Annotated in this window: 48 protein-coding genes and 4 tRNA genes (1 of these 52 running past the window's edge); 26 read left to right on the top strand and 26 right to left on the bottom strand. The window is 43.1% G+C overall.

Going from position 1 to position 57,671, the window contains the following annotated elements:
• The 3 genes in view from sdhA to sdhC are tightly spaced (at most 2 nt apart) and all read right to left on the bottom strand, a layout consistent with a single transcriptional unit that may run on beyond the window.
• Positions 1 to 208, bottom strand: partial view of a succinate dehydrogenase flavoprotein subunit gene (gene sdhA, locus MJ761_RS02305; protein ID WP_093090727.1) — the beginning only. 1,562 nt of this gene lie to the left of the window's left edge; 208 of the gene's 1,770 nt are visible here — the first part of the coding sequence; its start codon is at positions 206 to 208; the stop codon falls past the left edge of the window.
• A 2-nt stretch (positions 209 to 210) separates the two neighbouring features.
• Complete coding sequence (sdhD, locus tag MJ761_RS02300) at positions 211 to 558, bottom strand: succinate dehydrogenase, hydrophobic membrane anchor protein (protein ID WP_093090729.1); 348 nt, start codon at positions 556 to 558, stop codon at positions 211 to 213.
• Positions 555 to 935 carry a succinate dehydrogenase, cytochrome b556 subunit gene (sdhC, locus tag MJ761_RS02295; RefSeq protein WP_037405781.1) on the bottom strand — a complete coding sequence of 127 codons (381 nt, stop codon included), beginning with the start codon at positions 933 to 935 and terminating at the stop codon, positions 555 to 557. The genes sdhD and sdhC overlap by 4 nt, the downstream gene beginning before the upstream one ends.
• A gap of 895 nt (positions 936 to 1,830) precedes the next feature.
• On the opposite strand from sdhC, the gene MJ761_RS02290 reads away from it, so the two are divergent.
• Positions 1,831 to 2,808: a malate dehydrogenase gene (locus MJ761_RS02290; RefSeq protein WP_093090731.1), complete on the top strand. Its 978-nt coding sequence runs from the start codon at positions 1,831 to 1,833 to the stop codon at positions 2,806 to 2,808.
• A 75-nt stretch (positions 2,809 to 2,883) separates the two neighbouring features.
• Here the strand turns inward: MJ761_RS02290 and MJ761_RS02285 are convergent, their stop codons facing one another.
• A complete protein-coding gene (locus tag MJ761_RS02285; RefSeq protein ID WP_093090733.1) occupies positions 2,884 to 3,066 on the bottom strand; it encodes a protein MIGRI in 183 nt (60 codons plus the stop codon).
• Positions 3,067 to 3,147: 81 nt separating this feature from the next.
• Here MJ761_RS02285 and metX point away from each other — a divergent pair, with 81 nt between their 5' ends.
• Both metX and metW read left to right on the top strand, forming a co-directional pair.
• Positions 3,148 to 4,287, top strand: a complete 1,140-nt coding sequence (gene metX, locus MJ761_RS02280) for a homoserine O-succinyltransferase MetX (protein WP_093090735.1) — start codon at positions 3,148 to 3,150, stop codon at positions 4,285 to 4,287.
• On the top strand, positions 4,284 to 4,880 hold the full coding sequence (gene metW, locus MJ761_RS02275; protein WP_093090737.1) for a methionine biosynthesis protein MetW: 597 nt from the start codon (positions 4,284 to 4,286) through the stop codon (positions 4,878 to 4,880). The genes metX and metW overlap by 4 nt, the downstream gene beginning before the upstream one ends.
• Before the next feature lie 248 nt (positions 4,881 to 5,128).
• Here metW and MJ761_RS02270 read toward each other — a convergent pair whose 3' ends face one another.
• From MJ761_RS02270 to MJ761_RS02255, 4 genes are all read right to left on the bottom strand, one after another.
• On the bottom strand, positions 5,129 to 5,296 hold the full coding sequence (locus MJ761_RS02270; protein WP_176715024.1) for a hypothetical protein: 168 nt from the start codon (positions 5,294 to 5,296) through the stop codon (positions 5,129 to 5,131).
• Between the two features lie 278 nt (positions 5,297 to 5,574).
• Complete coding sequence (locus MJ761_RS02265; protein ID WP_093090739.1) at positions 5,575 to 6,522, bottom strand: SHOCT domain-containing protein; 948 nt, start codon at positions 6,520 to 6,522, stop codon at positions 5,575 to 5,577.
• A 50-nt stretch (positions 6,523 to 6,572) separates the two neighbouring features.
• Positions 6,573 to 6,959: a hypothetical protein gene (locus tag MJ761_RS02260; RefSeq protein WP_093090741.1), complete on the bottom strand. Its 387-nt coding sequence runs from the start codon at positions 6,957 to 6,959 to the stop codon at positions 6,573 to 6,575.
• A gap of 258 nt (positions 6,960 to 7,217) precedes the next feature.
• Positions 7,218 to 7,424: a hypothetical protein gene (locus tag MJ761_RS02255; RefSeq protein ID WP_239392852.1), complete on the bottom strand. Its 207-nt coding sequence runs from the start codon at positions 7,422 to 7,424 to the stop codon at positions 7,218 to 7,220.
• A 295-nt stretch (positions 7,425 to 7,719) separates the two neighbouring features.
• Between MJ761_RS02255 and argS the strand changes: the two genes are divergently transcribed.
• Complete coding sequence (gene argS, locus MJ761_RS02250) at positions 7,720 to 9,441, top strand: arginine--tRNA ligase (RefSeq protein WP_093090745.1); 1,722 nt, start codon at positions 7,720 to 7,722, stop codon at positions 9,439 to 9,441.
• Positions 9,442 to 9,892: 451 nt separating this feature from the next.
• Here the strand turns inward: argS and MJ761_RS02245 are convergent.
• From MJ761_RS02245 to comJ, 5 genes are all read right to left on the bottom strand, one after another.
• Positions 9,893 to 9,977, bottom strand: a tRNA-Leu gene (locus MJ761_RS02245).
• A 233-nt stretch (positions 9,978 to 10,210) separates the two neighbouring features.
• Positions 10,211 to 10,286, bottom strand: a tRNA-Val gene (locus MJ761_RS02240).
• A gap of 27 nt (positions 10,287 to 10,313) precedes the next feature.
• A tRNA-Asp gene (locus MJ761_RS02235) sits at positions 10,314 to 10,390 on the bottom strand.
• Between the two features lie 33 nt (positions 10,391 to 10,423).
• A tRNA-Val gene (locus tag MJ761_RS02230) sits at positions 10,424 to 10,499 on the bottom strand.
• Between the two features lie 1,135 nt (positions 10,500 to 11,634).
• Positions 11,635 to 12,117, bottom strand: coding sequence for a competence protein ComJ (gene comJ / locus MJ761_RS02225; protein ID WP_093090747.1), 483 nt, complete (start codon positions 12,115 to 12,117; stop codon positions 11,635 to 11,637).
• 1,415 nt (positions 12,118 to 13,532) lie between these two features.
• Between comJ and MJ761_RS02220 the strand changes: the two genes are divergently transcribed.
• Positions 13,533 to 16,847 (top strand): PilC/PilY family type IV pilus protein, encoded by a 3,315-nt coding sequence (locus MJ761_RS02220; protein WP_239392853.1) that lies wholly within the window; start codon positions 13,533 to 13,535, stop codon positions 16,845 to 16,847.
• A gap of 295 nt (positions 16,848 to 17,142) precedes the next feature.
• On the opposite strand, the gene ribA is transcribed toward MJ761_RS02220, so the two are convergent.
• On the bottom strand, positions 17,143 to 17,766 hold the full coding sequence (ribA, locus tag MJ761_RS02215) for a GTP cyclohydrolase II (RefSeq protein WP_093090752.1): 624 nt from the start codon (positions 17,764 to 17,766) through the stop codon (positions 17,143 to 17,145).
• Positions 17,767 to 17,771: 5 nt separating this feature from the next.
• Positions 17,772 to 18,476 (bottom strand): hypothetical protein, encoded by a 705-nt coding sequence (locus MJ761_RS02210; protein ID WP_093090754.1) that lies wholly within the window; start codon positions 18,474 to 18,476, stop codon positions 17,772 to 17,774.
• A gap of 410 nt (positions 18,477 to 18,886) precedes the next feature.
• Between MJ761_RS02210 and MJ761_RS02205 the strand changes: the two genes are divergently transcribed.
• The 6 genes from MJ761_RS02205 to MJ761_RS02180 all read left to right on the top strand — a co-directional run bounded on the left by MJ761_RS02205 (position 18,887) and on the right by MJ761_RS02180 (position 27,057).
• Positions 18,887 to 19,069 carry a hypothetical protein gene (locus MJ761_RS02205; protein WP_093090756.1) on the top strand — a complete coding sequence of 61 codons (183 nt, stop codon included), beginning with the start codon at positions 18,887 to 18,889 and terminating at the stop codon, positions 19,067 to 19,069.
• Between the two features lie 601 nt (positions 19,070 to 19,670).
• A complete protein-coding gene (locus MJ761_RS02200) occupies positions 19,671 to 19,979 on the top strand; it encodes a DUF4303 domain-containing protein (protein WP_218060187.1) in 309 nt (102 codons plus the stop codon).
• Positions 19,980 to 20,787: 808 nt separating this feature from the next.
• Entirely contained in the window at positions 20,788 to 22,101 is a 1,314-nt protein-coding gene (locus MJ761_RS02195) for an SLC13 family permease (RefSeq protein WP_093090758.1), read from the top strand.
• A gap of 189 nt (positions 22,102 to 22,290) precedes the next feature.
• Positions 22,291 to 23,529, top strand: a complete 1,239-nt coding sequence (locus MJ761_RS02190; protein ID WP_176715026.1) for a multifunctional CCA addition/repair protein — start codon at positions 22,291 to 22,293, stop codon at positions 23,527 to 23,529.
• A 2-nt stretch (positions 23,530 to 23,531) separates the two neighbouring features.
• Complete coding sequence (gene glnD, locus MJ761_RS02185; protein WP_093090760.1) at positions 23,532 to 26,096, top strand: [protein-PII] uridylyltransferase; 2,565 nt, start codon at positions 23,532 to 23,534, stop codon at positions 26,094 to 26,096.
• A gap of 70 nt (positions 26,097 to 26,166) precedes the next feature.
• A complete protein-coding gene (locus MJ761_RS02180) occupies positions 26,167 to 27,057 on the top strand; it encodes an NAD(P)H-hydrate dehydratase (protein ID WP_093090762.1) in 891 nt (296 codons plus the stop codon).
• 105 nt (positions 27,058 to 27,162) lie between these two features.
• Here MJ761_RS02180 and MJ761_RS02175 read toward each other — a convergent pair whose 3' ends face one another.
• Genes MJ761_RS02175 through MJ761_RS02165 form a run of 3 tightly spaced genes read right to left on the bottom strand, consistent with a single transcriptional unit; the run spans position 27,163 to position 29,570 of the window.
• Positions 27,163 to 27,864, bottom strand: a complete 702-nt coding sequence (locus tag MJ761_RS02175; RefSeq protein WP_093090764.1) for an aspartate/glutamate racemase family protein — start codon at positions 27,862 to 27,864, stop codon at positions 27,163 to 27,165.
• A 25-nt stretch (positions 27,865 to 27,889) separates the two neighbouring features.
• The gene (locus tag MJ761_RS02170; RefSeq protein ID WP_093090766.1) at positions 27,890 to 28,543 is read right to left on the bottom strand and encodes an HAD family hydrolase; all 654 of its coding nucleotides are present in this window, start codon (positions 28,541 to 28,543) and stop codon (positions 27,890 to 27,892) included.
• A 46-nt stretch (positions 28,544 to 28,589) separates the two neighbouring features.
• On the bottom strand, positions 28,590 to 29,570 hold the full coding sequence (locus MJ761_RS02165) for a cation diffusion facilitator family transporter (RefSeq protein WP_093090768.1): 981 nt from the start codon (positions 29,568 to 29,570) through the stop codon (positions 28,590 to 28,592).
• Positions 29,571 to 30,265: 695 nt separating this feature from the next.
• Between MJ761_RS02165 and MJ761_RS02160 the strand changes: the two genes are divergently transcribed.
• Genes MJ761_RS02160 through MJ761_RS02150 form a run of 3 tightly spaced genes read left to right on the top strand, consistent with a single transcriptional unit; the run spans position 30,266 to position 34,113 of the window.
• Positions 30,266 to 31,771, top strand: coding sequence for an MBOAT family O-acyltransferase (locus MJ761_RS02160; RefSeq protein ID WP_093090770.1), 1,506 nt, complete (start codon positions 30,266 to 30,268; stop codon positions 31,769 to 31,771).
• Positions 31,758 to 32,969, top strand: a complete 1,212-nt coding sequence (locus MJ761_RS02155; RefSeq protein ID WP_093090772.1) for an SGNH/GDSL hydrolase family protein — start codon at positions 31,758 to 31,760, stop codon at positions 32,967 to 32,969. Before MJ761_RS02160 ends, MJ761_RS02155 begins: the two co-directional genes overlap by 14 nt.
• Complete coding sequence (locus MJ761_RS02150; RefSeq protein ID WP_093090774.1) at positions 32,959 to 34,113, top strand: GDSL-type esterase/lipase family protein; 1,155 nt, start codon at positions 32,959 to 32,961, stop codon at positions 34,111 to 34,113. Before MJ761_RS02155 ends, MJ761_RS02150 begins: the two co-directional genes overlap by 11 nt.
• 72 nt (positions 34,114 to 34,185) lie before the next feature.
• Here the strand turns inward: MJ761_RS02150 and nfsA are convergent, their stop codons facing one another.
• Complete coding sequence (gene nfsA / locus MJ761_RS02145) at positions 34,186 to 34,926, bottom strand: oxygen-insensitive NADPH nitroreductase (RefSeq protein WP_093090776.1); 741 nt, start codon at positions 34,924 to 34,926, stop codon at positions 34,186 to 34,188.
• 19 nt (positions 34,927 to 34,945) lie between these two features.
• Positions 34,946 to 35,545, bottom strand: coding sequence for an NAD(P)H:quinone oxidoreductase (gene wrbA / locus MJ761_RS02140; protein WP_093090778.1), 600 nt, complete (start codon positions 35,543 to 35,545; stop codon positions 34,946 to 34,948).
• 132 nt (positions 35,546 to 35,677) lie between these two features.
• Here wrbA and MJ761_RS02135 point away from each other — a divergent pair, with 132 nt between their 5' ends.
• The 5 genes from MJ761_RS02135 to MJ761_RS02115 all read left to right on the top strand — a co-directional run bounded on the left by MJ761_RS02135 (position 35,678) and on the right by MJ761_RS02115 (position 42,763).
• Complete coding sequence (locus tag MJ761_RS02135; RefSeq protein ID WP_093090780.1) at positions 35,678 to 36,898, top strand: YihY family inner membrane protein; 1,221 nt, start codon at positions 35,678 to 35,680, stop codon at positions 36,896 to 36,898.
• 103 nt (positions 36,899 to 37,001) lie between these two features.
• A complete protein-coding gene (locus MJ761_RS02130) occupies positions 37,002 to 38,333 on the top strand; it encodes a M23 family metallopeptidase (RefSeq protein WP_239392855.1) in 1,332 nt (443 codons plus the stop codon).
• Between the two features lie 75 nt (positions 38,334 to 38,408).
• Positions 38,409 to 39,173 (top strand): exodeoxyribonuclease III, encoded by a 765-nt coding sequence (xth, locus tag MJ761_RS02125; protein ID WP_093090782.1) that lies wholly within the window; start codon positions 38,409 to 38,411, stop codon positions 39,171 to 39,173.
• Between the two features lie 8 nt (positions 39,174 to 39,181).
• Positions 39,182 to 40,288, top strand: coding sequence for an anhydro-N-acetylmuramic acid kinase (locus MJ761_RS02120; protein WP_093090850.1), 1,107 nt, complete (start codon positions 39,182 to 39,184; stop codon positions 40,286 to 40,288).
• A 111-nt stretch (positions 40,289 to 40,399) separates the two neighbouring features.
• On the top strand, positions 40,400 to 42,763 hold the full coding sequence (locus MJ761_RS02115) for a DNA translocase FtsK (protein ID WP_093090784.1): 2,364 nt from the start codon (positions 40,400 to 40,402) through the stop codon (positions 42,761 to 42,763).
• Between the two features lie 85 nt (positions 42,764 to 42,848).
• Here the strand turns inward: MJ761_RS02115 and lgt are convergent, their stop codons facing one another.
• A complete protein-coding gene (gene lgt / locus MJ761_RS02110) occupies positions 42,849 to 43,700 on the bottom strand; it encodes a prolipoprotein diacylglyceryl transferase (protein WP_093090786.1) in 852 nt (283 codons plus the stop codon).
• A 281-nt stretch (positions 43,701 to 43,981) separates the two neighbouring features.
• On the opposite strand from lgt, the gene hmpA reads away from it, so the two are divergent.
• Together hmpA and MJ761_RS02100 are read left to right on the top strand one after the other, a co-directional pair.
• On the top strand, positions 43,982 to 45,199 hold the full coding sequence (hmpA, locus tag MJ761_RS02105; RefSeq protein ID WP_093090788.1) for an NO-inducible flavohemoprotein: 1,218 nt from the start codon (positions 43,982 to 43,984) through the stop codon (positions 45,197 to 45,199).
• An 85-nt stretch (positions 45,200 to 45,284) separates the two neighbouring features.
• Complete coding sequence (locus MJ761_RS02100) at positions 45,285 to 45,734, top strand: Rrf2 family transcriptional regulator (protein ID WP_093090790.1); 450 nt, start codon at positions 45,285 to 45,287, stop codon at positions 45,732 to 45,734.
• Positions 45,735 to 45,774: 40 nt separating this feature from the next.
• Here MJ761_RS02100 and MJ761_RS02095 read toward each other — a convergent pair whose 3' ends face one another.
• From MJ761_RS02095 to MJ761_RS02080, 4 genes are all read right to left on the bottom strand, one after another.
• Positions 45,775 to 46,968 (bottom strand): LD-carboxypeptidase, encoded by a 1,194-nt coding sequence (locus tag MJ761_RS02095; protein WP_093090792.1) that lies wholly within the window; start codon positions 46,966 to 46,968, stop codon positions 45,775 to 45,777.
• 211 nt (positions 46,969 to 47,179) lie between these two features.
• Positions 47,180 to 48,619 carry an aminoacyl-histidine dipeptidase gene (locus tag MJ761_RS02090; RefSeq protein WP_093090794.1) on the bottom strand — a complete coding sequence of 480 codons (1,440 nt, stop codon included), beginning with the start codon at positions 48,617 to 48,619 and terminating at the stop codon, positions 47,180 to 47,182.
• A gap of 76 nt (positions 48,620 to 48,695) precedes the next feature.
• Positions 48,696 to 49,433: a bifunctional demethylmenaquinone methyltransferase/2-methoxy-6-polyprenyl-1,4-benzoquinol methylase UbiE gene (gene ubiE, locus MJ761_RS02085; protein ID WP_093090796.1), complete on the bottom strand. Its 738-nt coding sequence runs from the start codon at positions 49,431 to 49,433 to the stop codon at positions 48,696 to 48,698.
• Positions 49,434 to 49,503: 70 nt separating this feature from the next.
• Positions 49,504 to 49,890, bottom strand: coding sequence for a gamma-butyrobetaine hydroxylase family protein (locus tag MJ761_RS02080; RefSeq protein WP_239392856.1), 387 nt, complete (start codon positions 49,888 to 49,890; stop codon positions 49,504 to 49,506).
• A gap of 152 nt (positions 49,891 to 50,042) precedes the next feature.
• Here MJ761_RS02080 and nadE point away from each other — a divergent pair, with 152 nt between their 5' ends.
• From nadE to MJ761_RS02065, 3 genes are all read left to right on the top strand, one after another.
• Positions 50,043 to 50,834, top strand: a complete 792-nt coding sequence (nadE, locus tag MJ761_RS02075; protein WP_093090800.1) for an NAD(+) synthase — start codon at positions 50,043 to 50,045, stop codon at positions 50,832 to 50,834.
• Between the two features lie 236 nt (positions 50,835 to 51,070).
• The gene (locus MJ761_RS02070) at positions 51,071 to 51,841 is read left to right on the top strand and encodes a nucleotidyltransferase domain-containing protein (RefSeq protein ID WP_093090802.1); all 771 of its coding nucleotides are present in this window, start codon (positions 51,071 to 51,073) and stop codon (positions 51,839 to 51,841) included.
• Positions 51,828 to 52,931, top strand: a complete 1,104-nt coding sequence (locus tag MJ761_RS02065) for a DNA polymerase beta superfamily protein (RefSeq protein ID WP_093090852.1) — start codon at positions 51,828 to 51,830, stop codon at positions 52,929 to 52,931. Before MJ761_RS02070 ends, MJ761_RS02065 begins: the two co-directional genes overlap by 14 nt.
• 74 nt (positions 52,932 to 53,005) lie before the next feature.
• Here the strand turns inward: MJ761_RS02065 and MJ761_RS02060 are convergent, their stop codons facing one another.
• Positions 53,006 to 54,721 (bottom strand): proline--tRNA ligase, encoded by a 1,716-nt coding sequence (locus MJ761_RS02060; RefSeq protein ID WP_093090854.1) that lies wholly within the window; start codon positions 54,719 to 54,721, stop codon positions 53,006 to 53,008.
• Between the two features lie 158 nt (positions 54,722 to 54,879).
• On the opposite strand from MJ761_RS02060, the gene hemG reads away from it, so the two are divergent.
• Positions 54,880 to 55,410, top strand: a complete 531-nt coding sequence (gene hemG, locus MJ761_RS02055) for a menaquinone-dependent protoporphyrinogen IX dehydrogenase (RefSeq protein ID WP_093090804.1) — start codon at positions 54,880 to 54,882, stop codon at positions 55,408 to 55,410.
• 1,031 nt (positions 55,411 to 56,441) lie between these two features.
• Positions 56,442 to 57,671 (top strand): calcium-binding protein (locus MJ761_RS02050; protein ID WP_275413921.1); only part of this gene is annotated, 1,230 nt, incomplete at its 3' end.

Here is a 57,671-nt window from a genome sequence, read left to right as displayed (position 1 = left end):
GCCAGTTCCAGTGATCTTCCTGCACATTGCCAAGAGAGGCAGAAATACCCCCCTGCGCAGCAACCGTATGAGAACGGGTTGGAAAAACCTTAGACAGCACCACTGTATTCAAACCTGCTTTTGAAAGTTGCAAAGCTGCGCGAAGCCCTGCACCGCCGCCACCAACAATTACAGCGTCAAAACGACGTACCGGTAAACTCTTGGGCATACTCATGCTAACCCCCAAATCACATTAACAGAATAAATCAGACAGCCAACCAGCCATAAAATCGTGGCAGCATGTAAAAACAGACGTAAACCTACAGGTTTAATATAGTCCATCCACAAATCACGAATACCAACCCAAGCATGTAATATCAGCGCCAGCACAAAAATTTGTGTAACCAGACGTACCCAGGTTTGAGCAAAAAAACACTGCCATTGCTCATAACTGTGCGGTAAACAAATAATCATGATTAAAAAGAGTACTGAATACACCAGCATGAATACCGCAGTGATACGCTGCATAATCCAGTCGCGCAGACCATAGTGCGCGCCGGCCAATTTACGATCAATCATAATAACCAGCACGCTCCATAAATAATAACGGTCAAGACAATTGCGCACACAACCACGGCTTTAGCAGAAGTTCGAGCTGTATTCAGTTCTGTGCCTTTATGAATATCCAAAAGCAGAAAACGAACACCCGCCAGACTGTGATACACATATGCCAGCAACAAAACAAAAAGAATGCACCTTACCAACGGATGTTGCATAAGCGCATGATAAGTATTGAACGCAGATTCATGGGACAGCGTACCTGAAAACAGCCATAACAACAGCGGAATACAGATAAATAGCACCACACCACTAAAGCGATGAAAAATAGATACAATACCCGGAATAGGTAATCGTATCTTATGTATATCCAGATACACTGGCCTTTCATTTTGCATCGATAACTCCTCTTGATTATTAAATAATTTAAAACTCAAAAACCAGCGACCTAAGCCGCTACAACCGAAATTTACAGCAATTGACCTCGTTTTTAGCAAATATGCAAAAACACAACACAAAATTTATTTACAATTAGCATATCAAGCCAGCAGACATACATACCGCTTAACTGCAAAGATTGATTAACCAACCATAAATAATGTCAGTGCCACTCATAATGTACACCGTACTCTGGCTTAAAATACACCTGACGAAATTGCCGGCAAAAACATGTCCGTTCCTCAACAGCCTGACTGTTTCTAACTGCAATAAAGCCTGATGACACCATTGCTAAGCAGTATCCGGCAAAACAATTTGTTTAATCAACAAAAAGCATAAAAACTGTAGCAACAAAGTACAAACAACCCATTTAAATCTGGCAAGAATGCAACAACTAAATTAATTCACCGATTACTTTAGTAAAACCAACACACCTTACCAACATAACTGCTAAAACCAGTTCTTCATTTTTTAAACCTGCCAGTAGGACTGCATCCCACCAGCGGCCACCACCAGACTAGGTTTATTCAATACCGATCAAACCTGCTTTTTTACCTTATCGTTATACAGATATATTGATAGCAAATTGATTCAAACTTCATATATGACATACCAAACTCATATAAACAAATCCTTATAAAATTTTTATACAAACATTAAAACAACATAGAAAAACTATTTCAGCATGTTCAACATTCTCAAAAAGCATCAATGTATTTACGCCAATTAATTTAACCTTAAATAGAATTTTGTTATCATACGCGCCAAATTTTTGTAGGACTGCCTAATCCCCCATCCTAAAGACAAGAAAAAATCCTAGTAGTTATTTTTTATCATTTAATAAGAGGATAAGTTATGAAAAAACCTGTACGCATTGCCGTAACGGGTGCTACCGGCCAGATTGGTTATGCTTTACTGTTTCGTATTGCCAGTGGCGACATGCTTGGCAAGGACACACCAGTGATTCTGCAACTTCTTGATTTACCCCAATCACAAACCGCGGCTCAGGGCGTAATGATGGAATTAGAGGATTGTGCATTCCCACTGCTGGTTGACATGTTTGCCACGCATGACCCAGAGGTAGCATTCAAAGATGCGGACATAGCTATCCTCGTCGGAGCCCGACCGCGTAGCAAAGGGATGGAGCGCAGTGACCTACTACAGGCAAACGCAGAAATATTTGCAGCACAAGGCGCAGCTTTAAATAAAGTTGCCAACCGCGATGTAAAAGTACTAGTAGTTGGTAATCCAGCCAATACCAATGCCTATATCGCCATGAAATCTGCCCCAGATTTACCGGCAAAAAACTTCACTGCACTAATGCGACTGGATCAAAACCGCGCACTTAGCCAGCTAGCTGAAAAAACCGGCAAACCAGTGAGTAAAATCAAAAAACTGTGCATATGGGGAAACCACAGCCCTACCATGTACACCGATTACCGTTTTGCCACCGTAGAAAATGAAAACGTAGCTGAAATAATCAACGATCAGGACTGGTATATAAACGAATACCTACCTAAAGTTGGTAAACGCGGTTCGGCCATTATAGAAGCCCGTGGACTATCTTCAGCTGCAAGTGCCGCAAACGCCATTATTGATCAGATTCATGACTGGGTAATCGGCAGTGACGATGAATGGGTTACCATGGGAGTACCATCCGATGGTTCTTACGGCATTCCGGAGGGAATTGTATTTGGCTTCCCCATGACCTGTAAAAATGGTGAATATACTATCATCAAAGATTTGCCAGTTGACGAATTCAGCCAAGAGCGTATCAACCAAACTCTAGCAGAACTTGAAGAAGAAAAAGCAGAAATTAGCAGTTTACTGTAAAAAAGCAAACTCAATATCCGGCCGGCCAGAATAGCTGGCCGGATATCTTATCAGGAAAACACCAACAATCCCGTTTTACCAGAAAACCGTTTTCAGTGCATATAACAGCCACATCAATAAAGTAACCAGCAGCAAAATCAGCGCCAGACAATTAACCCAATAACCAAAAGTTTGCTGTTGCTGTTTTCCAAGTACATACCTTAACACCACCCCCAACAACATTATCACAATAAACAGACGCAGCAATCGTCCTAACATATCTCCCTCAAAACACGTTAAATCTGTGCAAATCAGACAAAGTCGCTATAATGCCAGTTTTCTATTCTTTTACCTATACTCATGAAAGAAATAGACAGCATTGGCATTGTTACCCCGCAGAAATGGTCTTTTAGCAGCCCATTAACCTTGCAAAACGGCTGTGTATTACCACAATTTGAATTGATGGTTGAAACATATGGCACCCTTAACGCAGACAAAACTAATGCCGTACTAATCTGCCATGCACTGTCTGGAAATCATCACATTGCCGGCTACCACAGCAGTAACGACAAACACCCTGGCTGGTGGGATAACATGGTTGGCCCCGGAAAACCAGTTGATACCAATAGATTTTTTGTCGTTGGCCTCAATAATCTGGGCGGCTGCCATGGTAGTACCGGACCACTGAGCATCAATCCGGCTACCGGTAAAGCATATGGTGCTGATTTCCCCATGGTTACAGTAAAAGACTGGGTTAAAAGTCAGACCATGCTTGCCGACCGGCTCGGTATCCAGCAGTGGGCAGCAGTAATGGGTGGCAGTTTGGGCGGAATGCAGGCATTACAATGGGCTATTGATCAGCCACAACGTTTACGTCATGCACTGATCATTGCCTCTGCACCTCGTTTATCGACACAAAATATTGCTTTTAATGACGTGGCTCGACAAGCCATACTTACCGACCCCGACTATTGTCAGGGACATTATGCACAACAACAACGGATTCCCCGCCGCGGCTTACGTATAGCGCGCATGATGGGACACATCACCTATCTGGCGGAAGACGGACTGGGCAAAAAATTTGGTCGTCAGATGCGTCAACAAAACTTTCAGTATGATTACAACGTTGAATTTGAAGTTGAATCATACCTGCATTATCAGGGTGACAAATTTGCCGACGTATTCGATGCCAATAGCTATTTACTGATGACAAAAGCACTGGATTACTTTGATCCGGCACGTGACTATGCCGGTGATTTAATTACCGCAGTATCAGCAATTCAGGCAAAAATACTTATTGCCAGCTTCAGCAGTGACTGGCGCTTCTCACCCAGACGTTCACAAGAATTGCTTGACGCACTAGTTGCTGCCAACAAACCCGTGCAATATATTGCACTCCAGTCTGCCCACGGTCATGATGCATTTCTAATGGAAGATCCCGACTATCAGGCCGCCATCCGTATTTATTTTAATAATATTGCTACTGAGCTAACACAATGAATACATCATCAACGTCACTGCGTGGTGACTTAAAAATGATTTTTGACTGGATTACCCCCAATAGCCGAGTGCTCGACTTAGGCTGTGGAGATGGTGAACTACTCGCCGCCCTGATCAAACACAAAAATTGTCAAGGCTATGGGCTGGAAATTGCTACCGGCAGTGTTTTAGCTGCCATGCAGCGTGGTATCAACGTCATACAGGCCGATCTGGAAGCCGGATTACAACACTTTAACGATAATAGCTTTGATACCATTGTATTGAGCCAAACCATTCAAGCCATGAAAAACACCGAAAATATTTTGCAGGAAATGAAACGCGTCGCCAGAGAAGCCATTGTAACCTTTCCCAACTTTGGCTACTGGCGCAATCGCCTGCAAATCGCCCTTGGTGGACATATGCCAGTATCAGAACGCATGCCTTATCAATGGTATAACACCCCCAACATTCACTGGTGTACACTTCAGGATTTCGACAGATTATGCAGCAAAAATCATTTAAAAATTCTACAACGTGCCGTAATGAGTGGCAATAAGCGCGTATCCTTCTTGCCAAACCTGCTGGGTAGCCTGGCCTTTTATCGCGTCGGCTGAGTGCACAGACAAAGATAGCCAGCTAGAACCCTGCCCTAGACTCATTTACAGGTACATATAATGCTGAATATTTTTTCAAAATTGTACGCATGACATATCATTGATATACCATCATCAGCTACCGCAGAACACACTTATCTTTAGCCACTAACCGATAAAAAACAATCTAGCCTGAATAATATTATTCAAAAAAGCATCGCCTACTTAAAACAGAGATAAGAAAAAACCTAACTGCGAATTTAAAAAGATCAAAAATACAGATTAACCTTAATCAACTGCGCACCACCTGATACCTTTCTTGTCCTGTCATACCCCGTAATACAAGCATTGGCGTAGACGTATTCAGGCGTGATGATATGAAATTTAAGCGTACTGGCCGCCAATGTTTCAATCTGGCCAATCAATGTGCTACACATTCATGCCCCCGACTGCTCCTTTGAATGCTACACAGTAGCCTTATACGAGCTAGCTATTTTGTTGTAACAGGCAAAGAAGCTTTTTTCGACAAATGCCTTGCTATATTGAGCATATTATTGTTTTTCATGGAAATGACGTTATCGACTAAGCGTATTATTGCAAATAACATTAAGTTCCTTGAAATTCGGTACATTCAGAATACCCCCAACTAGCAGCATCATTTACCTCAATAAAAAAGCCAGCACTAAACCAGCTTGAATCTGCAACATAATCAAGATTAAATTTTATAACCCTCAAGCTCCTTGGTTTTAGCTTTTACCAGCTTTATTCTACAAATGTATCGGTTGATATCTGTCTGCACCTGTGTATCAGCCGGCTTTGCAGAATCGCATTCATTATCCGCACTCTTAGTCCAGTTTTTAAAGTTTGTACTCAGCTGATCCTTAATCGGTTCCGGTATGGAATCCCATGTTGACTGTAGTACTTCCAATGAATCATTTGCCTCTTGCCTTAGCTTTTGTAGCTTCGCCTCCTTTACTTCCGCATATAGCTGATTCTGTAGTATTTCCAGTTCAGATATGCGTGTGTGTGTTAGGCTTGTCTCACAGTTTAAATGCTCAATTTGATTCTGCTCCGGCGTAGGGTATTGGTTTGACTGGCACTGCCTCTTCTTTTGCTGGTTCCATGCAAGCTGCTGAGACTTTAAATGGTTGCGCACATCCGCATCCATATCAGTCCATAACGCATTTATTTCATTATTTACTGCTGTATTCTCCTGCTTCGCAGTTTGTAATGCAGCCTGCATATTTTCCTGAGCAGCCTCCTGATTAACTGCATTAGCAACAATCTGAGCAGCCGGTTCTGATGCAGGCGTACTTGATACTGTTTTTTCGTCACTAGAACAAGCTTTCAGAATTGCACCAATTACAACCAGAAAACCAATTGCAGCTAAAACACTTTTTAAACAACCGCCATTTTTGGCTACAGCAGTTGCACTGGCTGACGCGGCAACTGATGAGCTTTGATTGATGATAATTTGTGGTACTTCACTTGCTGGTTTAGCCTGTGCCGGACTACTACTGTAGCCATCATTCTGTGAAGATGCACCGCGGGCTTGGTTTAATAATAAAGCCTTATGTTCCTCATACTCCTCCTGTGTAATCGCCCCTTTCTCCAGCAATTCATACAAGCGAGTAAGCTCATTTGTCAAAGATGGCTTAGACATAAAAATTCCTTTTGCAGTATCAAAGTTTTATCTAAGTTGCTACGGATAAGTCAAGATGAACAATACCAATCTGCAATTACTGAGAACATCGTATCTGCCTTAATTTTTTTATATGCATTCTCTTTAACATCATTATCCGTCTCGATAACTTTGTTATTTTTTAAATAAGCAGTATCAGCCATCTTCATTAAATTTTTTTGACAATTTATATGAACTTTTAGCATTGTGGAATCGGCAGAATTACCTTTTGGCGTTTCAAAGGGTTTAGGCTCCTTGATTATGATCCACGCAAAATCCTGACCTTCATAAAAATTATTATCTGCATATAAAATAAAGCCATCTGGAGTGTGGGCGATTTGTTCCCAGTTGAAATCTTTTGCAGACGCAGACGTTGCGGCAATTAAACATGTTGCAGTCGTTAAAATTAACTTCTTCATATCATTGACGTTCCTAATTGATTAAATAGATAGTTCTACGCCTCTTTCATTGCAGCCACGGTATTACCCCTCACCGTGCTTGAGGTAGTTTTAACTTCAACCTTATGTATATTAACATGCTTTTTATTGTCGTTTTTACCCTGTTATTGGTTGCCTGCAATTACTGGTTCTGGTTTAACATTCACTTGTCTTGATCAGCATTTCTGACCAGCAGTGATTGAGCAGTTTTATTAAACACTGATATACCCCACAGACAGCTCATACGCCATCATTTACATAACTAGGATTGCCTGTTGCGTACCTTGTCTCTTTGAGTTTTGAAAAAATTTCATTTGAGCTTTTAGAACCAATGACATTTTTAAACCTCTTGCGTATACCAACCTTAATATAGACTTCTGCGAAACCTCCTGCCGCATCATCTATCGCTTCATCTGTTACCCAAAAGATATAATGAACCAAGCTCACAATAATCGCCAACAGACATCGCATCAACTAACCATAAAAAGAAAAAAATCGTTGCCACTGGTTTTATCAAGTAAGAGCGATAAGATAATAGCTACCCCACTTTATGCATATTCCCACAAAAAAATTATTAAGGTTCATACTGCTAATTAACAGAATGAATACTGCATAAATAAAATACAAAGAGACTATTTTGTAGTCTAAAGTTACCCTAGCAACATTACCTTTAGCTAAACCAATAATGCGATTTACACATATTTATGCGAAAATGAACCATTTGCTTAATCATTAAACCAACATGAAATTATATCAACAAGTTGCCACTGAAGTTGAAAAGGCATTCAGCGCAGCCGGATTAACCGAACACCCAATTATCCTGCAACCAGCCAAAAACAGAGACTTTGGTGATTATCAAATCAATGGCGTCATGGGTGCAGCCAAAAAAACCAGACAAAACCCACGCGAACTGGCTCAGAAAGTCGCCGATGCCCTACAAGAGAACCCCTTAATTGCCACAGCAGAAGTTGCTGGCCCTGGCTTTATCAACCTGCATCTGCGACCGGAAAAACTGGCTCAATATATCAAGAGCGCTTTACAGGATGATCATTTAGGCATTACTCACAGCAGCGAACCACAAACCATAGTGATCGACTATTCTTCTCCCAACCTTGCCAAAGAAATGCACGTAGGGCATTTACGCTCCAGCATTATTGGAGACAGCCTAAACCGAGTATTGTCTTTTCTGGGGCACAAAGTTATTGCACAGAACCACGTAGGAGACTGGGGTACCCAATTCGGCATGCTGGTAGCTTATCTGACAGAACAGCAACAAAACGGTCGTGCCGATCTGGAACTAGCCGATTTGGAACAATTTTACCGTAACGCCAAAATACGCTTTGACGAAGACGAAAATTTTGCCAATACCGCCCGCGAATATGTAGTCAAATTACAAAGCGGAGAAGCCAGCGTACTGGCTTTATGGCAACAATTTGTACAAACATCACTACAACATGCTCAGGCTGTTTACCAAAAACTGGGGTTAAAACTATTACCTACAGATGTAACCGGCGAATCATTCTATAACGATCAGCTACAACCAACCGTAAACGAACTGCTGGCCAAAGGCATCGCTGTAGACAGCGATGGAACTAAAGTAGTTTTTCTTGAAGAATTTAAAAATCAGGATGATGAACCAATGCCATTCATTATCCAGAAGAAAGATGGCGGTTTCCTTTACGCCAGTACCGATTTAGCCTGTGTACGCTATCGCATTAATACCCTGCATGGCGATCGCCTCTTATATGTTGTAGATGCACGCCAAAGCCTGCATTTTCAAGAATTATTTACCGTAGCCCGCAAAGCCGGCTGGCTACCGGAAAGCGTACTCGCAGAACATGTCTCCTTTGGCACCATGATGGGTAAAGATGGCAAACCCTTTAAAACCCGCAGCGGTGACACCGTAAAATTACTGGACTTACTCAACGAAGCCGTAACTCGTGCATCTGCCTTAGTCGCCAGCAAAAACCCCGACCTGTCCCCCGCCGAAATAGCACATATTGGACACGCAGTAGGTATCGGCGCAGTAAAATATGCTGATTTAAGTAAAAACCGCACCAGCGATTACATATTTGACTGGGACAGCATGTTATCATTTGAAGGCAATACAGCTCCCTATTTACAGTATGCCTACACCCGCGTACAAAGCGTATTCCGCAAAGCAGAGACATGGGATAAAAATAGCGAAATTAGCCTCAATGAACCATTGGAACAACAACTGGCTGTAGAATTGCTTAAATTTGAAGACATACTTAATAGCGTTGCCGATACCGCCTATCCACATTATCTGGCAGCTTACCTGTATCAAATTGCTACCCTATTCAGTCGATTCTATGAAGCCTGCCCAATACTGAAAACAGATGAGGCCACACGCAATAGTCGCTTGCAGCTAGCCAGCCTTACCGGCAAAACCCTGCAACAAGGTTTAGCTTTATTAGGTATAGATACCTTAGATACCATGTAGCCTTAATAATCAATTTTCAGAATCATAAACTGCACTGCCTGCATCAGCTTTATGCCAGACAGTGCAGTTTTTTATTGAAATAAATCGGAATATTCATCTATGGGAATCAATATATCCAGCAAATAAACTTATAACCAAATTCTAAATAAATGCTTTAATATTCAAATCTAAAAACAATTATTCAATCAAACATTCAGCTATTTTCACTAAAAGCAATAAAATAATCCTGAAAGCTTATTTACATAAGCATAAAACCGAATAAAATATAAAATAAACCGGCTTTGATTCAGATAAAACTTATTTCAACCCGTAAAATAAATCAATAAACAAATAAACGATTTTTGAAAAACTGTAGCAGATATAAGCTTAAATAAAGCTTAAAGAGAATAAACAAAACGGAATAACAAAATAAAAAAGATATCTTAATTTCTAAGATATCTTTTAAAATCTGTGGTGCGGATAAAGAGACTCGAACTCTTACACCTTTCGGCGCCAGAACCTAAATCTGGTGCGTCTACCAATTTCGCCATATCCGCACAAACAATCAAAACTGACTGAGCATAGAATTATAAAATAATTTATAATTTATGCCAAGCAAAAAATATCAATTATATACAAACAGATGCATATCAGCTTATTCAGAGATTCATAGCAATGTTTAAGCACTTATTTGTACAAACACAGCAATAACAAAATAACAATAGTTCAAAAACCTAATAGAAATTTGGAAATTTAAACTGAAATTAAGAATGAGATAGTATGAAAGATTTGGTGGGTGATGACGGAGTCGAACCGCCGACATTCTGCTTGTAAGGCAGACGCTCTACCAACTGAGCTAATCACCCATAAAAGAAAACAGCGAAACCATAAATTGGCGCGGCGGACGGGGCTCGAACCCGCGACCCCCGGCGTGACAGGCCGGTACTCTAACCAACTGAGCTACCACCGCGCAAGTTTTATGCTAAGCATAAACAACAAAAACTGGTGGGTGATGACGGAGTCGAACCGCCGACATTCTGCTTGTAAGGCAGACGCTCTACCAACTGAGCTAATCACCCTGCACTGTTGAGGCGCGTATTAAATCATAGAGTAAGAAACACAGCAAGCTATTTTTAATCACATCAAACAATTATTTTATAATATACTGTTTTAAAATATAAAATATACAAACGCAACGCCTCATATTTTCAGCCATTCCTTTCAATGTGCGTAAAGAACTATTCTTGCTAGCCTAACTCCTCTTCATAAAGATTCAAAAAATTATTATTAAGTCGAAATAAAATGCCTTGCATAACAAAACTATTTAGACATAAATCAAAAGCACAAAATTACCCCAAAAGATTTAAACATAGATAACATCAACCAGATTTACTTCTGATGATATTCAGTAGTCTGCTGACTGAATTCATGCATAAGCACAAAACACTCTCCCTATTACATTACCAAAAGCATCCTCAAGCAAACCTGATACCTTAATCGTACCTATACAGAGCACCAGCCAAATGAATAGTTAATCAAATTGCCTAAAAGCTGTATCTATCGTCACCAAAATGCCATTACCAGCGATAATACAAAGAAAATCCTGCCGGATATTAATGAAAGTGCATTAAATTAATTGGCAATATCATAAGCAAAGCTATTCGTTACATAATCGTCGCCAACTGTAACCGAAACCTATAGATAAACTTCAGTATAGTCATAGCAGACTAGTTACCTCTCTTTGACATTGTCACCGCCACTTTACTAATAAATAGCGTATAAACGTTGCGGGATGTCGGTTAGATAACTTAAGCACACGCAAAGCAGTTGCATATCATCAACAGTATTAAGTGGGTAATCCAGCTAAATAGCACAACAAAATCGGTATCCCAAGCCTTGCTGGTCTAACTCCAAGCGGACTGAGTACCATTTCTTAATAGCCATAGTGATCATTAACTAATCATACTTATTTATATTTACTAAATTTTTTTATCCAGCTTTATCTAAGTAAAAAGCTCACCCGATAAACCATCACCAGCTTCAGCAATTTTTTTCATTTTTACCATCTCACAATATTAATAATATTATTTTTTTTATTTTGTTATTGCGTATTTAATATATAGTAAATAACACAATCAATAGCATTCAGAATCACTTTCCTTAAAATTTTAACCTGATTCTTATCAAATAATTTTAATTTATAATTTGATTTAATTACAAAAAACCAAGTTTAAGAGCTTTATTTTTCTCCCCTCCCCAAGGATCATCAATAAGATATTGAGCCTCTATGGGGATTTCTGTAGGTACAAAAGTAAATTTATAAAAAACCTCATCACTTTCACAGATTTCGTAGTAAAGAGAATATAAAGGCGAATCTAACTTTATGTTAATTTTAAAATTCTCAGTTGCAGAGGCAACTTCAACATGACTACTACTATTAACATAAAACGGTGTAACAATACAACGTTGTGCTTTTTTATCGATGACAAACTTGTCTGTTAATTTTAAAAGAACATTAGCGCCAAAAGCATCTGCAAATAAAGGATCAAAAATAACATAATTATTATGAATTACAGCATCTTGCTTAATATTTACTTTGCCCCACTGCGATAATTGCTCAGAGTAAGATCTTGCTCGAACTAAAATTTGATTATATGATATCAATAAATCTACTACTTGGTTTTTATCATTTTCCATTTATAAACCTTTATTTTAATCTTGGTTCCGTCGAGCAAATTTAACACAATATTTCCTATACTTGACTCAACGCCACTATGATTACCAAATCAATACCTAACGCGGCACCTTTCCCATCTTCTTTAAATACCGCCTTTGGCCATTCATCTCAATCATAACCTGATTTCGTTATCATTCCTTCCAAGCAATTTTTTCTATTCACTTTGGCACCAGCATGGTTAATCGTCACTATCGATGCAGCCATTTGATATGGCATCTTTGACATATCCAAATACCGATGAATATTATGTATATCCTCGATTTAAGCTTGTAATCATAAGCTTTTAACTGAACTTTAATTGATGAATATATTCACCACTAATCAATCCAAAGCATTCAGAAAGATTCATACTGATTGTTGTGACATGCATACCTAAATTATAAATCTCGCTTAGTGATTTAATATCAACTTTATTGTCATCTAAATCAAAGTATACCTTACGATATGAATCAAACAGATTTTTTATCTGAATCTATCAATTCTTGTCATGGTGTATTATGTAAATACCAGTAATCGTACTAACAATTTTTCCTTAAAGAATAAAGTAAATTAAGTGTTATCATAACAAGAAAGCACAAATATAGAATTTTGAATTTACAAACAAAAGACACATGATACTCTAATACATTTTTTCCTAGCCCCCACGGCACCACCTAAGTAAACAAGGTACAATATTATCTAATTTAGAAATTACTCTAATAATAAACAAGCATAATGTCAAAGAATCAGTTAATACCTCAGGATTGGAAAATCCAAATGTAAAACATTCAATGATTCATTAATTACTACAATTGCGTTAAAAACTATTAAATAATTTCGGCCAAACCGCTTTATAAGTTTCAGACGATTCTTTTATCATTTTAAGATAAAGTGTAACCAACCCTACATTCCCATACATTATTATTTTAAGCAGATTACCTATCATGCAACAAATTTGAACTTAAATTTATTCAATTTAATTTTTAATTCATAAAAATATGTAAATTAATTAACCAATTATAACATCTTCATATGAATTAATAATATTTTACAAGAAAATTTTAACCTTTTATTTGAATAATTATGTCTTGTAGATAATAATATGATCTATTTTAACTTTATAAGTTGCATTCAACTTATAGAGCTTGATACTGCTTGTACACTTAGTGGAGAGTAAATGTATATGGATCACAAGGATGCTAATTCCAAGGCTGGCATTGGTAAAAAAATCCTTTCAAAAGCAATTGCCAGTATTTTTGGTGTATTTATATTTCAGGCACAGGCCGCAAACAATATATTTGCTGATATACCTTTACATCTGCAAAGTAAATCAACTACTACAACAGCTTTTAATATCAAGCCAAACATTACTTTTTATATTGATGATTCTGGCAGTATGATTGATCCTATGGGCTGGAGTTGTCGATATTATACTTACACTTGCAAAAGCCTAGATTCACGTACAAAAAAATGTAATAACTGGGGCGTTCCTTCGCCTTGGAGTGATGAAAATGACAGAATAGACGTGCCTGATCTGGGATGGTTAATGGACGACTACGATGATCCTGATCATCCGGTAGAACAGCATAAGCGAGTTTATTACGGTTTTTGTAAAGCGAACACGGAAGCTGACGGCATAACACCATTAAGAAAAATTAAGATGGTTCAAACCGTATTATCAAAGATTGTAAACGATTACAGAAATGATTTCTATTATAGCCTTCAGCCGATGAACAACTGGTTGACTTCAGAGCGAGATCGAAAAACCAACAATTTGGTATATGCAAATTATAACCATTTCTATGATACTTCAACTAAAGAAGGATATGATTGGATCATGGATCATATTAATGGGAATACAAAATATAATATTGCTGGACTGATAGCTGCTGGCGGCACCCCTACCACACTTCGCCTGAATGGCGTAGTGAGAAATACAATGATTAATAAGCTGCAATATCGTTGCCAGAAATCCTACCTGATTCTGCTAACTGACGGTCTTGATGCAGGCACCCTTCCAATAACAGATTCTACCAAGTATGCAGCAAATCTGACATGGGGATATGATGGCTATTTTGATGGGGATGACTACAGACCGACAAATGTTGGTGTAGTGGATCACACCCATTTATTAGAGTATTACACAAAAACTTTAGCCACTAAAAGTTTTGGTAAATATAGCTATACAAAAGATTTTACTGATGGTTGGGGCGGTGCTTACAATGTTAATACAAATAAATTTAAAGATAGAAGACTTACCGATGATGCTGGTCAGCCATGGGATGGCCCTGATCCGCTAGCGGGCAACCCGGGGCACTCTGATACATTCACGCAGACTGCACAGACATTTACCATAGGTGTGGGTCTTGGCTATAAAGGACTGACAAACCTGCAAAAAACTGCTCATAGCTATCTGCGCAATGGCGCTTCACCCAGACCGGATTACGATCCAATAACCAATCCAGATGCAAAATACTTTTTTAATGCAAATTCACAACAGCAAATTCTTAACGCATTTCAAGAGATATTTGAGGAAATCAAAGGAGCAACAACAACTTCAATAACCGATGTGACAACTTCCGTACCTACTGTTGCGGTAACAGGTGGTACGTCTGCTGATTCTGTTGTTACGGCAATAGTAGATACCGGCCCTTGGAGCAGTAAAATCTGTATTCATGCCAAGAATGATACAAGTAAAACCTCATGCGACAGGCAGCCAACTTATGGCAATCGTCAGCTATTGCTAAACGATGGGCAAGATACTTATCTGTACTCCAGTTCATTGAAAAAATTTGATAATAATTATTTTAAGATACCAAATAATAATTATCAAAATAATTCAGAGTGGCTGGAAGGATTATTGAGCTGGTATGCCCGCTCGAAAGCTGATAGTGCAATTAAAAAAAATGATTTTGTACTGGATTATCGCCAGCGCGACAAAATAGATGAAAAAACTAGAGATGAAAGCCGTCGTAATATTGGCGACATTCTGGATAATCCGATTCGGTCTATCGGCGATAAGGTATCCGTGGGCACTGATAAAACCAACTATCAGAAATATATGATTACCTCTGCAAATGATGGTATGGTTTATGTGTTCCGCGCAACTAATAATGCAGACCATCCCTATGATCTGAAGTTTAATTATATGCCAATGGCTATTGAGCGCCAGAGTAATAATGGTAGTGATCTGGTGGCTCATTACTATAAAGATCTGACTAATAATCAGTATGGCAGAGATTCCGATCATCCTCACCGCTATTTATTGAATGGTGGATTCTCGGTGTATGAAACTGAAAAAAGAAAAGATGCACCAAGCGTAATCTATATGATTTCCAATATGGGGCAAGCCGGACGTGGTGCTTTCGCTATTAATATTGGTGGGAATGATTTGATTTCCGGTGCGCCTATAGCAGCCGACAATATGAGTAGCGGTGACTGGTATAAGGATGTATTCTTGTTTCAGACACCTTCCGGTGCTAATAATCAATTTGGTTATACGATAGGCACACCAATAGCTTCGCGCATCCGGGTGAACAAAGATGTAAAAGCTTCATGGACATCCGTTACCGATCATATTAGAGAGGCTGCCTTTATTAATAATGGCTATAACTATTCTGACAATATGGCTCAACCGGTGCAACAATCTCCTGAATCTGCTTTATTTGTTTATGATGCATTAGGTATCGATGTTGGCACTGCGGGATATGCGAAAGTGGGCATGAAAGCTGGTGAGCAAATTGCCAAACTGGTAGGTCCTGGCGGTTCGGGCGGCCTCTCCAGCCCAGTTGCTTATGATCTGGACAGCGATGGCGTTGCTGATCTGGTTTACGCAGGCGATTATGGCGGCAATTTATTCAGATTTGATCTGCGCAATCCAGATCCGGCCAAATGGACTGCCACTAAAATATTCTCGGCAGGAGCGCCAATAACTGCTACTCCTGCTATATACGAGGTTGAAAACGAAACGGCTCAGAATAATTCAAGTGACCATAAAAAACTGGTTATTGTATTCGGTACGGGCAGTAATATTTACCAGTCTGATTTGAATAATAATGATGAACAAGCTATTTATGGTATCTATGATGATCCGGATGAAACCAATAATGCTTTAATTGATAAGAGTTCACTCTTAGAGCAAGTCATGACATACAATGGCAGCAAAGGTCAATTAAGTAATTTGCCGTTTTCTCAACAAAGATATAAGGGATGGTATTTTAAATTAAATAATGATGGTGAGCGTGTGGTAACACCTGTACAACAGCTTTTATACGCAGGCATCGTGGTAACTCGCTCATATTCGGTATCCGGTGATACTAAACCGAAAGATCCTTGTGATACAACGATTGTCAATGAAAGTACAAATGTCTATAGCCGCACAACTCAGTTTAATGCGCTGACTGGTAGCGCATTGACTCGGAATGATCCCCATATTAGCAATGATCCTGAGTTATCAAGCAGTGTTGGCGTACAAGGTACGATAGCATATTCGTTTATTGGCGGGGGGAATCAAAAGATTACTTCTCAATCAGGCTTACGCAGCCCGCTTATACCCGGTGGTGGTGACCGTAAACAACCTACTAGTTGCTTCCGTTCACTAATCGGAGGATTCGATAATCAGGGTAACAGCATTGATTTTGAAGGGGTTAATATGTGTCCCATTTCCTTTAAACGCCTGTCATGGAGGGAAATTAAAACTAATTATATGTAAATCAGGTGGCACTTGATTTCTATTTAAAAATTGAAGCAGCCGGTTCTTTCTGAATTTAATTTACAGTTTGAACCGGCTGCTTCAATTTTAATACTCAGGTGAACACTCTTCTATTTCACTCTGCTGTACTGTGTTAAGTGTATAAAATTATTCTGTAATTGATTAATTCTCTGTAACTACTCAGTTGAGGGGACTGTAAATTAAAAATACAGCATTGGTGAAAAGATGATGAATGTGGTATTCAATGCAGTCTGCAAGTAGTTACTGTGAAATGCGAGCAGACTGGATAGGTAATTTAGTCGGTAAAGTGTTTTAATTTTTCAATTTTGGTATGCAAGTAATGCTGATTTTCAGGATTCTGTCCAACATGCAGGGGTATGCGATTAACTACGTTGATACCATGCGCCTGGAGTGTGGCCACTTTTTGCGGGTTGTTGGTCATTAGCTGTACTGAGTGTATACCGAGATAATCAAGTATATCTTTAGCCAGAGAAAAATCGCGGGCGTCTACGGGTAGCCCTAAGGCCAGATTAGCATCTACTGTATCCAGACCTTCATCCTGTAGTTTGTAGGCTCTGATTTTGTTTAATAAACCAATGCCACGCCCTTCCTGACGTAAGTAAACGATTACGCCGCATCCTGCCTGCTGCACGGCTTTCATGGCAGCTTCAAGCTGCGGGCCACAATCGCAACGCTTGGAAAATAAGGCATCGCCGGTAAGACATTCCGAATGAATTCGTCCCAGTACTGCTTCGCCACTGGCAATGTCGCCTACGGTGAGTGCTACGTGCTCCTGCCGGTTGCGTATGTCTTCAAACCCGTACATGGTAAATTCACCCCACTGTGTTGGTAAACGGCAGGAGGCAATAAAGCGTACTGGGCTATGATCTTTAATCTGGTTTTGATGTGTTGTTGTCATGATATTTATCCCTTGATAAGTGCTGTACTGGCGTTATGCAGATTTTGCAGTAATGGTGTGATCGCTATGGCCAGTGCTGTCCAGTCGATTAATTCGGCGTCGGTAATGGCATTATTATGCTGATGGGTGGTGTGCAATACGCCGAGTATCTGCCCCTGCTCTCCGGTTATGGGCGCTGCTAGCTGGGAGGCACCGGTCTGTTCACCGCTCAGGTTGCCATCTGCAAGCCATTGCTGAACGTCATTTACTTGATTCAGCCAGCCGGTTGTCGCTGTTCGGGCAAATAGATACTGTTGCACCTGTTGCTGCCCGCATTCAATTCTGGCCGGCAATTTACTGCCCTGAGCCAATAATCGATATAACTGCCCTGCTTTGTCATCTGTTTCGTATAAATATACAGCAAAGGTATCGTTATGATGCCGGCTTGCTATTGAGTCGAAAGCAAGATACATCTGGCGCAAGGTATAAGCGCTGTTATTATTGGCGGTAAACAGATCAACTGGCTGTATCTGACGCAATGCTGCCTGATCCAAGCCAAATTTTTGTGCCAGTCTGAATCCGTTTTCTTCATACCACAATACAGACATATCGATTTCTGCCTGAGCCAGCTCTAATACAGATTGTATCGCCAATATGGCCATCTGTACTTCTTCTGCCGGTACTTTTAATCCTTGCGTTTGCAGGTAATCACGCACCTGAGCGCATATCATATTTGTCCTTACTTTTTTCTTGGCAAGCGATTATTGTAACCGAAAATCGCCCGGATACCTGATACAAGCTACATGGGCGATTAAAAACTTCTTTATTGTTTATTATGGTATTTTGGATGCTGAGAATCAGCAACTATGATTAAATCATTTCTATCAGTTATTTATAAATGATTATTTTGCTGTTTGTTGCCAACAATGAGTTTATTTGTTGATTAATGACTAGCTGAATCAATATATTCTGCTATTAATTAGCCGTATCTAAAGATGCCGTAGTTTACTTTAAACTCTTGTAGCTGTTAATTTAATCTCAGCAAGTTAAATTAAGGTTAAGTTCTTGTATTATTTAAAATTACAATCAATAATAAGTCTACCGTAGCTTCACGGTAGATATTGTAAAAAAGGAGTGGTATATGAGTAATCTGAAACCCGGTGATAATTCTGGTACTAATGGCGGAATTTATCAGGAAGTTGATCAGCATGGTCATGGTGTGGAAAATTATATTACGCTGAAAGACCATGAAAAAGCACCTCCAACTCAGCATGCAGGTAATAGCTGGAAGTTGAAGGAACGCACACCAGACAGTAAGCACTGATTATATTTGTTGCAAGCTATCTGGCTGGCTGTCATGCATGTTGTTAAACGGTAATTTGTTATTGTGGTAACTGCTGCATGATAACAGGCAACCAGATAGCTTTTGTTTGTTATTGATTATATTAATGCTGTATTAGTACTATGAATGTTTACTATTGGCTGTGTTTTATGTAGTCATCTTCTTCTCTCTTTTATACTGTTTGGTTTTATGCTAATTTTCTACCAATATACTAATTAATATGTTGGTTATGATTTTTTATTAAAGAAGTGAACTAAGGAGTTATTGCAATCACTTTAATGATTGTTTAGGTATTGATTATATATTATTAATTCACAAGATTAGTATCCAAAGATGAGGGTGGAGTAATTCTTTGATTAGCCTTAACCACTAGATAAGTTAAAAGATTCTTGATTTTTCCATTAATGGGATTGAGAAATTTTTAATACAAGATTCTGGGTTAATATTTTATGTTTTTGCCTTTGATTGCAACTGTGAATACGGCGAAATTAATTGATGCTTTAATACGGAACAGGTTTTTGCTAAGGTTTTAAACAGTTATTAAAACGGGGGTTTTGCTGAGAATTACTGTACGACAGAGGCAATTTATCACCTCAGATACAGTATCGGTGATTGGGAGTATCAATGTTTGGATACGCTATACGTTTTTAGTGAGGATGAGCTCAATAACTATTTTAATCAGCTTTATCCTAATGGCGTTGATGATTATGGTGTATGGAAAGCTTTCGTTAATAGTTTGTTTGATTTATTCACAAACCAATTAGTTGAATTTTCAAAAACAGAAATTTTTAAAAAATTCCTAAAACGAATGATTTTAAATTTTTTTTGTATAGACCATGATGAAGATATTGAAGAAGCCATAGAGCGCATGAATCTGGTTTTGTCTGATTAAAATATTTTTGGCTATAAGCATTTATCTTTATGGCTTGAAAGATATTTATTTCAATGCTGGTTTTCAGCAGCATAACATTGGTATATGCATGTTTCGAATGCCGGATGAAAATTTGCGCATTATGGTTACTAACCAGCTAATTCTGTTATCTTTTCTATCTAAATGATGTGAAATCGTCTGTTATTGGGTTGATTGGTCAGATAAAGCGGTTAATTTTATGATTTTGGATCTTCCGGTATTTATGGCTGATTATGCTGGAATGCCCTCTGGTGTTGTTGTCTAACATATTGATATAACGATCGTGCTGATAGTCGTGATGCGATTGAGGAAAGCAGCTAATTTCAGCATCTGTTGATAATTGCTTTTTAGCTTTCCCGATTATTTCGGGCCCAGCTTTGTTTGCTGCAACAATGATGTGGTAAGTTTGTGCTCATCGCCAAATTTAATAATACTTTACATATATTCTGTATGTGTATGGTAATCAATGGTTTTGATAAGTGCATTTTGTTTTTCCGGAGAACAAAATGTCATTAATTAAAATTTTTTCTTTTATCTTACATAAGTATATTTTGTAAGTTTGTTTTAAATCAGTTTTTTTTCTAAGAGGGTTTGCTATTGCAAATATATCCATTAGGTTAATTTTAGTTTGTTAGAATCTATTAAATACGCTATAAATGATAAATGATGCATTCACTCAATTTTGACGAAGGAGAATACGACTAAGGTCAAATTAGCATAAATTCCGTTTGATTATTTTACGATTTTCTGCGTAATTTTTTTTCAGAACGATAACAAATCAGGACAATCTATGAACTTACTACAAGTATTATCGCTCGTATTATTAGTTGTGATTTTGATTCTGGCTGTCTGGCGACATGTCAATATTGGTTTGCTGGGGTTTAGTGCTACAGCAGTGTTGGTTATGGTATCTGTGCTCATTGCAGATAGTTCTGCCACAGGGATGGTGCTAAGTAGTAAGGATGTTCTCCATCATTTTCCCGGCGCTATTGTGACGTTGTTAATTGGTGTGTCTATATTATTTGCTCATCTGGAAAAAAGCGGCGGATTGAGCTGGTTTACTGATAAGGTATACGCTAAGTTGGGGCATCATACGCATGTTGTACCTTGGATTGGCTATTTTATTGGATTTACTATTTCTACAGCCGGTGCCTTTTCTACTGCTTCGATTACGTTGCTGGTACCTGTAATTGCAGCTTTGGGCAGAAAACATCCCAGACTGTTTTTTATCTGTGAGATGGCAGCAATTATTGGGGCTAATACGGGGGCATTGTCGCCGATTAATCCCACTGGTCAGGTAATTCTTGATGCAGCTAAAAAGGCGCAAGTTATGTATAACCCGTGGCTGGTATGGCTGCTGGGAATGTTAATCAGTTTTATTTTTGTCATTGCTTTACAGATTGTGTTTCATGAAAAAAGAGTAGTTGATAAAGATGATGTTAATGCATCCAAAAAGGGCTTTTTGCTGCTTAAACCAATCAAGCAGGAAAACGGTGACAATCATCAGTTACAACCATTTTATGCTATATGCTCTACTGTTGCAGTTTTGATTTTTCTTCTGCTGGTGGTCTTTGCTAAAGCCAATGTGGGCTTAACTGCTTTGACGCTGGCTGTGGTGCTGATGCTGTTTTTCCCTAAAAACAGTAAGGATTTTGTGAAAAAGATTCCGTGGAATGCTGTGGTGGTTATCAGTGGTTTGCTGGTTCTCATTGGTACGATGATGCAGATAGATACAATGAAAGCAGTTGAGCATGGGCTGTTAAGTCTGACCAGCAGTAAAATTGCTTTGCTATTTATGCTGGCTTACCTGATTACTTTCCTGAGTAATGTTGAGTCGTCTACTTTAGGCGTAATCAGTCTGATGATTCCGATGGTATTTACTATTTTTGGTGACTCACCGCAAATTTCGCTGATTCTGACAGCCTGTGCAGCTCCGGCGATGCTCAGTGTGGTTAATCCGATTCATATTGCCGGTACGCTGGTGGTGAGTGTTACGGATGAAAAGCAGCAGGAGACAATGTTTAAACGTCTGCTGATTATTGCTTTTTCTACGGTGCCGATTTTCCCGGGCTTGGCTATGATTGTGCCCGTGCTAATGATGTAATTACCGTGCGATGTAAGTGCTCTGCCTGTAAGCAGAGCTTTTTATTATCTATGCTGTAATTGTCTGGAGCTGGCTGATGTTTGAATTGTGTTTTTCTATTGGTTTTGGGTTTATCTGCTGGAAAAATCAGTTAACAGCTGCTCTGGACTACGGCACAATGATATTCTGTTTTTGATTGATACGTTTGATATGCAAATTTATTTAGTTGGTGGGGCGGTAAGGGATAAGTATTTGCAACGTCCGGTAGCTGACCGCGATTGGGTAGTTGTAGGTGCCAGCGCTGAAGATATGTTACAGGCTGGCTATCAGCCGGTGGGCAAAGACTTTCCGGTTTTTCTGCACCCGCAGACACATGAGGAATATGCGCTGGCGCGCACGGAACGCAAGGTAGCGGCAGGTTATGCTGGCTTTACTTTTCATGCAGCAGCTGATGTTACGCTGGAGCAGGATTTGCAGCGACGAGATTTAACGATAAATGCGATGGCAGAAGATGCAGCGGGCAATCTGATCGATCCATATAATGGTCTGTCTGATTTACGCCGTGGTATTTTGCGCCATGTCAGCCCGGCATTTGCGGAAGATCCTGTGCGGATTTTGCGTATCGCCCGATTTGCAGCCCGTTACGGGTTTCAGGTTGCGGATGAAACGATGGTATTAATGCGCCAGATGGTGGACAATGGTGAGGTAAATGCGCTGGTTGCTGAGCGGGTGTGGCAGGAGCTGGCGAAAGGGCTGATGGAAAAGCAACCCCGTTTGATGATTGAGGTTTTACGTATCTGTGGTGCACTGAAGATTATTCTGCCGGAAGTAGATGCTTTATTCGGTGTACCGCAACGGGCTGATTATCATCCGGAAATAGATGCTGGTGAGCATACGCTACTTTGTTTGCAGTATGCAGCCGAACATGATTATTCGCTGGAAGAACGCTACGCTACGCTTACCCATGATCTGGGTAAGGCGCTGACACCAGTTGATAAATTACCTAGCCATCCCGGACACGATCATGCCGGTATTCTGCCTGTGGAGGCAGTTAACCAGCGCTGGCAGGTGCCTAAGGTGTGCGCACAGCTGGCAAGGCTTGTCTGTGAATATCATATCAGGCTGCACAGTGTGAGCCAGTTCAAACCGAAAACGGTTCTGGACATTCTGAAAAAAACCGATGCTTTTCGCCGCCCGCAACGCTTTGCCCAGATTTTACGGGTATGTATGGCGGATATACGCGGGCGGCTAGGATTTGAACAACAGCAATACCCACAACAGCAGCACTGGCTGGCCATGCAATCTGCGGCAATGGATATTGATGCAGCTTCAATCGCCCGTACTACGGCTGATTCGCAGCAGATTGCTCAGGCTATAGATCAGGCAAGATTGAATCAGATCCGCCCGTTACAGAATGCTTATCGTCAATCTCAATCTAACGGCTATTAATTATGTCTGTCTCTGCGCTTGTCACTCAATTATCGGATAAATTATCACTGCATAAACAACTGGCCGCAGAGATGTTCCGGCAACGCCAGCATCCATTTGGATATTTTCGCCAGCATACTCAGGTTGTTACTGAGGTGTTACTTACGCTGTGGCAGGAATTTTTTGCAGGAAAGCAGTTATGTTTACTGGCTATAGGTGGTTTCGGGCGTGGGGAGATGTATCCGTATTCTGACACGGATATGGCTATTATCAGTAAAAATGTGATTGATGATGATCTGCAACAGCAGATTGCTGCATTTGTGCAAATATTATGGGATTTGCAATTACAGCCAGCATTAAAGGTGGGCACGATTGGGGAATTATGTGAAAGTGCACGGCAGGATTTAACGGGTGATTCTGCTTTATTGGAAAGTCGCTTTCTGTGCGGTGAACAGCAACTGGCAACAGAATTTATCCATCAGCTTGATTTGCAGCGTGATGTAGCCGCTTTTATTGAAGGGAAAATACTGGAGCAATGGCAACGCTATGCCAAAGCTTCAGGTGAAGCCAGTCTGCTGGAAGCGAATGTAAAAACTACTCAGGGCGGTTTACGTGATATTCATACGCTGCTGTGGCTGGCTAAGGTGCAGGGATTACCGCCGCAGATTCATGAGCTGATGAAAAAGGCGATTCTGAACCGCACTGAAGCCAGACTGTTACTTAGCTGCCAAAAACAGTTAGCAAAAATTCGCATTGAGCTGCATTTAACTGCCAAACGGGCAGAAGACAGGCTGATTTTTGATCTGCAAACGCTGGTGGCACAGAATCTGGGCTATGCAGATGATGGCACTTCGCGTGCCAGTGAAAAGCTGATGCATGATTTTTACCGTGCTCTTAAAGGGGTAAAACAGCTCAGTGGCATTCTGGTGCCAATGCTGCGCGACCGTGTCTATGCTACTCTACCGCGTGTGATTGCGGAACTTGATGAGTATTACTATCAGGTTGGCAATATGCTGGCAGTACACGATCTTGAGCTTTTCCGGAAAAAGCCAGAACATATTTTTACTATTCTGCGCATTGCTCAGGAACACAGCGATATTGTTGGTCTCGCGCCGAAAACCTTGCGTGTCTGGTGGGCAGCAGCTCATGAGCTGGTTAATGAGGAGTTTTATCAGAATCCGGTTAACCGCAAGTGTTTTGCCAGTTTTTTCAGGCATGGCGACGGGCTGACTCATTTACTGCGGTTTATCAATCTGTATGGGGTGCTGGGACGCTACCTGCCTGCATGGGGAAAAATCGTTGGTTTGCTGCAACACGATTTAATTCATATTTATCCGGTAGACGATCATATTTTAATGGTGGTGCGCAATATGCGGCGCATGGCTATGGAGCAGCACAGCCATGAATTGCCTTTTGCATCTACTCTGATGCATTCCTTTGCGCATAAGCATGTTTTATATATGGCGGCACTGTTTCATGATATTGCTAAGGGGCGTGGCGGCAACCATGCGCAAAAGGGTGTGCCTGATGCACGGCGTTTTGCTGAAGATCATTTTCTGGATGCGGAAGAAAGTGATTTACTCACGTGGCTGGTAGAACAGCATTTGCTGATGTCGATGACTGCACAAAAAGAAGATATTCAGGATCCGGAAGTAGTTGCCCGATTCAGTAAACAGGTAAAAACGGTTGAACGCCTGACTGCGCTGTATTTGCTTACAGTGGCTGATATTCGTGGCACCAATCCTAAAATCTGGAGTTCTTGGAAAGCCAGTCTGCTGGAAAGATTATATAAAGCCACGCTGCACCATTTAAGTGGTAAACAAAGTAACCGGCAGGCAGCTATTCTTGACCGCCGGCAGCAGGCAATGCATGAGTTAAGTCATTATCATATTAGCAAAACTCAGCAACGGGAGTTGTGGCACATTCTGGGAGAGGCTTATTTTGCCCGCCATGAGTGGCAGGATATTCTCTGGCATTTGTCGAAAATTATCAATTATGAACAACAGGCACAGGCGCATACTCGGCTGCTACCGGATACTGATACGTTAAAGGTAATGGTGTACATGCCTAATCGTCCGAAATTGTTTACTGAGCTGGCCTCGGTTTTCAGTGAGGCCGGTATGAATATTCTGACTGCCCGTGCTTATATTACTGAGCACAATTTTATTCTGGACACTTTTATTTTGCAGTTTCCCCCAGGGCTCAGCACTGGCGATTATCTGGCTATTCAGAATAAAACAGAACTGGCGCTGAATCAGTTTGTCAACGGTCATTTGCCGATGTCTGCCAGCAATCCGGCCAATCTGAGCCGGCGTAGCCGCCATATACCAGTTGCACCGCGTATCAGCATTGACGATGAGGAAGATGCTGGCTGGTATAATCTGCACATTATTACGGCTAACCGGCGGTTTTTACTTGCTAATATTGCCGCGGTTTTATCTGAGCTGAACATCAGTATTCGCTTTGCTAAAATCACAACTTTAGATGAGCGTGTGGAAGACAGTTTTTTGATATATGCCCCTCAGCTAGCCGATACGCGGCAGCAATTACGGCTTAAAAATGCTTTGCTTGATCAGCTTCTGCTGTAAGTGAAGATGATACGCATCTACTGAGATATACTTTACAATGGCAGCAGGCGGTAATGACAGGGAGCGGATAATGAACGGGTTTCAGATTGATAATGAACTTCTGAGGCAATGGCGGCGACTGGCGCTTATTCACTTTCCAGCTCTGTGCCAGCCTCGCTCTGCGCACAGCCACAAAGGGACATTTGGCACGCTGGGCATTGTGGGTGGTGCTGAAGGGATGGCCGGTTCGATTACGCTGGCGGGCATGGCTGCTTTGCATTGTGGTTGCGGTAAAGTCTGGCTTGGCTTTCACCAGTCTGCTTTACCAATACCGTTATTGTTTCAGCAGCCTGAAATTATGCTGAGTACTGCAAATCGGCTGCTACAACGCTCAGATATTACTGCATGGGTGATTGGCTGCGGTCTGGGAACAGAAACATCTGCTTTAACTAAGCTGACTGAATGTCTGCAACAGAAAAGCGTTGTCCCTATGCTACTGGATGCCGACGCGCTTAATTTGGTGGCACAACAGCCGGCTTTGCTGAGCAGCAGACAAAATCAACAAGACATTATTTTAACGCCGCATTTGGGCGAAGCAGCACGTCTGTTACATTGTACGATCGGCGAGATACAGAATAACCATTATCAGGCTGTGCGCTGTCTGGCCGAAAAATATGATGCATGGGTGGTATTGAAAGGTCACCAGAGTCTGATAGCGTCGCCCAACGGGCAGGTACAGCAAAATGAAACGGGTAATTCAGGGCTGGCAACTGCCGGTAGTGGTGATGTGCTGGCTGGAATTATTGGCAGTTTACTGGCTCAACGCATACCGCCACAACAGGCTGTTTATGCTGGTGTATGGTTACATGGTGCTGCCGCAGACATTCTTGCAGCCAGTGAAATCGGCCCCATAGGTTTATGTGCCAGTGAAATAGCAGCAGCTGTACGCTGGCTGCGTAACCGCCTGACTGAACCAGTCTGAATACGATAAAAAACTGATGGCGATGAGCAGATAATGACCATCAGTTTTGGTTTTGTGTTAGTTTATATATTAGCGTTTTTACGATATCGGAAAGATGCTGCGCATTTATTGCTCATCTGCCAAAGCCCAGTCTACGGCGGCAGTTGCATGGATAGCAGTAGTATCAAATACCGGAACAGGACTATCAGCCTGCGACACCAGTAGCATAATTTCGGTACAGCCCAGAATAATCGCTTGTGCACCTGCATCTACCAGACGCTGGATAATTTGCCGGTACTGCTGGCGCGATTCTTCTCGGATAATACCTGATACCAGTTCGTTATAAATGATTTTGTGTACGGTCTGGCAATCTGTGTCATTCGGAATCACTACTTCCAAACCAAATTTATCTGTAAGCCGCCCTTTATAAAAATCTTGTTTCATGGTGAATTCTGTACCTAGCAAACCCACTTTGTGCAGTTTTTGGCGACAAATCTGCTGTGCAGTTGCATCGGCAATATGCAGCAGTGGAATGCGCACGGTGTTCTGTACCTGTTCGGCCATGCGATGCATGGTATTGGTACAAATTACGATGCATTGTGCTCCGCCCTGCTCCAGTTGGCGCGCAGCCGTACACATGTTTTCTGCCAATTCATCCCAGCATCCCTGATGCTGCAATGCTTCAATTTCTGCAAAGTCTACGGATAACATGACGCTTCGGGCAGAATGCGGGCTACCCAAACGGTCACGTACTTGTTCATTAATCATGCGGTAATATTCGGCAGAGCTTTCCCAGCTCATGCCACCCAGTAAACCGATGGTTTTCATGATATGCCTTTTGCTAGTTAAACAGCTATTTTGTCAGCAATCTGAGAATTTCTTTTGGCTGTTCAATAATATAATCTGCCGGCCAGCTTGCTGTGTTATCTTGTGCACTGATATAACCCCAGTTTGCTAGTACTGTTGTCATGCCGGCATTGCGTCCAGCCTGCATATCACGTTCCGCATCACCGATATACAGGCAGTTTTCAGGCATCACGTTGATTTGCCGGCAAGCATAATACATTGGTTCGGTACTCGGCTTGGGTGCACTGGTGGTATCACCACTGACGACAACTGCCGGCGCGATACTGCAACCTAGTTTCGGTATCAGGCGTTCGGTGAATATATGTGATTTATTGGTGATAATACCCCAGACTATACCTTGCTGATCGAGCTTCTGTAAGACTTCATTTATACCGCCAAAGAGTACTGTTTGTTCGGTAAAGTGCTGTTCATACTCTGCCATGAATGCCTGTCTTAAAGCGTTAAATTTAGGGTTGTCAGGCTGTATCCCTGTACCTAGTTTAATCAATTCTGCGGCGCCATGACTGGCTACAGGACGAATTTCGGTCATATTTTTGGGCGGTAATTGCTGCTGCTCCAATACGCGATTAAGGGCTGTACCTAAATCCGGCGCGGTATCTGCAAGTGTACCATCCAAATCAAATAATACTGCTTTAATCATGTTTTCTATCCAGTCAAATATCATTAATCATTCAGCATGTATTGTATTAATGTGCATGCCGATGGGCAACCGATGGAATGCAGCACAGCAGATTATTGCTGTGGGTATGGGCAGTGCTTTCTGTCTGTACGGTTACATGGTGGATGTTATGTGTCAGTAGTGTTTCTGCCAGTGCATTCACTAATTTTTCTGCTTCTGTCACTGTTAATGCGCCATCAACCACAATATGGCAGGATAAGGCATTCATGTTGCTGGTGATGGTCCATGCATGTAAATCATGTACTGCTTCAATTCCGGGCATGGCCAGAATAATGTTACTCAATTGTTCCAGTTCAATGGTATCTGGTGTACTTTCCATCAGAATGCGCAGGGTTGTTTTCAGAATTCCTAGGCCACTGTAGGCAATCAGACAGGCAACTACGATACTGGTGAGCGGATCAGCCCAGCGCCAGCCAAACAGCATCATGAGTACGGCAGCAGCAATTGCCCCCACAGAACCCAGTAAGTCGCCCAGCACATGTAAAAAAGCGCCACGCATGTTGACGTTATGCTTGGTCTCGCTACTCCGATGCATATACCAAGCGATAATGATATTCACCAGCAAGCCAAGAATGCTGATAATCAACATGCCACGGGTAGCGATATCGGGCGGATTGATAAAACGGCCGATTGCTTCATACACGATCATCACTGCAATCACAATCAGTGCCATGCCATTCACCGCAGCAGCAATAATTTCAAAACGCTTATAGCCAAAAGTCTGGCGCTGATTAACTGGGCGTTCACTCAGATGAAATGCTATTAGGGATAATGCCAGTGCGAGTGTGTCCGAAAACATATGGCCTGCATCCGACAGCAACGCAAGGCTATTGGTTAACCAGCCACCTATAATTTCTACTACCATGTATGCGCCGATCACCAGCAGGGATATGCGTAGAACCTGCTTATCTGTACTGTGTGAACCTAGATGGTGATGATGTGCAGCACCATTATGGTGGTGTTCATGGGTATGGTTGTGTTCGTGCATATAATGCCTTTTTCAATTGTCTGCTACTGCTACGGGTTAAACCCTGATAGGAGGTGAAATTCAAATTTTTACGCCTGTTGTGATCATTCCGAGACATGTTGCTGATACAAATATACTCTCAAATGGTGAATACCTGATTCTATTTGATATTAACAGAAAAAAGAGAAAATCTGCTGTTGTTTAATTAAGTAAGACATCAATAGTACTTGTGGCAGAGAGTCGAGATATTGCTTTATGGGTATTGCGCGCGCGGTTAATAGTCGTTTACTAAAATTAAATTTGTTCTGATAACAAAATTTTGTATCTGAATTTTGTTACAATTCTTCACATTTACAGGTAAAATATTGTTTCCCGTCATTAATTCAATTAATTTAGCATAGCAGTATCGGATTATGGGAATTACCGCCAATTCAGATTAACTGAAAAGAATGCAAATTCAGCAATGTTACACTGTAAGCTTGACTTTATCTGTGTAAGCGGGTTTGTGTTCATAGTGTATGAATATTAATTCTTAGCGTATTAACGGCATCTGAATAATATCACTATTCGATTGCAACCCTGCTAGAGGAGCAGCAGGTGCGTAGTTTCAGTTTGTACGCACAAACATGAATTAACAGGTTTCAATAGGTACTTTTCTGCTTAGTTTTATTTGGCACGGTTTAACAATCACTATTTTTTGACTGTTCATCTGCTTCATGTTTAGCTTTATTTCCATTGAATTCGGCCTGTCATTTATCGCTTTTTTCTGTCTGTACTGGCTTTTGGGAGCCAGACCGCAGCTGCAAAATTTGCTTTTACTGTGTACTAGCTACTTAATTGTTTATTTGAGCGGGAAAGCACAGGCATTATTTGCTTTAGTGATATTCACTGTATTTATTTATGTTATTTCCATCCGGATTAATGTCAGCAGTAAACCCAAAATCTGGCTGATAAGCGGGTACATGTTTACGCTGCTGAATCTGATGGTGTGGAAGTATTTCGATTTTTTCCGCACTCAGTTGGGCGATGGTCTGGATACATTCGGCCACAATTCTGACTGGCTGGCGGACATTATATTACCGCTGGGCATATCTTATTATTCATTTCAGGCAATCAGTTATCTGGTTTCTCTTTATCAGTTGCGCAGCAATGCACAACCGGCTGACAGGCAGTTTTCTCTGCCCGGGCTGGCTTTGTATCTGAGTTTTTTTCCTACTATTACGGCAGGCCCGATTGCACGTGCCTATGATGCGCGCGGGCTGACAGATATTTCCAGTAAGCCCTGTGGCATGCTAACGCAAATACACATGCCAGAACGCCGCCGGATTCTGGCGCCCGCTGTAGCTTTATGTCTGATTGTAATAGCACTGATGAAGAACTGGTGGTTATCAGGCTGGATTGCCGATAACTGGGTTGATCCGGTATTTGCGAATCCTATGCAGTATCACAGTCTGGAAATTCTGGCTGCTATTTATGGCTATACAATACAGCTTTTTTTCAATTTTTCCGGTTATAGTGATTTAGTAGTAGCTATGGGGCTACTGCTGGGATTTCGTTTGCCCGTGAATTTTCTCGCGCCACTACTGGCTCATAATATCCGGGAATTCTGGCAGCGCTGGCACATCAGTTTGTCCACGTGGATACGCGATTATATCTATATTCCATTAGGTGGTAACCGGCACGGTATGGTGCGAACCCAACTCAATCTGCTGATTGCCATGGTTTTATCTGGTATCTGGCATGGCAATGGCTGGCACTTTTTTATTTGGGGATTACTACACGGTGCCGGCATGATTGCGCTGAATCTAGGCGATTTACTGTACTCCCGTCTGCGCCACTGTACTTTGGAACAGGCACGCAATGGTCTGAGTAAAAGCAATAAGGCTGGCAATATTATCAGCATTGTGTTTACGGTACATTTTGTGTGTTTCTGTTTTGTCTTTTTCCGTGCGCCAACTGTTAATGATGCCTTTCTCCTGTTACATGCTCTGCTATACAACCATGTTAATGTACCACTGACTACCAATCCATTTTACTTTTTCAGCCTGTTATTGCTGGCATGGATGCTGTATCCGTTGCTGGCAAAATTCATTGCTTCGTTATATGAGCGTGCTGATACTTTGCCTCGCTACAGCCTGATTCTCCCTCTATTGCTGTTGCTGATTCTGGTATTAATCTGCGCGCCGGCTGGTATTCCGGGATTTATCTATGCCAACTTCTAAATATCGCCGTCTGCCTTCATATCAAAATTACAATCAGCAAAAAAAATATAGTCAGTTTAATCAAATACCGGTGGTGACGCTGAAAACAGTAACCACTTTGCCGATGGTGGTGGCCAGTGAAGAACCGAAAACTGAAATACAGGTAGAGAAAAATAATAAGCAGCAATTTCGTTTTGTTTTGCTGACTTTGATGATTACTGCGGGCATTTCATTATGGCTGATGCAAGATTCGGTGACAGCTTATTATCAACAAACCTACCATCAAAACAGCATTTTACTAAAACTGAAACAACAGATATGGTGGCAAAAAGGAGCACAGATTGGCATGATGCTTAATGATGGTGTTGTTCGGCTTAATCAGAATATTGCCACGGTTAACCACGATATTATTACGGCTTTTAATAAGCATTATGTCTATGCACACAGGGATAATTTAAGGTTACAGCAACAGGCGAATCTGGCTGAACAGCAACGCCAGCAGAAGCTGCAAAAGACTGCAAGAGAAAATAGTATTAAAACAGCCTTTACACTCAGTTCTAACGATGTGGTATTTTTTGCTGGTGATTCACTGATGCAAGCTGTAGCACCACATGTGCAAAAATGGCTTAGTGATGACTATGGCATTAAAACTATCAATCTGAGTAAGCAGAGTACTGGGTTGACCTATTCCAGTTTCTTTAATTGGCCGCAAACTATTGAGCGTACTTTGGATAATAATCCGCATATCAAGATAATGGTGATGTTTCTAGGTCCGAATGATCCGTGGGATGTTCCCGATCCGCGAAATGGCAGCAGGTTCATCAGCTTTGCATCTGCACAATGGGAAAGTATGTACCGCAGCCGAATTAAAACCATTATGGATACTGCCCGGCAACATCAGGTAACTGTTTTATGGCTTACACCGCCGGATATGCGTCGCAATAAGCTTAATGAACAAATGGTTTACCTGCGCGAGCTCACTACAGATGAAGTAAGTAAAAATCACGGCTATATAATGGATACGCGGGCTATGCTTGGTAGCAATGGTGGTAAATTCAATGATACGCTAACAGAAGCTGACGGAAAGAAAATCAAAACCCGTAGTCCGGATGGTATTCATTTCACAGTTTCAGGACAGAAAATAATTGCCAGAAACATTTTTAACCGCTTTAATCTACCGCCTCAGTCTGTTAAAAACGATACGTCAAATGGACACTAAAAAACATTTTGCCATTCTGGGCTGCTGCCTGTGGATAATGGCCTGTTCAGCTGATCCAACTCCGGCACAATCCAACCATTATCATGCCCTTTTATCCGCACAGGCTGAACATGCTGCACAGCTTACTGAAGCTTTACAGAAAAAAAGTCTTAATATTGTGCAACTGGGCGATTCCCATACTGCGGCAGATTACCTTACTAACGCCGCGCGTGTGCGTCTGCAACAGCAACTGGGCAATGGGGGTCCGGGTTGGGCGATGCCCGTTCATTTTTCCGGTATGCGGCTGGCACGCTTTACTTATGAGAATCAAGGCTGGCAGGCTATTTCCAGCCGTACGCAAGCCAGCCAGAATTATGCTCTCGGCGGTTTGATTGCTACTCCGTCTATTGGTTCGCTGATGACTATCAGAACCCGTGAACCTGAAGCTGAGCAAACGGTTATTGTCAGTATCCGGCAGGGACAGAATGATGAAGACTTGTTCGTTACGGATGGTAATGGTGAGGAAATTTTGCTTTCAGCACAGCCTAAGGATAATCAGTGGCATTTCAGTACGTTTAATGCACGTTTTCCGCTAACAATCAAAGCTGGCATGAATTTTCAGACTGCTATAGGCGGATGGTGGATGCGAAATAAAAACCAACAGGGAGTAGTATTTTCTGCTTTGGGAATTAATGGTTTCCAGCTCAATCAGTGGAATCGCTGGAATACTCAGGCATGGCAGCAGGAGCTGAATGTGATTGCACCAGACCTGATTATTCTGGCCTTTGGCACAAATGAAGCCTATAACGGGGTAGAAGTTGAAACGGTTAAGCAGAATTTGCTGGAGACGATTACCCGGATTCGCACGGCTTCACCTAAAAGTGCCATTATGCTTCTGGGAGCACCAGAAAGCCTGAAAAGTACTGCTGGTTCCTGTGGTGTGCGCCCTGAAAAGCTAACTGAGCTGCAAGCGATGCAAAAAGAAGTGGCATTAAGCCAGCATACTTTCTACTGGGACTGGCAAGCGGTAATGGGGGGCGAATGCAGTATGAAATCATGGATAAATCAGGGACTGGCGCGCAGTGATGGCGTCCACTTTACAGCCAGTGGTTATCAGCGCCTTGGTGAAGCATTGGCAGACAGTATTCTTTCACTGCGTCGATAAGATTAGCCCTACTTCAATTCAATCATACCAGTTCTGCACGAGGCAGAACTGGTAAATTTTTACCAAATTTATTTAGCGTTTGGCTAAACCCTGCTGGTGCAGAAATGGCAGAATCTGTGGACGTACCGGCTGAGCAAAATTATTGGCTACTGCCTTACTCCAGTTCAGTTCCAGTCCGCTGCGTTCACGGTAATATACGTTGAGCTGTTCATCATAAGCAGCCAGTTTGGCCGGGTCGAGCGGACGATAGCGGTTTTCGCTCACTAATGTATCCAGCGGCAAGCGCGGGCGATACATTGGGTCTTGCGCCGGATACCCAAGGCACAGCCCAAACAGAGGAAAAGTTAATTGTGGCAACTCCAGTAGTTCGGCTGCCCGTTGTACATCATTACGCAGGGAACCAATATACACTCCGCCTAATCCAAGCGACTCTGCAGCCAGCAGACAGTTTTGCGCCATGATACCCGCATCGACAGCACCGATAATCATGCCTTCCGTCCAGTCTAGCTGTGCTTCGGGAAAAGCAAGCTTGTGTTTGGTGTAATCAACGCAGAATACCCAGAATTCAGCTGCGGTGCGCACATATTTCTGATTAGCGGCAACTTCAGACAAGGCAGCACGTTTTTCCATATCTGTTACACGAATAATGTGCACAATTTGCATAAAACTGGATGAAGAAGCGGCACGGCCTGCTTCCCAGATAGCCTCACGCTGCTCATCTGTTAACGCTTCGTCGGTAAATTTTCGAATGGAGCGGTGGCGATAAATAGTGGGCAGGGTAGCCGCACTGCTTAAATTGGAGTGGTAACTCATGATAATTCCTAAAGTTGTTTCAGCGCGCTAGACGCAATGCCAGTTCTGCTAGTCGTTTGCCTTGCGCAAATGCCAGTGCTTCTTCTGCATCACTCAGTATGGAGCAATTTTCGTGTCCTGCAACATGGCTGGCACCATAAGGGGTTCCTCCGCTTTGTGTCTGATTCAATTGCGGTTCACTGAATGGTATACCGCACACCAGCATACCATGATGCAATAAAGGAGTCATCATACTTAAAAGTGTACTTTCCTGTCCGCCATGCAGGCTGGTGGTACTGGTAAACACACAGGCGGGCTTACCAATCAGACTACCGGCCAACCACAAGCTGCTGGTACTATCCAGAAAATATTTCACAGGTGCTGCACAATTACCAAAGCGGGTTGGGCTGCCAAGTGCCAGTGCGGCACAGCTTTGCAGTTCTTCCAAGGTAACATAGGGCGCACCCTCGTCTGGAATTTCCTGCTCTGTCGCTTCACACACAGCTGACACTTTGGGCACAGTTCGCAATAATGCTTCACAACCGGCCACACTGTCTACTCCGCGTGCCAGTGCCAGTGCCAGATTACGCGTACTGCCAGACAGGCTGTAATAAACCACCAGAATAGGTAAATCTGCCATACAGCACTCCTTTAATAGTGTTTGAATGTTTGTATTGTGCCGTAACTATGATTACTTGACCAGTAAGCATGGAAAGTCTGCACAGTATGCGCTTTTTAGTTACAATCAGCTAGCCACTTGTCAGGAGTAGCCATGGATACACATGCAAATAAAAGCAAATATTTAATGCAGCGTCTGCCTCAATTTTTACTGTTTGTTGGACATAATTATCAGCGCTGTAATCTGCCATTGATTGCTGCCAGTCTAACTTTCACTACTTTACTGGCACTGGTACCATTTTTTACCATTACTGTGATTGTGGTAAATGCCTTTCCCATGTTTGCGGATATGGCAACACGCTTTAACCAGTTTCTGACACATATTATTGTACCGGCAGCCGGTGCCGACTCTGTCGGTGATTATCTGTATGCCTTTCGCGATAAAGCCAGCGGGCTCACCGCAGTAGGCATCAGCTTTATGATTATCACTTCATTGATGCTGATTCAGACTATAGAACAAGCGTTCAATCAGATCTGGCAGGCACGTGACCAGCGTCCGTTATGGATTCGGATTCTGATTTACTGGGCATTACTTACTCTTGGACCAGTGGCACTGGGCATGAGCCTTTCAGTTATTGGCTTATTATCCAATCCGGCCAATATGGCTAGCCAGATTCCGTTTTACAGTACATTATTTGGTATTATCACTAATCTGGCGCTGTTTACTCTGTTACTGTTTCTGCTATACAAGCTGGTACCATTTTGTTTTGTTCAGTGGCAGCATGCTTTATTGGGTGCAGTTGTCACTGCTGTTGCGCTGGATTTACTGCGACGCGGATTTGCTATTTTCGTAATCTATTTTGGCAATTACCAGAAAGTATACGGTGCCTTTGCTGCTATACCGGTATTTTTAATCTGGCTAAATTTATTATGGCTGTTGTTACTCACCGGTGCAGTATTCACTTCTTCGCTGCGCTATTGGCATCAGGAGAGATTTCGCTATCTGCATCAGTATCAGCCTTTTGAAAATGTGCTGAATTTACTGTACCAGCTAGTACAGGCTCAGCAACATGGAGGAGCAGTTAAATCCGGCCAGCTGCAACAACAACTTAGTATCAGTGATAAGCATTTAGACCAAATTCTTACCCAGCTCCAACAGCAGCATTATATTGCTTACAGCAGCAATGGCTGGCTATTGCAGACAGATCCAAACAAAATCATACTGGCTGATTTGTATAAGCTATTTATTTATCAGCCAAACTCCAATTCAGCGGTGTCCAGTTCAATTCAGTCGCTGTTACAACCCTGTCTACAGCAACTTGATATCAGCCTATATCAATGGGTAAAACAATTACCACCGCAGGTTTCAGAGTAGTAACCACTGAATTAAGTATAAAATAACTTTGCCACTGGTATTTTCTGGTAAATAGTTTTACATTTACCGGTTTTGGTTTTGCACTTTCAACAAAATACTAATCATGACCATGTTTACCCACTCAGCAGCACTACTCCGACGCCTCAGGCAGAAAATAGCCAGCAAACCTAGGCTATGGTTTGGCTTTGCCGTAGTCGCTTTATTGCTACTGAGCATAGCTTGTGTGTGTATTTTCAGCCGCAAGCACACTCCAGAGCGCTATCAGGCAAAACACTTAAATCTTAAACTGGCACCGGTAAGCATCAAAGCTCATGCAACCAATCTGAATTTCTGGCGAGATGAAATTGTTCAGCCGGGAGATAACATCAGTATGGTATTGAGTCGCTTTAATATCAGCTCCGAAGAAATTCAGCAGATAATCGGTCTTAAAATTATTAAAGACAAAGTCAAGCATCTACAGGTTAATCAGGTATTCAGTATACGTATGGATAACGATGGCCACCTGACTAATATCCAGTTTTTTAATGACGACGACAATGGTGAAAAAAATCTGGTAGCACTAAAAAAAGTGGGTAACAGCTGGAATGCTGATGTTAGTGCGGTTGATACTGAAACACTGACAACATTCAAGGCTGTGGTCGTCAAAACCTCTGCCCGCGGCGCACTGGCACAGGCAAGCATACCTGTGGAAATCCGCGAATCACTACGCGAAATCTTTAAGGATAAAATAGACGTCAATACGTTGCAAAGCGGCGATACTATCCGTCTGATTTACGACAGCCTGTATTATCGAGGGCAGGAACTTTCAACCGGTGATATCCGTGCTGCTGAATTCAGCCATAATGGCAAGCTGTATCAAGCCTACTATTACGATACCGGCAATGATGGCAATGGCCAGTATTATGATGCCCACGGTAAACCGCTGCGCAAAGGCTTTTCCAGCGTACCGGTTGAAGGTGCGCGAATATCCTCACCATTCGGTACCCGTTTTCATCCGATACTGCAAACACTGCGCATGCACAGCGGCATTGATTATGCCGTTGCCAGTGGCACGCCCATCCATGCTCCGTCTGACGGCACAGTTGAAAGCTTTGGTATCAAAGGCGGTTATGGTAATGCCGTCGTATTGCGCCACAACGATAGCATGCAAACCCTGTACGGGCATATGAGTGCCTTTGCCAACCTCAGTATCGGCCAGCATGTACGGGCAGGAGAAATCATTGGTTATGTAGGCAGCACTGGTGTCTCTACGGGCCCGCACCTGCATTATGAAGTGCGGATTAATGGCCAGCCGGTAAACCCAACCAGTGTTGCCCTGCCCACCCGTACGTTAAATACACGCGAACTAGCCGATTTCAGGCAGAAACAGCAGCACTGGAATGAGCAACTGGCTAGCATTCGTAACCTGAGCGTAACCATTGCCCAGTTGGATTAGAAGATAGCCATCCTCAGTCTGGAACTCGTCACGCTTTACGCATACAATAACCGCTTTGCTGTTACAGAATTTATCATGAAAATCGCTACATGGAATGTTAACTCACTGAATGTGCGTCTGCCTCATACTTTGCGCTGGCTGCAAGAAAATCAGCCGGATATTCTGGCCTTACAGGAACTGAAGCTTGAGCAGGACAAATTTCCAGAGACCGAATTTACTCGGATTGGTTATCATGCAGCATGGAATGGCCAGAAAACTTACAACGGTGTTGCCATACTCAGTCGCCAGCCTCTTGAGCAGGTCACCATTGATATTCCAGAATTAAATGAACCACAAAAGCGTATTATTGCTGCCAGCATCAACGATATCAGAATTATCTGTGCTTACTGTGTGAACGGCGAAGCAGTGAGTAGTGAAAAATTTGCTTATAAAGAGCGCTGGTTTGCCGCACTGAATGCCTATATGCGCAGTGAACTGGCACAGCATCCGAAAACCATCCTGCTGGGTGATTTCAATATTGCACCGCACGATATAGATGTTTACGACCCAAAAAAATGGCAGGATAAAGTATTGTGTTCTCCACAAGAACGCAGTTGGTTTCAGCAACTGCTGCAACTGGGATTAACTGATAGCCTGCATCACCTATATCCTGACAGTGCCCATTACACCTGGTGGGATTACCGCATGAATATGTTCAAACGCAAGCTCGGATTACGCATCGACCATATCCTGCTGAGCCAGCCATTATTGCCGGCATTACGTGAAGTACAGGTTGATAGCACCGCCCGTGGCTGGGAACGCCCCAGTGACCATGCACCAGTTATGGCTACACTTGCCTGATGAACAGCATGCAATCTTTCCAATACTATATTGGTCTGATGTCAGGCACCAGCATGGATGGTATTGATGCAGTACTGGCCAGAATAGCAGGTACGCAATGGCTTGACGTGTGTGCGCAGGCATTTATTGCCTATCCTGAACCACTGAAACAACAGCTGCTGGCACTGCAAACTCCGGCGCATAATGAGCTGGCGCAGGCTGCCGTACTGGCACAGGAACTGGCTCATCTCAATGCACAGGCAGTCAGTGCCGTACTCAGCGAAGCCAGAATCGAAACTCAGGCGGTTACGGCTTTAGGTTGTCATGGGCAAACCATTCGACATGCACCAAAACAGCATTACAGTATTCAATTAATGGACTGGGCATTACTGGCTGAGCTTACCGGCATTACCACCATAGGAGACTTTCGCAGTCGCGATCTGGCCGCAGGTGGTCAGGGAGCACCATTAGTGCCGGCTTTTCATCAGGCTGTTTTTGCCAGTGAAAAGTATTGTCGCGTGGTATTGAATCTGGGGGGCATTGCCAATATCAGCGTACTCCAGCCACAACAGCCGGCTTTCGGTTTTGATACCGGACCGGCCAATATGCTTATGGATGCATGGGTACAGCATAACTGGCAGCAGGAATTTGATTACCATGGTACGCTAGCCAGTAAGGGGCAGATAATTGAGCCACTGTTACAAGCCATGCTCAGCCATAGCTATTTCAGCCAGCCCTATCCCAAAAGTACCGGTCGTGATTTGTTCAGCCTCACTTGGCTCAACCAATATCTCACCGGACAGGAAAATCCTGCTGATGTTCTACGTACCCTACTCGAACTAACCGCACAAACGGCAGTAAACGCCATCATAAATGCTGCGCCTGCTACCCATAGCGTCTATGTCTGCGGTGGCGGAAGTCAAAACCGGCTCTTAATGCAAACAATGGCGCAACTGCTCGAAAAGTACAGAATTACTCTGCACCGTACGGACACACTACAACTACCGGCACAGCAGGTTGAAGCCGCAGCCTTTGCTTGGCTGGCCGCATGCTGGTATCAGCGCCAGCCAGTAGCTACCCATCATGCTACAGGAGCAGCCGGTGCACGCATTCTCGGCTGTGGTTACTGGGCTTGACTATCCGCAAAAAACCGTTAAATTCTGTTATCAATATCAGCCATAACGCCCAACAGACCTTATAATAACCGGTTAATTTCAGATAAGAATACCAATTCAGCCGCAAGATTTATGACCACCACACGAAAAAAATCTGTCCCCCGTAAACAGTCGCCACAAAAAATCAAGTCGCAGAAAGTCAGCAAACCAAAACAGCCATGGTTAATGAACCTGATTAACGACATTTTCTGGCTTCTGGCGCTCATGATTACCCTGTTTACCATATTGTCTCTCGTTAGCTTCAATATGGCAGACCCAGCTTGGTCTCGTGGCATTATCCAGATTAACAAACCGCATAATCTGGCTGGCTTAACCGGTGCTTGGTTAGCTGATATTGGTTATTACATTTTCGGCCTATCCGTCTGGTGGAGCATAATCGCTGCCGGCATTGCCCTGTATCAGAGTTTTCGCCCGCTTAATGCCCGCTCACTGAATACCAGTGATGACAGCAAACCCTACAGCAGCTGGTTAGCGTTAACCGGTTTATTTATCCTGCTGGTTTTCAGCCCCATTCTGGAAAATTTGGTATTTGCCAGCATGCTTCATAATGCCCTGCCGATTGGTGCTGGTGGCTTGATTGGGCAAGCAGTGGGTAGCCTGCTGCAACAGCTTTTCGGCCTTAGCGGCAGCCTAATCTTCAGCGTTTTCCTAATACTGATTGGCTTATCACTGTTATTACAGGTTTCATGGTTAACATTAATCGAAAAACTTGGTGCTCAGTGTGAATGGTTCTGGTGCAAACTGCTACGCCGCCCGCAACGCCTGATAACCAAACTGCCCAATAACAAAACTGTCCGGCACATGGTCAAACAGGCTAAAACCATTACTGCCAAAAATATCGACCCTCCACCACTTGCTACCAGCAATCGTAAAACGGTAGCCGTACGCACCGAACCCACCATCGCACAGAATCTAACCGAATCGTCATCGGTACCTAACCAGACAGCCACAAAAAGTGAAAATGGTCTTATCCATTTACCAAATGTCGAACTGCTGAGTAAGCCAACCGAGCAACCAACCGTCATCAACAGTGAGCTTCTACAGCAAACCGCTGCACAAATCGAATCCAGATTAAAAGAATTCGGTGTAGAAGTCGAAGTGACCAGTGCCACTACCGGCCCCGTTATTACCCGCTATGAAATTGAACCAGCACAAGGTGTCAAAGGCAGCCAGATTGTTAACCTCAATAAAGATCTGGCTCGCTCACTTTCAGTCCAGAGTGTACGCGTGGTCGAAACCATCGCCGGTAAAACCACCATGGGAATTGAGCTCCCCAATAATGAACGTCAGAGCGTTCTGCTAGCGGAGATTCTGGGCGCAAAAATCTTCCATGAGGCGACTGATCAATTAACTATGGCAATGGGTAAAGACATTGCCGGTGCACCTGTTATTGCCAGTCTGGCCAAAATGCCGCATTTACTGGTTGCCGGCACTACCGGTTCCGGTAAATCGGTTGGCGTCAACTGCATGATTCTGTCAATTTTATACAAAGCGCAACCAGATGAAGTACGCTTTATCATGGTAGACCCGAAAATGCTTGAATTAAGCGTATATGACGGCATTCCGCATCTACTGGCGCCAGTAGTCACCGACATGAAAGAAGCCGCACAGGCACTCAACTGGTGCGTTACCGAAATGGAAAAACGCTACCGCTTGCTGGCGCATGTAGGCGTGCGCAACATTAACGGCTTCAACGACAAAGTAGCAGCCGCCAAAGCTGCTTCCACCCCACTGGTCAACCCATTTAGTAACAATCCGGATGAACCGGAGCCGCTGGATAAACTGCCTTACATAGTAGTAGTCATTGACGAATTGGCAGACCTAATGATGGTTGAGGGCAAAAAAGTAGAACAACAGATTGCCCGTTTGGCACAAAAAGCCCGCGCTGCCGGCATTCACCTGATACTGGCCACCCAGCGCCCCAGTGTCGACGTCATTACCGGCCTGATTAAAGCCAACATCCCCACGCGGCTTTCCTTTCAGGTATCCAGCAAAATCGATAGCCGCACTATTCTCGACCAGATGGGTGCAGAAAATTTGCTTGGCAAAGGAGATATGCTGTTTTTACCGCCCGGTCAAGCCGAACCAACCCGTCTGCATGGTGCATTTGTATCAGATGAAGAAGTCCACGCAGTGGTTAATTTCATCAAACAGCAGGCGCCCACCCAGTATGTGGATGGTTTACTGTCTGGAGAAGCTGCCCAAACCAACGTCAATCAAGTTAACCCGAATGCCAACAGCGATGAATTATTCGATCAGGCAGTGGCTTTCGTACTGGAAACGCGTAAAACTTCCATTTCCTCATTACAGCGCCATTTGCGCATTGGCTACAACCGTGCCGCCAACCTAATGGAAGCACTCGAAGCTGCCGGCATCGTCTCTGCGGCCGAACTAGGCGGCAGCCGGCGGATTCTGGCGCAAAAAGACAATCTGTAATACCCAGCAATTTTGAAGCAGCCCATATAATAATGCCGCAATAAAAACATATTTATTGCGGCATTAACCATACCTCCAGCCTCGCTTACTTTGCTTTTCTGCCGGCGTAAATAAAACCAATCATACCAATCACAATCATCGGCAGACTGAGCCATTGTCCCATCGACATATGCATCGCCAGCAAACCAAGAAAATCATCAGGTTCACGCGCAAACTCAACAATAAACCGAAATACCCCATAGCCCAGCAAAAACAACATTGATGCCTGCCCCAGCGGACGTGGCTTTTTAGTAAACAGCCACATAATCACAAACAACACAACCCCCTCGAGCATAAATTCATACAGCTGAGAAGGATGGCGCGGCAACATCTGAAACTTTTCCCATACTGGCAACCATTTGTTCGGTTCCTGCATCACCAGCGCAATATCATTTTCTCGTGCATGAGGAAAACCCATAGCCCAGAAAGCATCTGGATTGGTCACCCGCCCCCATAATTCACCATTAATAAAATTACCAATACGGCCACATGCCAGACCAAGCGGTACCAATGGCGCCACAAAATCGGCTACTGCCCAAAACTTAATCCCGTGTTTGCGCGCAAATAACCACATTGCCACCAGCACACCAATAAAACCGCCATGAAAAGACATACCGCCTTGCCAGACTTTCAGAATTTCCAGCGGGTGGTTCAGATAAAAAGCCAGTTGATAAAACAATACATAACCCAGACGTCCGCCAAGAATCACCCCCAGCACACCCCAAGTAATAAAATCATCCAGCGTTTCATTGGTAAAAACCGTCTGTCCGCTCTTAATCCGCTTGCGTCCCAGCCAGATAAACAAACAGAAACCAACAATATAACTCAATGCATACCAGCGAATCGCCAGCGGTCCCAAATGCACCAGCACCGGATCAAAATTCGGATGAATCATCATAAACTTATCATTCCTCAAATATTTTAATTATCTTATCTACCGCAGCAATATGCGTCAGATAACAGCCAGCACAGCCATAAACACTACAGCCAAAACAGCTCACAGTTTAACCCATATTAGCCGAACTATGCGCCCCTTTCAGCACCCCTGCTGTTCCAAAGACATACTAGAGTAAAATTAATTCTCACAAACAGACCTATACACATTGACAGCCAGTAGCAGGCAGTCTAATATCAAATATGTATTTTATATACATATTAAATTATTCGGGAGAACCAACCATGCAATTAACAGCCAGACAAATCGAACTGGTTCAGGCAACCATACCCACACTACAGCAACATGGCGTTGAACTAACCCGTTACTTCTATAACAGAATGCTTAGCAACAACCCAGAGCTGAAAGAAATATTCAACCTCGGCAACCAACGCAACGATGCTCAGCCACAGGCACTGGCCAGTGCCGTACTTGCTTACGCACAAAACATCACGACATTACAGAATCTGGGCAACGCCATCACTCAGATAGCACACCGCCATGTCAGCCTGAATATACAGCCAGAGCAATATCCAATAGTTGGCACCAACCTGCTCCATTCCATCAGCGAAGTATTAAACGTACCAATGGACAGCGAACTGATAGCAGCATGGCGCGCCGCCTACCAGCAACTGGCCGATATTCTCATACAGGCCGAAGCAAACCTTTATCAGCAACAAGACAGCACCAAAGGCGGCTGGAAAGGCTGGAAGAAATTCAAAATTGTTGATAAACGAGAAGAAAGCAGCGAAATTACCTCATTCTATCTGCAACCGGTAGACAACAGTCCATTGCCCGAATATCAGCCCGGCCAGTACATTTCCGTACGCGTTTTGGTGCCACAACTAGGTATCAGACAACCGCGCCAATACTCCCTGTCCGATAGCAATCATGTCGACCATTTCCGCATCAGTGTCAAAAAAGAAGCTGCTGATCAGCAGCATGATGCAGGTTATGTTTCTACCACCCTGCATGAACATTACCACATTGGCGACGAAATAGAAGTCACCAACCCAACCGGCACCTTCTTATTACATAATCCGGATAAAAATACCGTACTGATTAGCGCAGGTGTAGGCATCACCCCCATGATCGCCATCCTCAATACCCTCGCAGCAGAAAACAATCCATACCAACAGATTAGTTTCATTCATGCCTGCCGCAACAGCAATGTACTGGCCATGCACCAGCACATCATCACATTACAGCAGACCATGCCTAATCTGCGCAGCTATCTGGCCTGCGAAAATCCGGATACACAATTAGCCCCAGACAAAATCGGCCGGCTAGAACTCACCGAGCTGGATAGCACCTTATTACCAGCAGATGCCGATTATTATATTTGTGGCCCCAAACAATTTATGCATAGCCAGTATCAGGCATTGCTTAACCTGTCTATACCGAAAAATCAAATCTTCATGGAACTGTTTGGTACAGGCACATTCTGCCAGCTTGCAGCCTGAACAATCAGCAGCAATTGATACATAAAACTTTTCATGGCAGCTGAAAACGGGCAGAATTGTCCTATCAACTGCCCGACAGACTGCCATGCAAATAAACCGCTTTACCGATCTTGGCTTACGCGTATTAATATCACTACAATACCTGCCAGAGTCCAAACTTTCTACAGTAGAAGAGCTCGCCAAACAGCTCAATGTATCCAGAAACCATCTGGTAAAAATTGTTTATTTTATGGCACAATCAGGCTGGATTAATTCATTCAAAGGCCGAAACGGCGGTATCAGACTGGCCTCCACCAGCTATCAGCTCAAACTGGGCGATATCGTTCAGGCACTGGAACAAGCTTCATCCGAAACATCCGCCTTAGTCAACTGCCAGCAGCCACCCTGCTCCATAAAAGAATTCTGCTATCTGCCACAAGCCTTCAGCGAGGCACAGCAGGCTTTTTATCACTCACTAAACCGCTACACCATCAGGCAGCTACAGGCGCCGGCCACCAAACAAACTGTCTTAAAATGGCTGGTGCAGCAGGAATAACCCGGGCTGCTATACCACCACCCCTGCTGAACGGAGCACACTACATCACATCTTCTGTTTCTGACGACGAATTCTCACTAGCTGGCGCACCCATTACACCATTAAGCAAACCTTCAACAGCCGGAGGCTGCGGAAGCAAAGTATTTAAAGCCAGTGCAGAAGCATTCAGCACCGGATAACCACTGAAATCAATTTGATAACCGCCATCACTGGTCGAATGCAAACTAGCGCGGGCACCAAGCGGGAAAGTTACCTTATCCGCAACATGACCAAAAGGAAATCCGGTTAATACCGGCACCTTCGTCAACCGAGCCATAGTCTGTACCACAGAATTGAATGTATAACTACTGTCATACACATCCCGAATCGACCCCATACGGAAATTACCCAGCACAATCGCCTGCTGACGTGCGAGAATACCACTCAGATACAAAGTCTGAAGCATACGTTCAATCCGATATGGCTGCTCACCCACGTCTTCAATAAACAAAATACCGCCATTTACCTGCGGCATATAAGGTGACCCCACTAACGCAGACAGCACACTCAGATTACCGCCCCATAAAACCCCTTCGGCTCGAATCTGATAATTCTGCATAGCAGCAACCCTAACCACCATGGCCGGATTGCAACTATTATCAATAAAAGAACGAGTAGTAAATTCACTCATCTGCGGCTTGCCAAATTCACTATACAACATAGGTCCGGCAAAACTGCACATCTGCCCCTGTGCCAGCAAAGCCAGTTGCACCGCAGTCACATCACTATAACCAAACAGTAAAGTACCCTGCTCGCGCATCCGCGCCCCCAGAGCCGACCAGTTAACCAGCGGCAAAATACGCATCGCGCCATAGCCACCGCGCAGCCCCATCAGCACCTTTGGCACAGGTACACGACCAGCGGCCACATCCTGCAAATCAGCAGCCCGCTCAGCATCACTGCCGGCAAAACGCTGATAGCGGCGTACACACGCCTGCTGGTTACTGACTGCAAAACCAGCCACAGCCAAACGTTGTGCCGCCAGCTCACTGCGACTGCTACTTTCTCCAAAACCAGAACAGGCAAAAATGCGCATAGTATTCAGATTATTCTTTGATTGTACAGGTACTTTTGGGGAAGACGTTGTCGGTACAGTTTGCTTCTGGGTGTTACCACACGCTTGCAACAAACCAGCTCCTGCGAAAGCAGCACTGGCTCGTAAAAAACCACGACGGCTTTGTTGTTGGGCATCCATAAAAACTCACTTCCTGATTCAGTGGGTTATCTGACAGAAAAATACCGACTATAGTAACAAAAGACTGTTCATACCAATTAACAGCCAGAACCAGAACACCAAAGCCGATACAAACCAGCCATATCTTACTATAGCCCAGCCTTTCACCACCAGCAGCAAAAATAACAAAAGCATGGAATCACCATGCTTTTCAGAACCCAACCACCTATAACTAGCGCGAGGGCATTGATTTCAGCAAATCCAGCAAAACAGCCCAGCATTCAGCTACAGCAGCAATCTCTACCCGCTCTTCGGGCGAATGAGCCGCACGAATAGTCGGCCCGAAAGAAACCATATCCAGATGTGGTGCCTTACCACTGAGAATACCGCATTCCAGACCAGCATGAATAATCTGTAATGGTGGCTGTTTACCATAGTGTCTGGCAAACATATCACTGGTTAGCTTAAGCAATGGCGAATCTGCGTTCGGTGCCCAACCCGGAAAATCTGCTGTTAAATCCAGATGTGCACCAGCCAAACGAGCCAGCGCAGCCAGACGCAGACTGAATTCATCTTTTGGCGTTTCCAGAAGAGAGCGCATCAGACAATTTATCTGCAAACCTTCTGCACTGGTTGTCACCTCACCTATATTGGATGAAGTTTCCACAATACCAGTGAACTCTGCACTCATGCGCATCACACCATTAGGGACAGCAGCAAGTAAATCCAGTGCTTTCCGTGTACATGCCAGTGTAGCAGCCTGCAACAAACTTTCTGCCGGTAACACCTCAATGCATAGTTGCGTTTCTTCAGCCCATTCTGCTGCAATCACAGCTGCAATCGGTTTGACCGCTGCACGGGCTGCTGCCTCATCCATCACAATCACAGCCTGAGCCTCACGCGTAATCACATTACGTAACTCACCGCCCTGCCATGAACCCAGCGCAAACGGCTTCTGTGCATACAGACTGGACAACACCCGCGCCAGCAACACATTAGCATTAGCATGATTCTTATCAATATCAATCCCGGAATGTCCCCCGCGCAGGCCTGATACCCGAATCGTACAGGCTGGTGCCTGATTAGACTGCCAGTCCAGCGGCAAAGTCAGACTGGCGTCACGACCACCGGCACAACCGATAAAAATTTCACCTGCTTCTTCCGTATCCAGATTAATCAGATACGGCATCTGTAACCAGTCTGCGCTCAATGCCTCAGCACCGCCCATACCGATTTCCTCTTCCACCGTAATAATCAGCGTTAATTCCGGATGAGCCACATCATCAGCAAACAGCACCGCCAGCCCCATGGCCAAGCCGATACCATTATCAGCACCCAGCGTTGTATCGTTAGCCCAAACCCAGCCGTCCTCAATTCTGGTCTGAATTGGATCATGCAGAAAATCATGCAGCGAATCAGCACCTTTCTGCGCCACCATATCCATATGTGCCTGAATGGCCACCGGTACACAGTTCTCCATACCCGGCGTAGCAGGCTTACAGATGCGCAGATTACCTTTCGCATCAACATCCGTTTTCAGACCACGCTGCTGCGCTGCTTGCACCAGCATTTCCCGCACAGCCTGCTCATGAAAAGTCGGGCGTGGTACAGCACATAAACGCGCGAACCACTGCCATACCGGCTGTGGCTGTAATTGTTCAATTTTACTCATATTCCTGATACTCAATCACAAGTCAAAACAAATCAGGCCACCATATGGCAGCCTGAACACAGTGTCAACCAGCAAACTAAAACTTTACCCCTTTATGCAACGCTACTACCCCAGCAGTTAAATTGTGATAACTAACACTGTCAAAACCCACTTCCAGCATCATCTGTTTTAACGTTTCCTGATCCGGATGCATGCGGATCGATTCCGCCAGATACTGATAACTGTCTGCATCCTTAGCAATCAGCTTGCCCATCAGCGGCAGCATCTTAAAAGAATACAAATCATAAATTGGCTTGAGCGGCTTAAACACATGAGAAAATTCCAGCACTAGCAACGTACCACCGGGTTGCAACACCCGATACATCTCAGCCAGTGCCACCTCCTTATGCGTCATATTACGCAAACCAAACGACACCGATACCAGATTAAAATAATTATCCGCAAACGGCAGTTTCTCCGCATCACACAACGCCACAGGCAGCGCCAGCCCCTCGTTCAGCAAACGGTCACGCCCCACAGTCAGCATGGATGAATTAATATCCGTTAACCACACCTCACCGGAACGCCCTACCCGCTTAGCCCAGCCGCGTGACAAATCACCAGAACCACCAGCAATATCCAACACCCTGTCACCCTTGCGTAACGGTGCTGTAGTAATCGTAAAGTGCTTCCAGACCCGATGCAAACCGCCAGACATCACATCATTCATCACATCATAGTTCTTGGCTACCGAATGAAACACCCCGGCAACACGACCCGCTTTTTCATCTTCATCAACAGTTTGATAACCAAAATGAGTTTTGTGATCGCTCATACCACACTTTCAGAATTAAATATTGCCCAAATAAACATATCCAGCAACCAGTACCATTATCAATACAGCATTAGCCCGGTTCTCGGCTGGCACCAGCCAGAAGTAACTGTTGTTCATAACCCGCCCAGTGTTCAGCCTGCCGCATAGCCAGATCATACAAATAATCCCAGTCATATAAACCAGTATCATGCCCATCAGAAAAAGCAATGCGCAAAGCATAATTACCCACCTGCGACAAACCAGCAATCGTCACATCACGCTTACCTGTCTGCAATACCTCCTGCCCCGCACCATGCCCGCGCACCTCAGCGCTGGGAGAAAACACCCGCAGATACTCAGCGGCAAGCTCATATGTCTGTGATGCATACACCAGCCTTAACACCTGCCGGTTCTGGCTCAAACGGATTTCAGCTGGCACCCTATCCCGCATACAAACTACTTCCTCATCACAAGCCATGAATAAACACAACCTATTCTAACCCAATATACCACTTACTGCCCACACAGAAACAGACTACCACCTGTACAACCCCCTTGCAGATACTTTGCAAGTCTACCTGCAAAGAAGTATATTAACCCCATTATACAATCAGCCAAAGGATGCATCACATGCAAGCAGCAGCCATCATCGAACACATCGTTAACTGGCTACGCGATTACGCCACCCATTCCAATTGCAAGGGCTTTGTCGTTGGCGTTTCCGGCGGTATCGATTCCGCCGTCGCCTCCACCCTAGCCGCCCAAACCGGTCTGCCTACACTGGTACTGGAACTACCTATTCACCAGAAAGTGAACCAAATAGCACGTGCACAAGAACATATCCGCCAGCTGAAAAGCCGCTTTAGCAACATCCAAAGTAACTCAATAGACCTTACCAGCACCTTTGACTCATTTACCATCGCAGTAGATGTTGCAGACAAAAACGAACAACAAACCCAGCTGGCGCTGGCCAATGCCCGTAGCCGGCTACGCATGATTACACTGTATTACTATGCCCAGCAAAATGGCCTGCTTGTCGTAGGCACCGGCAATAAAATAGAAGACTTCGGTGTCGGCTTCTTCACCAAATACGGCGACGGTGGCGTCGATCTCAGCCCGATTGCCGACCTGCTCAAAAGTCAGGTTTATGCCTTGGCCAAAGAACTGAATATCGACCAGAAAATCATCGACGCCCCGCCTACCGACGGCCTGTGGGATGCAGACAAAACCGACGAAGAACAGATTGGCGCCACCTATCCCGAGCTGGAATGGGCAATGAGCATCTACGACACACATAAAATCGACGACTTCACCGGCCGCCAACGCGAAGTATATGCCATCTACGACCGCTACCACCGCGCCATGCAGCATAAAATCAACCCCATTCCAGTATGCAAAATTCCGCCTGAATTACTTAACTGACACCACAACCAGATTGCAAAATCTGGTTTTTTATTCCACACAGAAACCTTATGCCAAAATCAAAAAAATCAGGCAAAAATCATATTAATTTCCTCGTCATAACAAACAAATCTAAATCAAATAACCCTAACGTCACCCAGACATAAATCTACACAAAGAAATCATACCTTAAACAAAATTGTAAAAAAATATTAATTCATTCATACTTACCTAAAACAACTCAGAACCATAGCATTATGCAAACTACAATCCAGCAGCAATTACAACAAATAGAGCAACAGCATAACATCCAGATTATTTATGCATGTGAATCCGGCAGCCGTGCTTGGGGGTTTGCCTCTCCCAACAGTGACTATGATGTGCGTTTTATATACCTGCATCCAATGGAAAAATATCTAGCCATAGAACCCATAAAAAATCAGCTCACCTTTCCTATTACCAGCGACCTTGACATTCATGGCTGGGATTTAAAAAAAACCCTGCAACTCATCCACAAATCCAACGCCACACCATTTGAATGGCTACAATCGCCAATCATCTATCAGCAACAAACAGACCTCGCCCAGCAGCTATGGCGTCTATGTGCCCATTACTTTAATCCCAGAGGCAACGTCCATCATTATCTGGGCATAGCTTCCAGTGCACTGAAAAACCTCAGTGGGCGGCAAATTAAAATCAAACAACTGTTTTATATACTCAGACCATTACTCAGTGCCTGCTGGTGTATACAGCATAAACAGATTGCACCAATGACAATCACCCCTCTATTACAATTACTACCAGCAGATCTACACAAACAGATTCTGGAACTCATTGATTTTAAAAATACAGTTATCGAATCCCATATAATCGAAATCAGTAGTAATCTACATGATTACATTACAACTACCACCAACCACATCAAATCACAAATACCGCAATTACCAGAACTAAATTTCACCACCACACAACTGGATACTTTTTTTATCAACACATTAAAAAACCATGCCAGCCATGAACATCACTGATTTAAAAGCACAAAACCTAATTTTACTGGAAGTAATCAGTGGCAGCCGTGCATTCGGTCTGGCCACCGAAACTTCAGACACAGATATCAAAGGCGTATTCTACTTACCCAAAGACAAATTCTATGGTCTACATTACATTCCACAAATAAGCAACGCCAGCAACGATATTGTTTACTACGAAATAGGCCGGTTTACAGAATTATTACTGAAAAACAACCCGAATATCATCGAAGTACTGGCTTCTGCTCCTGAATGTATTCTTTATCAGCATCCGTTGATGCGGCAATTTTCACTAAAACAGTTCTTATCCAAGCAAATCCAACAGACCTTTATCAATTATGCCTGCTCACAAATAAAAAAAGCCAAAGGACTAAACAAAAAAATCAATAATCCAGTAGATAGCAAACGTAAAACCGTTTTCGATTTCTGCCATATCATTGACCAGCAGCATACCTACCCACTAAACAACTGGCTGCAACAGCGCCAATGGCAACAACATCAATGTGGGCTAGTCAACATTCCTCATGCAACCGACTTATATGCTCTGTACTATGACGAAAACGGCAACAAAGGATATCGTGGCATCATGCAGCATGAAAATGCCAATGATATTTGCTTATCATCAATCAGCCCCACTGACCCCTTTATTGCCTACCTGAGTTTCAACCGTAACGGATACTCTACCTACTGCCGCGAATACAAAAGCTACTGGCAATGGGTAGAAAAGCGAAATGAACAACGTTATCTTACCAATAGCCAAAGCGGGCAGGATTATGATACCAAAAACATGATGCATACCATCCGCCTGCTCCAAGTGGCATTAGAAATCATCTCACATGGCACCGTCACCAACAAACGCCCTAACCGACAAGAATTACTGGATATCAAACATGGCAAATTTTCATATACAGAAAACCTGCACAAAGTCAACTCACTGCTTAGCCAGATTACAGAAACCAGCAAAACCAGCAGCCTGCCAGAGGAGCCAGCTACAGCAGAAGTGATGCGCACCTTAATCAATATACGCCAAACCCTGTATAACAATCACCAAACAGGCAGCACCCCATTTACCGGTAATCAACCAGATTAAAAATATCAAATAAACCAAACCGCCCACAAAAAAACCAGACCTTAAAAGTCTGGTTTTGCACAACTACCTACCTGTTAGCATTTGAGTAACGCACAAACATGAGCCACCACCTCATCAATAGCCAGCTCAGTTGCCGCAGCATCCTTACGCGCCTGATATTCAACCTTACCTGCTTTCAAACCACGGTCACCAATAACAATACGGTGCGGAATACCAATCAACTCCGAATCATGCAATAGCACACCAGAGCGCTCATCACGGTCATCCAGCAGCACATCCACACCCGCCTGCTGCAATTGCGCATACAAATCATCCGCCGCCGCTTTCACAGCAGCAGATTTCTTATAATTCATCGGCACAATCACCACCGTAAACGGCGCCATCGCTTCTGTCCAGATGATACCGCGCTCATCATTATTCTGCTCAATTGCCGCAGCAATCACACGAGTAATGCCAATTCCGTAACAGCCCATTTCCAGCACCACATTCTTGCCATTCTGATCAAGTACCGTAGCCTGCATCGCCTCAGAATACTTCGTGCGCAACTGGAACACATGGCCAACCTCAATCCCGCGCGCCAGCTTCAGACTACCCGTACCACATGGACTAGGATCGCCAGCAACCACCTCGCGTAAATCAACAAATTCCGGCTCAGCAGCATCACGGCCAAAATTAAAGCCAGTATAGTGATGATCATCCTCATTAGCCCCAATCACCCAGTCTGCACCTTTAGCCGTAGCAAAATCAGCATACATCTTACCATCAAACCCCACAGGACCAAGTGAACCACCATGCGCACCATTAAAAGCAGCCTCAATCGCAGCCTCCGAAGCCATGGTTAACGGTGCTTTCACCCCTGCCAGCTTCTCAGCCTTAATTTCATTCAAATGATGGTCACCCCGTACCAGCAACAGTACCACCGTACCCTCTTCCTCGCCCTCAACCACCAGCGATTTCAGCGTTTGTTCTACCGGCACCTGTAAAAAAGCCACCAGCTCATCAATACTGCGTACGTTCGGCGTATGAATCTTACTTAAATCCTGCCCGGCATACTGGCGTTCACCAGCCAGCGGCAAAGTAGCAGCTAGCTCAACATTAGCTGCATAATCAGAAGCATCACTGTAAGCAATAACATCTTCCCCGCTTTCAGCCAGAACCTGAAATTCATGCGACCCAGTGCCACCGATACTGCCGGTATCCGCGGCCACCGGACGGTAGTCCAGCCCCAGTCGATCAAACACACGGCAATAAGCATCAAACATATCCTGATAAGACTGTTGCAGCGATTCAAATGTCGTATGGAAAGAATACGCATCTTTCATCACAAATTCACGCGCACGCATCACCCCAAAGCGCGGCCGCACCTCATCACGGAATTTAGTCTGAATATGATAAAAATTCAGTGGCAACTGCTTGTAACTGCGAATCTCACTGCGCACAATATCAGTAATCACCTCTTCACAGGTTGGTCCCATACAGAAATCGCGCTCATGACGGTCAGTAATGCGCAACAATTCCTTACCATAAAACGACCAGCGGCCACTTTCCTGCCATAATTCTGCGGGCTGCACCACCGGCATCAGCAACTCAATCGAACCGGCACGATTCATCTCTTCCCGAACAATATGCTCAACCTTACGCAACACCCGCAAACCCATCGGCATCCAAGTGTACAATCCGCTGGCCAAACGACGAATCATTCCCGTACGCAACATAAGCTTATGACTGGCCAACTCTGCTTCAGCAGGCGCTTCTTTCAATGTTGAAATATAAAACTGACTGGCTTTCATATATATCTCCAAAAACAGCCGCCATTGTACCAGCCTCCGGCCAGTAAAAAAGCCAAAATCCCATACCAGAATAAACAAAATTTGCACACAATAATTACTCCTAGCCAAACCTAATAAGCGTGGTATGATTCATATTATTTAACCACAACTACCTTGCCATGAATTATCTGCTTGTATACAGCAGCCGTTTTGGCTACACCCATAAAATTGCCCAGACACTGGAAGCACAATGGACTGCTGCCGGTAACACAGTTCACATGGTTAATCTGGCAGACGCACCAGTTATCCAGCAGGGTGAATACGATAAAATCATCATCGGCGCATCCATACGCTACGGCCACTATGCTGCCGCACTGGCACCCTGGATAGAACGCCATCAACACATCCTCAGCAACACCCCAAGTGCCTTTTTCAGCGTCAGCATACTGGCCAACAAACCTCACCGCAGCACCCCGCAAACCCATACCTACACCCGCAAATTCTTTGCCAAAAGCCCGTGGCAGCCACAAATTATCGGCATCTTTGCCGGAGAATTGCATTACGCAAAATATAACCTGCTCGACCGCTACATGATGCGTTTAGTAATGAAACTAAACAAAGGCGAAACCAATCTGAATGCACATATTGAATACACCAACTGGCAAAAGGTACGCGAATTTGGTGAACAAGTGCAGAAATTAAACACCTAAGCCACCATATACTCAACTCATCGAATAAATATAATACTTAAAAACAGAGCTAAAAATAATCTACTTATCAACAAATAGATACCAGTATTTTTTTTAAATTAGCATCAGATAAAATTACCATAGACGAAACCTAAACAGCTCTACCTCATTTCTTGAATATAAAACCCCTATATCAGCAGAACCTGTTATCTGCATTCAAAATCAGCTTGTAAAATACAAAAGAAATAACAACTAATTAAATACCAAAATCCATTAAAAACAAAAATACAATTTAATATTTAAATAAAATTAAAAAACAATAAATTACAAAAATAAAAGAAACTGGCAATCATCCAATTTCAAAAATTGATTGATATAATTCAAACCATAGTATAAAATAATTATATACTTACATAATTGTATTTTTAAAAATCATAGCGTAATATATTAATAAATCAAGCATGCATCCAACAAACCGGTGCAAATGCAGAGAATTTTAAACACCGATAATCAGTTAAATAAAACACTGATTAAATTAATAGTAACTACAGCAACCTATCCTGATTTAGTATTTATTACTAAACAGAATATTTTTAACTAAACTTAAACACTTAAAGCCCCAATTACACCATTACCAAAAATTTATTTTGAGTTTATTTTACCAAGCAAATAGAGAATTGCAGCTTAAACCCAGTATATATTCGTGTATTCAGCATATTTGAATTAGCAAAACTAACCAAATTAGCTCTTAATGATTAAGAAAAAATTATCAACTTTCTTACTCAACTACACCTTATTATACCCCCAATGAAAGGAAAATTTTATCCAAAACAACATTCCAAAAGCATACTTAAAATTAAACCAAAATAATCATTTAAATCAAAATATTATCTTAGATTTAAACAACAGAATACATTCAATATTACTTTAATTTTAAGCATATATTAATTATGATAAAAATATAAATCTGATTAAATCAACCTTTTAATAATAACCAAAACAAATTTATTCATTTAAAAAATCTTATTTTAATCTACTCAAAGGACTTAATAATGATACAAACAGATAACAATATTCCAAATAGGAGTAATGAAAAACCATATCGTTATGTATTTCAGGCAGGACATGGTGAAGATATTATCAATAGTAAAACCAGCAACAATAAGAACAACCAAAACATCGAAATTGTATTCGAAAAAGCCCAAGCAGATAATGCTATTTTCTTACATGCAGGTAATAATCTAGTAATTCAGGCATTTAATAATCAGGACTCGGTAACCCTGACAGATTTTCTAAATCCCGACAAAACCAATATTTGTACTGTTACATTTATCTTTGATGATAAAACCTTAAGCTCAGAAGATATTGCCGATACAACAACAACCTTGAACAATACCAGCAAAAACGATGAGCGCACAGATTCAGATAGCAACAATAACATCAACAAAAAAACAAGTGACGACAGGCAGTATAGCGATAATAGTAATGATAGCCTCAATGATATGGCCAGTTACAGTACACTTAATCGTGACAGCGGTAATGATATCCTTAAAGGCAGTGACTGGCACAAAGACCGCTATGAATTTGAAGCAGGACACGGGCAGGATGTCATTTATGACCAGGGAAATACTAGTTACCAAAGTCATTTCAATGATGTCGTCTTTAAAGGTGCTAATCTGGCTGATGCTCAATTCGCCCGTTCCGGTACTGATCTGGTTATTCGCGCTTATGGTGAAGATGATTCTCTTACCCTGCCTGATTATTTCAACAATTCTTATCGCAGGGCATTTAATCTTGTCTTTGATGATCAAACCATTAGTATTAATGAAATAAAGAACAACTATACATTTACTATCACTGGGGACGATGATGATAACGTTATCGTCGGCTGGTATGGTAAAGACATTCTGAATGGTGGTACCGGTAATGACACCTTATCAGGTGGCGATGGTGATGACATTCTCAATGGCGATGACGGCGATGATATTCTCAATGGCGGCAACGGTAACGATATCCTTAATGGGGGGGCTGGTAACGATACCTTAAATGGAGGAGACGGATACGATATCTTAAATGGCGGTACCGGTAACGATACTCTCAAAGGTGGTGACTGGCACAAAGACCGCTATGAATTTGAAGCAGGACACGGGCAGGATGTCATTTATGACCAGGGAAATACTAGTTACCAAAGTCATTTCAATGATGTTGTCTTTAAAGGTGCTAATCTGGCTGATGCTCAGTTTACCCGTTCCGGTACTGATCTGGTTATTTGCGCTTATGGT

Source organism: Snodgrassella communis (assembly GCF_914768045.1).
Classification (GTDB): domain Bacteria; phylum Pseudomonadota; class Gammaproteobacteria; order Burkholderiales; family Neisseriaceae; genus Snodgrassella; species Snodgrassella communis.
Note: the sequence above shows the minus strand (reverse complement) of the source record. Positions and strands in the feature narration are given on the sequence as shown.

Bases quoted from the DNA above. Each gene is read 5' to 3' on its own strand.
- sdhD (WP_093090729.1), bottom strand. From the start codon at position 558: ATGATTGATCGTAAATTGGCCGGCGCGCACTATGGTCTGCGCGACTGG.
- sdhC (WP_037405781.1), bottom strand. From the start codon at position 935: ATGCAAAATGAAAGGCCAGTGTATCTGGATATACATAAGATACGATTA.
- MJ761_RS02290 (WP_093090731.1), top strand. From the start codon at position 1,831: ATGAAAAAACCTGTACGCATTGCCGTAACGGGTGCTACCGGCCAGATT.
- MJ761_RS02285 (WP_093090733.1), bottom strand. From the start codon at position 3,066: ATGTTAGGACGATTGCTGCGTCTGTTTATTGTGATAATGTTGTTGGGG.
- metX (WP_093090735.1), top strand. From the start codon at position 3,148: ATGAAAGAAATAGACAGCATTGGCATTGTTACCCCGCAGAAATGGTCT.
- metW (WP_093090737.1), top strand. From the start codon at position 4,284: ATGAATACATCATCAACGTCACTGCGTGGTGACTTAAAAATGATTTTT.
- MJ761_RS02270 (WP_176715024.1), bottom strand. From the start codon at position 5,296: ATGTGTAGCACATTGATTGGCCAGATTGAAACATTGGCGGCCAGTACG.
- MJ761_RS02265 (WP_093090739.1), bottom strand. From the start codon at position 6,522: ATGTCTAAGCCATCTTTGACAAATGAGCTTACTCGCTTGTATGAATTG.
- MJ761_RS02260 (WP_093090741.1), bottom strand. From the start codon at position 6,959: ATGAAGAAGTTAATTTTAACGACTGCAACATGTTTAATTGCCGCAACG.
- argS (WP_093090745.1), top strand. From the start codon at position 7,720: ATGAAATTATATCAACAAGTTGCCACTGAAGTTGAAAAGGCATTCAGC.
- comJ (WP_093090747.1), bottom strand. From the start codon at position 12,117: ATGGAAAATGATAAAAACCAAGTAGTAGATTTATTGATATCATATAAT.
- MJ761_RS02220 (WP_239392853.1), top strand. From the start codon at position 13,533: ATGATTGATCCTATGGGCTGGAGTTGTCGATATTATACTTACACTTGC.
- ribA (WP_093090752.1), bottom strand. From the start codon at position 17,766: ATGACAACAACACATCAAAACCAGATTAAAGATCATAGCCCAGTACGC.
- MJ761_RS02210 (WP_093090754.1), bottom strand. From the start codon at position 18,476: ATGATATGCGCTCAGGTGCGTGATTACCTGCAAACGCAAGGATTAAAA.
- MJ761_RS02205 (WP_093090756.1), top strand. From the start codon at position 18,887: ATGAGTAATCTGAAACCCGGTGATAATTCTGGTACTAATGGCGGAATT.
- MJ761_RS02195 (WP_093090758.1), top strand. From the start codon at position 20,788: ATGAACTTACTACAAGTATTATCGCTCGTATTATTAGTTGTGATTTTG.
- MJ761_RS02190 (WP_176715026.1), top strand. From the start codon at position 22,291: ATGCAAATTTATTTAGTTGGTGGGGCGGTAAGGGATAAGTATTTGCAA.
- glnD (WP_093090760.1), top strand. From the start codon at position 23,532: ATGTCTGTCTCTGCGCTTGTCACTCAATTATCGGATAAATTATCACTG.
- MJ761_RS02180 (WP_093090762.1), top strand. From the start codon at position 26,167: ATGAACGGGTTTCAGATTGATAATGAACTTCTGAGGCAATGGCGGCGA.
- MJ761_RS02175 (WP_093090764.1), bottom strand. From the start codon at position 27,864: ATGAAAACCATCGGTTTACTGGGTGGCATGAGCTGGGAAAGCTCTGCC.
- MJ761_RS02170 (WP_093090766.1), bottom strand. From the start codon at position 28,543: ATGATTAAAGCAGTATTATTTGATTTGGATGGTACACTTGCAGATACC.
- MJ761_RS02165 (WP_093090768.1), bottom strand. From the start codon at position 29,570: ATGCACGAACACAACCATACCCATGAACACCACCATAATGGTGCTGCA.
- MJ761_RS02160 (WP_093090770.1), top strand. From the start codon at position 30,266: ATGTTTAGCTTTATTTCCATTGAATTCGGCCTGTCATTTATCGCTTTT.
- MJ761_RS02155 (WP_093090772.1), top strand. From the start codon at position 31,758: ATGCCAACTTCTAAATATCGCCGTCTGCCTTCATATCAAAATTACAAT.
- MJ761_RS02150 (WP_093090774.1), top strand. From the start codon at position 32,959: ATGGACACTAAAAAACATTTTGCCATTCTGGGCTGCTGCCTGTGGATA.
- nfsA (WP_093090776.1), bottom strand. From the start codon at position 34,926: ATGAGTTACCACTCCAATTTAAGCAGTGCGGCTACCCTGCCCACTATT.
- wrbA (WP_093090778.1), bottom strand. From the start codon at position 35,545: ATGGCAGATTTACCTATTCTGGTGGTTTATTACAGCCTGTCTGGCAGT.
- MJ761_RS02135 (WP_093090780.1), top strand. From the start codon at position 35,678: ATGGATACACATGCAAATAAAAGCAAATATTTAATGCAGCGTCTGCCT.
- MJ761_RS02130 (WP_239392855.1), top strand. From the start codon at position 37,002: ATGACCATGTTTACCCACTCAGCAGCACTACTCCGACGCCTCAGGCAG.
- xth (WP_093090782.1), top strand. From the start codon at position 38,409: ATGAAAATCGCTACATGGAATGTTAACTCACTGAATGTGCGTCTGCCT.
- MJ761_RS02120 (WP_093090850.1), top strand. From the start codon at position 39,182: ATGCAATCTTTCCAATACTATATTGGTCTGATGTCAGGCACCAGCATG.
- MJ761_RS02115 (WP_093090784.1), top strand. From the start codon at position 40,400: ATGACCACCACACGAAAAAAATCTGTCCCCCGTAAACAGTCGCCACAA.
- lgt (WP_093090786.1), bottom strand. From the start codon at position 43,700: ATGATGATTCATCCGAATTTTGATCCGGTGCTGGTGCATTTGGGACCG.
- hmpA (WP_093090788.1), top strand. From the start codon at position 43,982: ATGCAATTAACAGCCAGACAAATCGAACTGGTTCAGGCAACCATACCC.
- MJ761_RS02100 (WP_093090790.1), top strand. From the start codon at position 45,285: ATGCAAATAAACCGCTTTACCGATCTTGGCTTACGCGTATTAATATCA.
- MJ761_RS02095 (WP_093090792.1), bottom strand. From the start codon at position 46,968: ATGGATGCCCAACAACAAAGCCGTCGTGGTTTTTTACGAGCCAGTGCT.
- MJ761_RS02090 (WP_093090794.1), bottom strand. From the start codon at position 48,619: ATGAGTAAAATTGAACAATTACAGCCACAGCCGGTATGGCAGTGGTTC.
- ubiE (WP_093090796.1), bottom strand. From the start codon at position 49,433: ATGAGCGATCACAAAACTCATTTTGGTTATCAAACTGTTGATGAAGAT.
- MJ761_RS02080 (WP_239392856.1), bottom strand. From the start codon at position 49,890: ATGGCTTGTGATGAGGAAGTAGTTTGTATGCGGGATAGGGTGCCAGCT.
- nadE (WP_093090800.1), top strand. From the start codon at position 50,043: ATGCAAGCAGCAGCCATCATCGAACACATCGTTAACTGGCTACGCGAT.
- MJ761_RS02070 (WP_093090802.1), top strand. From the start codon at position 51,071: ATGCAAACTACAATCCAGCAGCAATTACAACAAATAGAGCAACAGCAT.
- MJ761_RS02065 (WP_093090852.1), top strand. From the start codon at position 51,828: ATGAACATCACTGATTTAAAAGCACAAAACCTAATTTTACTGGAAGTA.
- MJ761_RS02060 (WP_093090854.1), bottom strand. From the start codon at position 54,721: ATGAAAGCCAGTCAGTTTTATATTTCAACATTGAAAGAAGCGCCTGCT.
- hemG (WP_093090804.1), top strand. From the start codon at position 54,880: ATGAATTATCTGCTTGTATACAGCAGCCGTTTTGGCTACACCCATAAA.